General features: G+C 61.3%; 46 protein-coding genes and 2 pseudogenes. 20 read left to right on the forward strand and 28 right to left on the reverse strand.

Going from position 1 to position 57,671, the window contains the following annotated elements:
* Positions 1-226 precede the first annotated feature (226 nt).
* Positions 227-697, reverse strand: a complete 471-nt coding sequence (locus AC1ROI_RS20495; RefSeq protein WP_010461234.1) for a hypothetical protein — start codon at positions 695-697, stop codon at positions 227-229.
* Between the two features lie 462 nt (positions 698-1,159).
* Here AC1ROI_RS20495 and AC1ROI_RS20500 point away from each other — a divergent pair, with 462 nt between their 5' ends.
* Together AC1ROI_RS20500 and AC1ROI_RS20505 are read left to right on the forward strand one after the other, a co-directional pair.
* Positions 1,160-2,095 carry a chemotaxis protein CheV gene (locus tag AC1ROI_RS20500; RefSeq protein WP_010461233.1) on the forward strand — a complete coding sequence of 312 codons (936 nt, stop codon included), beginning with the start codon at positions 1,160-1,162 and terminating at the stop codon, positions 2,093-2,095.
* A gap of 198 nt (positions 2,096-2,293) precedes the next feature.
* On the forward strand, positions 2,294-3,100 hold the full coding sequence (locus AC1ROI_RS20505) for an MOSC domain-containing protein (protein ID WP_102593936.1): 807 nt from the start codon (positions 2,294-2,296) through the stop codon (positions 3,098-3,100).
* 72 nt (positions 3,101-3,172) lie between these two features.
* Here the strand turns inward: AC1ROI_RS20505 and ppnP are convergent, their stop codons facing one another.
* From ppnP to AC1ROI_RS20545, 8 genes are all read right to left on the reverse strand, one after another.
* Entirely contained in the window at positions 3,173-3,457 is a 285-nt protein-coding gene (gene ppnP, locus AC1ROI_RS20510; protein WP_102593935.1) for a pyrimidine/purine nucleoside phosphorylase, read from the reverse strand.
* 61 nt (positions 3,458-3,518) lie between these two features.
* Positions 3,519-4,067, reverse strand: coding sequence for a 3'-5' exonuclease (locus AC1ROI_RS20515; protein WP_010461227.1), 549 nt, complete (start codon positions 4,065-4,067; stop codon positions 3,519-3,521).
* Positions 4,068-4,138: 71 nt separating this feature from the next.
* A complete protein-coding gene (locus AC1ROI_RS20520; protein WP_102593934.1) occupies positions 4,139-6,100 on the reverse strand; it encodes an acetyl/propionyl/methylcrotonyl-CoA carboxylase subunit alpha in 1,962 nt (653 codons plus the stop codon).
* A 133-nt stretch (positions 6,101-6,233) separates the two neighbouring features.
* Positions 6,234-7,031: an enoyl-CoA hydratase/isomerase family protein gene (locus AC1ROI_RS20525; RefSeq protein ID WP_083374690.1), complete on the reverse strand. Its 798-nt coding sequence runs from the start codon at positions 7,029-7,031 to the stop codon at positions 6,234-6,236.
* Entirely contained in the window at positions 7,028-8,185 is a 1,158-nt protein-coding gene (atuD, locus tag AC1ROI_RS20530; protein ID WP_077747899.1) for a citronellyl-CoA dehydrogenase, read from the reverse strand. Before atuD ends, AC1ROI_RS20525 begins: the two co-directional genes overlap by 4 nt.
* A gap of 26 nt (positions 8,186-8,211) precedes the next feature.
* On the reverse strand, positions 8,212-9,828 hold the full coding sequence (gene atuC, locus AC1ROI_RS20535; RefSeq protein ID WP_010461216.1) for a geranyl-CoA carboxylase subunit beta: 1,617 nt from the start codon (positions 9,826-9,828) through the stop codon (positions 8,212-8,214).
* A 3-nt stretch (positions 9,829-9,831) separates the two neighbouring features.
* A complete protein-coding gene (locus AC1ROI_RS20540) occupies positions 9,832-10,701 on the reverse strand; it encodes an SDR family oxidoreductase (RefSeq protein ID WP_102593932.1) in 870 nt (289 codons plus the stop codon).
* Positions 10,702-10,713: 12 nt separating this feature from the next.
* Positions 10,714-12,516 carry an acyclic terpene utilization AtuA family protein gene (locus AC1ROI_RS20545; RefSeq protein WP_102593931.1) on the reverse strand — a complete coding sequence of 601 codons (1,803 nt, stop codon included), beginning with the start codon at positions 12,514-12,516 and terminating at the stop codon, positions 10,714-10,716.
* Positions 12,517-12,694: 178 nt separating this feature from the next.
* Between AC1ROI_RS20545 and AC1ROI_RS20550 the strand changes: the two genes are divergently transcribed.
* The 3 genes from AC1ROI_RS20550 to AC1ROI_RS20560 all read left to right on the forward strand — a co-directional run bounded on the left by AC1ROI_RS20550 (position 12,695) and on the right by AC1ROI_RS20560 (position 15,322).
* A complete protein-coding gene (locus AC1ROI_RS20550) occupies positions 12,695-13,318 on the forward strand; it encodes a TetR/AcrR family transcriptional regulator (RefSeq protein ID WP_010461210.1) in 624 nt (207 codons plus the stop codon).
* Positions 13,319-13,413: 95 nt separating this feature from the next.
* Entirely contained in the window at positions 13,414-14,208 is a 795-nt protein-coding gene (locus AC1ROI_RS20555; RefSeq protein WP_172792463.1) for a substrate-binding periplasmic protein, read from the forward strand.
* 100 nt (positions 14,209-14,308) lie between these two features.
* Entirely contained in the window at positions 14,309-15,322 is a 1,014-nt protein-coding gene (locus AC1ROI_RS20560) for a GNAT family N-acetyltransferase (RefSeq protein ID WP_102593930.1), read from the forward strand.
* A 157-nt stretch (positions 15,323-15,479) separates the two neighbouring features.
* Here the strand turns inward: AC1ROI_RS20560 and AC1ROI_RS20565 are convergent, their stop codons facing one another.
* Positions 15,480-16,028, reverse strand: coding sequence for an RNA polymerase factor sigma-70 (locus AC1ROI_RS20565; protein WP_010461205.1), 549 nt, complete (start codon positions 16,026-16,028; stop codon positions 15,480-15,482).
* Between the two features lie 378 nt (positions 16,029-16,406).
* Here AC1ROI_RS20565 and AC1ROI_RS20570 point away from each other — a divergent pair, with 378 nt between their 5' ends.
* Positions 16,407-29,390, forward strand: a complete 12,984-nt coding sequence (locus AC1ROI_RS20570) for a non-ribosomal peptide synthetase (protein WP_102593929.1) — start codon at positions 16,407-16,409, stop codon at positions 29,388-29,390.
* 219 nt (positions 29,391-29,609) lie between these two features.
* The gene (locus tag AC1ROI_RS20575) at positions 29,610-30,422 is read left to right on the forward strand and encodes an alpha/beta fold hydrolase (protein ID WP_102593928.1); all 813 of its coding nucleotides are present in this window, start codon (positions 29,610-29,612) and stop codon (positions 30,420-30,422) included.
* 115 nt (positions 30,423-30,537) lie between these two features.
* Here AC1ROI_RS20575 and dsbG read toward each other — a convergent pair whose 3' ends face one another.
* From dsbG to AC1ROI_RS20595, 4 genes are all read right to left on the reverse strand, one after another.
* Positions 30,538-31,308, reverse strand: a complete 771-nt coding sequence (gene dsbG, locus AC1ROI_RS20580) for a thiol:disulfide interchange protein DsbG (protein WP_010461199.1) — start codon at positions 31,306-31,308, stop codon at positions 30,538-30,540.
* Positions 31,284-32,150, reverse strand: a complete 867-nt coding sequence (locus tag AC1ROI_RS20585; RefSeq protein WP_077747889.1) for a TlpA disulfide reductase family protein — start codon at positions 32,148-32,150, stop codon at positions 31,284-31,286. Before AC1ROI_RS20585 ends, dsbG begins: the two co-directional genes overlap by 25 nt.
* On the reverse strand, positions 32,150-33,886 hold the full coding sequence (gene dsbD / locus AC1ROI_RS20590) for a protein-disulfide reductase DsbD (RefSeq protein ID WP_102594880.1): 1,737 nt from the start codon (positions 33,884-33,886) through the stop codon (positions 32,150-32,152). Before dsbD ends, AC1ROI_RS20585 begins: the two co-directional genes overlap by 1 nt.
* A gap of 82 nt (positions 33,887-33,968) precedes the next feature.
* Positions 33,969-34,667, reverse strand: coding sequence for a hypothetical protein (locus tag AC1ROI_RS20595; protein ID WP_102594881.1), 699 nt, complete (start codon positions 34,665-34,667; stop codon positions 33,969-33,971).
* Between the two features lie 290 nt (positions 34,668-34,957).
* Between AC1ROI_RS20595 and AC1ROI_RS20600 the strand changes: the two genes are divergently transcribed.
* From AC1ROI_RS20600 to AC1ROI_RS20620, 5 genes are all read left to right on the forward strand, one after another.
* Positions 34,958-35,641 carry a response regulator gene (locus AC1ROI_RS20600; protein ID WP_010461191.1) on the forward strand — a complete coding sequence of 228 codons (684 nt, stop codon included), beginning with the start codon at positions 34,958-34,960 and terminating at the stop codon, positions 35,639-35,641.
* Positions 35,638-36,963 (forward strand): ATP-binding protein, encoded by a 1,326-nt coding sequence (locus AC1ROI_RS20605; RefSeq protein WP_102594882.1) that lies wholly within the window; start codon positions 35,638-35,640, stop codon positions 36,961-36,963. The genes AC1ROI_RS20600 and AC1ROI_RS20605 overlap by 4 nt, the downstream gene beginning before the upstream one ends.
* Positions 36,964-37,182: 219 nt before the next feature.
* The gene (locus AC1ROI_RS20610) at positions 37,183-37,668 is read left to right on the forward strand and encodes a GNAT family N-acetyltransferase (protein ID WP_010461187.1); all 486 of its coding nucleotides are present in this window, start codon (positions 37,183-37,185) and stop codon (positions 37,666-37,668) included.
* 77 nt (positions 37,669-37,745) lie between these two features.
* Positions 37,746-39,158 carry an aspartate aminotransferase family protein gene (locus AC1ROI_RS20615; protein ID WP_010461185.1) on the forward strand — a complete coding sequence of 471 codons (1,413 nt, stop codon included), beginning with the start codon at positions 37,746-37,748 and terminating at the stop codon, positions 39,156-39,158.
* Between the two features lie 81 nt (positions 39,159-39,239).
* Positions 39,240-39,467, forward strand: a complete 228-nt coding sequence (locus AC1ROI_RS20620; protein ID WP_010461182.1) for an MbtH family protein — start codon at positions 39,240-39,242, stop codon at positions 39,465-39,467.
* 187 nt (positions 39,468-39,654) lie between these two features.
* Here the strand turns inward: AC1ROI_RS20620 and AC1ROI_RS20625 are convergent, their stop codons facing one another.
* From AC1ROI_RS20625 to AC1ROI_RS20660, 8 genes are read right to left on the reverse strand one after another with little or no spacing between them, the layout of a single operon-like run.
* Entirely contained in the window at positions 39,655-40,554 is a 900-nt protein-coding gene (locus AC1ROI_RS20625) for a metal ABC transporter substrate-binding protein (RefSeq protein ID WP_077747884.1), read from the reverse strand.
* A complete protein-coding gene (locus AC1ROI_RS20630) occupies positions 40,555-41,454 on the reverse strand; it encodes a metal ABC transporter permease (RefSeq protein WP_102594883.1) in 900 nt (299 codons plus the stop codon).
* On the reverse strand, positions 41,454-42,311 hold the full coding sequence (locus AC1ROI_RS20635) for a metal ABC transporter ATP-binding protein (protein WP_102594884.1): 858 nt from the start codon (positions 42,309-42,311) through the stop codon (positions 41,454-41,456). The genes AC1ROI_RS20630 and AC1ROI_RS20635 overlap by 1 nt, the downstream gene beginning before the upstream one ends.
* Positions 42,308-43,234, reverse strand: a complete 927-nt coding sequence (locus AC1ROI_RS20640) for a metal ABC transporter substrate-binding protein (RefSeq protein ID WP_102594885.1) — start codon at positions 43,232-43,234, stop codon at positions 42,308-42,310. Before AC1ROI_RS20640 ends, AC1ROI_RS20635 begins: the two co-directional genes overlap by 4 nt.
* 35 nt (positions 43,235-43,269) lie before the next feature.
* On the reverse strand, positions 43,270-43,842 hold the full coding sequence (locus AC1ROI_RS20645; RefSeq protein ID WP_102594886.1) for a DUF6162 family protein: 573 nt from the start codon (positions 43,840-43,842) through the stop codon (positions 43,270-43,272).
* Positions 43,839-44,162, reverse strand: coding sequence for a hypothetical protein (locus tag AC1ROI_RS20650; RefSeq protein WP_010461170.1), 324 nt, complete (start codon positions 44,160-44,162; stop codon positions 43,839-43,841). The genes AC1ROI_RS20645 and AC1ROI_RS20650 overlap by 4 nt, the downstream gene beginning before the upstream one ends.
* Positions 44,159-44,701, reverse strand: coding sequence for a PA2404 family protein (locus AC1ROI_RS20655; RefSeq protein ID WP_010461169.1), 543 nt, complete (start codon positions 44,699-44,701; stop codon positions 44,159-44,161). Before AC1ROI_RS20655 ends, AC1ROI_RS20650 begins: the two co-directional genes overlap by 4 nt.
* Entirely contained in the window at positions 44,698-45,891 is a 1,194-nt protein-coding gene (locus AC1ROI_RS20660) for a PepSY-associated TM helix domain-containing protein (RefSeq protein ID WP_010461167.1), read from the reverse strand. Before AC1ROI_RS20660 ends, AC1ROI_RS20655 begins: the two co-directional genes overlap by 4 nt.
* Positions 45,892-46,296: 405 nt before the next feature.
* Between AC1ROI_RS20660 and leuC the strand changes: the two genes are divergently transcribed.
* On the forward strand, positions 46,297-47,718 hold the full coding sequence (gene leuC / locus AC1ROI_RS20665) for a 3-isopropylmalate dehydratase large subunit (protein WP_102594888.1): 1,422 nt from the start codon (positions 46,297-46,299) through the stop codon (positions 47,716-47,718).
* Positions 47,715-48,329, forward strand: coding sequence for a 3-isopropylmalate dehydratase small subunit (gene leuD, locus AC1ROI_RS20670; protein WP_102594889.1), 615 nt, complete (start codon positions 47,715-47,717; stop codon positions 48,327-48,329). Before leuC ends, leuD begins: the two co-directional genes overlap by 4 nt.
* Before the next feature lie 96 nt (positions 48,330-48,425).
* Here leuD and AC1ROI_RS20675 read toward each other — a convergent pair whose 3' ends face one another.
* The 3 genes from AC1ROI_RS20675 to AC1ROI_RS20685 all read right to left on the reverse strand — a co-directional run bounded on the left by AC1ROI_RS20675 (position 48,426) and on the right by AC1ROI_RS20685 (position 50,970).
* Positions 48,426-49,376 carry a LysR substrate-binding domain-containing protein gene (locus tag AC1ROI_RS20675; protein WP_077747879.1) on the reverse strand — a complete coding sequence of 317 codons (951 nt, stop codon included), beginning with the start codon at positions 49,374-49,376 and terminating at the stop codon, positions 48,426-48,428.
* Positions 49,377-49,394: 18 nt separating this feature from the next.
* On the reverse strand, positions 49,395-50,270 hold the full coding sequence (locus AC1ROI_RS20680; RefSeq protein WP_102594890.1) for an alpha/beta fold hydrolase: 876 nt from the start codon (positions 50,268-50,270) through the stop codon (positions 49,395-49,397).
* Between the two features lie 241 nt (positions 50,271-50,511).
* Positions 50,512-50,970 (reverse strand): VOC family protein, encoded by a 459-nt coding sequence (locus AC1ROI_RS20685; protein ID WP_010461157.1) that lies wholly within the window; start codon positions 50,968-50,970, stop codon positions 50,512-50,514.
* Between the two features lie 120 nt (positions 50,971-51,090).
* On the opposite strand from AC1ROI_RS20685, the pseudogene AC1ROI_RS20690 reads away from it, so the two are divergent.
* Positions 51,091-51,177, forward strand: a pseudogene (locus AC1ROI_RS20690) (MetQ/NlpA family ABC transporter substrate-binding protein); the annotation flags it as partial.
* Positions 51,178-51,295: 118 nt separating this feature from the next.
* On the opposite strand, the gene soxR reads toward AC1ROI_RS20690, so the two are convergent.
* On the reverse strand, positions 51,296-51,763 hold the full coding sequence (soxR, locus tag AC1ROI_RS20695; protein WP_010461153.1) for a redox-sensitive transcriptional activator SoxR: 468 nt from the start codon (positions 51,761-51,763) through the stop codon (positions 51,296-51,298).
* Positions 51,764-51,858: 95 nt separating this feature from the next.
* Between soxR and AC1ROI_RS20700 the strand changes: the two genes are divergently transcribed.
* Positions 51,859-52,224, forward strand: coding sequence for an antibiotic biosynthesis monooxygenase (locus AC1ROI_RS20700; protein WP_102595808.1), 366 nt, complete (start codon positions 51,859-51,861; stop codon positions 52,222-52,224).
* On the opposite strand, the pseudogene AC1ROI_RS20705 reads toward AC1ROI_RS20700, so the two are convergent.
* Positions 52,221-52,409 (reverse strand): annotated as a pseudogene (locus tag AC1ROI_RS20705) (sigma-54-dependent Fis family transcriptional regulator); the annotation flags it as partial. The gene AC1ROI_RS20700 and the pseudogene AC1ROI_RS20705 sit on opposite strands and share 4 nt — an antisense overlap.
* A 117-nt stretch (positions 52,410-52,526) precedes the next feature.
* Here AC1ROI_RS20705 and AC1ROI_RS20710 point away from each other — a divergent pair.
* From AC1ROI_RS20710 to AC1ROI_RS20725, 4 genes are all read left to right on the forward strand, one after another.
* Positions 52,527-52,796 carry a hypothetical protein gene (locus AC1ROI_RS20710; RefSeq protein ID WP_010461147.1) on the forward strand — a complete coding sequence of 90 codons (270 nt, stop codon included), beginning with the start codon at positions 52,527-52,529 and terminating at the stop codon, positions 52,794-52,796.
* A 102-nt stretch (positions 52,797-52,898) separates the two neighbouring features.
* Positions 52,899-53,513, forward strand: a complete 615-nt coding sequence (locus AC1ROI_RS20715) for a LysE family translocator (protein ID WP_010461145.1) — start codon at positions 52,899-52,901, stop codon at positions 53,511-53,513.
* 204 nt (positions 53,514-53,717) lie between these two features.
* A complete protein-coding gene (locus AC1ROI_RS20720; protein ID WP_010461142.1) occupies positions 53,718-54,875 on the forward strand; it encodes a cysteine desulfurase family protein in 1,158 nt (385 codons plus the stop codon).
* Positions 54,876-54,940: 65 nt separating this feature from the next.
* Positions 54,941-56,749, forward strand: coding sequence for an aminopeptidase P family protein (locus AC1ROI_RS20725; RefSeq protein ID WP_010461140.1), 1,809 nt, complete (start codon positions 54,941-54,943; stop codon positions 56,747-56,749).
* On the opposite strand, the gene AC1ROI_RS20730 is transcribed toward AC1ROI_RS20725, so the two are convergent.
* Entirely contained in the window at positions 56,742-57,650 is a 909-nt protein-coding gene (locus AC1ROI_RS20730; RefSeq protein WP_077747874.1) for a LysR family transcriptional regulator, read from the reverse strand. The genes AC1ROI_RS20725 and AC1ROI_RS20730 overlap by 8 nt on opposite strands.
* Between the last annotated feature and the right edge of the window lie 21 nt (positions 57,651-57,671).

Genomic DNA, 57,671 nt, shown 5'->3' on the forward strand with positions numbered 1-57,671 from the left:
TCAACTAATGGTCGGCATAATACCATTTAAGCTACCGTTGGTCGCGTTCGGTATATATGTCTATTCAGTCAGGAATTAGGGGTTTAGGACGATAGTTCCATAATGGAAAAAGTTTAACGGAGGGAATAGTTATTTGCATCGAGCTGTCGTTGACATGAGCACACTCCAATTAATGAGCGGCATCATGACAATGATAATACGCAATAAGGCTTGGTTATCTGGCGGATTAAGCCTGCCGCTCCGAATAGGAAACAAGCGTGAAGGGTTTGGAATTAACCGGAGGCTGGAAATGACTTTGTCCGACCTGAAACGCAAAGGCTTCAATCAGGGAAGTCTGTTCACTTTCATCCAGGCTGAGTTGGCCGGTGGTCTGATCGATGAGTTCGAGTTGCCAGGCCATCAACGTAAAGCAGTCCTTCAACGCACACAGGGCCTGGTCGTGCAGTTGCATGTGGCCTTGGGCGTGGTTCAACAAGCCATGGATGTGCAGCGAAAACTCAGAAACCGCCTCCAGGGCCAGGGCATCCGCCTTACTCGCTAATTTGAGCAGGCTGCTGAGCATGCAATCGATTGCGTCTTTGTCATTGCTGATCAACTGCAGATGGCTAAGGCACTCTTCCGATTTGGCCAGGAGTGTTTCAGCCTCGACGAGGAACTCCGGAAAGCGCTGAGCCCACTGTTTAGTGTCGTTCGGCATGGTTATCTCCACAACGTCATGTCAAATGAGGGGATGTCGTGTGTGTCGACGAAGACGTCCAGCGTCCCGACGCTGCCGTGCCGGCATGAGATCGCGCTCCGGCTGGCCTGGGCGCAGGCTGGGGAACTCGAGAGGGTGGATGGCCACTTACCTGCGATCGCACACAAAAGCCTGACTCCGTTCATGCAATGAGAATGGCGTCACATTAATGGCTATTGGATATTGCGAATATCAGGTTGGGCCTGATTGTTACTAGGGGAATCCCTTACACAGGGGAACCTAACGTGCAAACCGAGGTCGCGCCGCAGGGGATGAAGCAGATGAAATCGCTGCGCCAGTAAAGCATGATGTTAATGTGACATCAATGCCCGGTCATGGCATTTTGTCTCAGGGTCAAGGTCTGGCCAAAACTGCCGATAACCCTCTTTAGTGAATTCATCAGAACAAGCCCAGGAGTCATTAATGGCCGGCATTCTCGACACGGTAGACCAACGCACACAACTGGTGGGTGAGAATCGCCTGGAAATTCTCATGTTCCGGCTGGCCGGTCGGCAATTGTTCGCGATCAACGTTTTTAAAGTGCAGGAAGTGTTGCAACTGCCGAAGCTGACCCTAATGCCCCAGCGCCATCCGTTTGTCTGCGGCGTGGTCAACTTGCGTGGGCAGACGTTGCCGGTGATTGACCTGTCCCAGGCCATCGGCATGCGTCCGCTGGTGCCTGGCCCTACCAGTACGATCATCGTCACCGAGTACAACCGTTCAGTGCAGGCGTTCCTGGTTGGCGGCGTAGACCGCATCGTCAACATGAACTGGGAAGCCATTCTGCCGCCGCCGGCCAGCGCCGGCCGCCAGCATTACCTGACCGCCATCAGCAAGGTCGACGATCAGTTGGTGGAAATCATCGACGTCGAAAAAGTTCTGGCCGAAATCGTGCCGTACAACGCCAAGGTCTCGCGCGAGAAACTCGACGACCCGGTGCTGGAGCGCGCCCGTGGTCGTGAAGTGCTGTTGGTGGATGACTCCAACGTTGCCCTGTCGCAACTGCGCGACACCCTGGGCCAGTTGGGCGTGAAGATGCACATCGCCAGCGACGGCTTGAAGGCGCTGAACATGCTCAAGGCCTGGGCCGATACGGGCGTGTCGATGACCGACAAACTGCTGATGGTCTTTACCGACGCCGAAATGCCGGAAATGGACGGCTATCGCCTGACCACCGAAATCCGCAACGACCCGCGCTTGCGTGGCCTGTACGTGGTGCTGCATACGTCGCTGTCAGGCAGTTTCAACGACTCTATGGTCAAGAAGGTCGGCTGCGACAATTTCCTCTCCAAGTTCCAGCCGGACAAACTCGTCGACGTGGTGCGCCAGCGCCTGATGCTCGACGAAGTGCCGGCCTGACACGATTTAGGCTGCACACGATCTACCTGTAGCGAGCCTGCTCGCGAAGAGGCCATCAATGTCAACATTGATATTGGCTGATACATCGCCTTCGCGAACAGGCCCGACCCAAAAGGTAAACAGAGATCGGTTTTCTGCCTTTGATTCGGCGACCAAGCTCGTATAGGGTGGCATTTTTTGCCCACCAGGGAGCTGGCCATGTTGCGTCTGAGCGCGCTTTACCGTTATCCGTTGAAATCCGGCAAGGCCGAGGCCCTGGAGCAGATTTGTCTCGACAAACTGGGGCTGGACGGTGACCGACGCTGGATGCTCGTGGACGAGGCCAATGGGCGCTTCCTGACCCAGCGCACGGTGGGGAAGATGAGCCAGCTGTCGGCGTTATGGAATGCTGACGGCGGCTTGACCCTCAGTGCACCCGGGCGTCCGGCAATCGATATTGCCTTGCCGGGTAGCGGGGCTGAACTGCGGGGCGTGACGATCTTCAAAGACAGCCTGCGCGTGCCCGATGCCGGCGATGAAGCCGGCGCCTGGGTCAGTGAGTTCATTGGAAAGCCGACGCGCCTGGTGCAAATTCCTCTGGATCGCGCGCGCACCACACAAGCGGGCTATGGCCGGAATGACGATCAAGTGGCGTTCGCCGATGGCTTCCCGCTGTTGCTGATCGGGCAGGCGTCCCTGGAAGACCTCTCGAAAAATGTCGGGCGCCCGCTGGAAATGCTGCGCTTTCGACCAAACCTGGTGATCGAGGGCAGCGAGGCGTTTGCCGAGGACAACTGGAAGCGTATTCGCATCGGGGATGTTGAGTTCCGCGTGGTCAAGCCCTGTTCGCGCTGCATCCTGACCACCATCGACCCGCAAACCGGTGAGCGCAGCAGTGATCGCGAGCCTCTGGCCACGTTGCAGAAATACCGTTCCCAGGCGGACGGTGCAATGTTCGGGCAGAACCTGGTCAACGACAGCAATGGTCAACTTGAAGTCGGCATGCCAGTGACGATCCTGGAATAAACACACGAAATGAAAAATGCCCGGGTCCCAAGGGGCCCGGGCATTTCTTTGTCGTTGTGAAAACCCGGGGGTTTAGCCGCGGTATTCGCACAGGTAAGCGGTGTCGACGGCCACTTTCAGCTGGAACTTGCTGTTGGCGGGCACGTTGAACTGGCTGCCGGCGGCGAAGGTTTCCCAATCGATGCTGTCAGGCAGTTTGACGGTGAGGGCACCGGTCACCACGTGCATGATTTCACGCTGGCTGGTGCCGAATTCGTATTCGCCCGGAGCCATGACGCCGATGGTCGCAGGACCTTCAGCGGTGCCAAAGGCGATCGACTTGACGGTGCCGTCGAAGTACTCGTTGACTTTAAACATGGGCGATTCCTCGAAAAGGGCTAAAAAGGGCCGGCCAGTATGCACAAGGCCATGAACGCCGTCACCTCTCTGGCGGGAGAACCTGTGGCAACAGGCGCGCCGTATTGCGCGCATCTTCCAGCGCCCGATGCTGTTGGCCATTGAACTGCATGCCCGCCAGTTGCAGCGCGCCGTTGAGCCCCAGCGGGCGTTCCAGGCGCCGGGCCTTGGCAAAGCGCTGTTTGAGATTCATGTGCGGCACTTTCTCAAGCACGCTGCACAGATGCAGTCGCTGCCATTCCTGAAGCAGTTGCTTGCGATCGTAATCGCCCCAACTGGCCCAGCCCTCCAGCTCCGATTGATGGCGCACGAGCCATTGCTCGAATGACGGCCAGACCTCACTCAGCGTCTGCGCTGCGTCGACGTTGGCCTGAGTGATGTGCGTCAGCTCCCGGCAAAACGGCGTCAGCAAAGGCCGACGCAGTGGCCGAACGAAGCACTGGAAACAATCCACCTCGCGCCCTTTTCGGTCCACCAGGGTGGCTCCGATTTCGATGATTTCCATTTCCGTAACTGGCCAGCCACCGTCATCGGTGGTGGCTTCCAGATCGATCACCAGCCAGTGAGGCATCGCAGGGTTCCTGGTATCCGCGTCCTGATAGGGCTTGAGCGTAGCCAAAGCCGGCGGATCCGCCTAGCGGCTTATTCGACCTCCAACAAAATTTGACGATTCTTGACCTGATCGCCGACTCGCACCTTCAAGCGTTTAAGCACGCCGTCGATCCCTGATTTGAGCGGGTGCTCCATTTTCATCGCTTCGAGCACCACCAGCAGTTGACCTTTGCTGACCGGGCTGCCCTCGCTGACCAGTACGTCGACGATCGCCCCGTCCATGGGTGCCTTGAGGGTGCCGGAGCTGACACTGGCCTGGCTGCTGACCAAGGCTTGGGTCCGATCGACCAGACGCAGGCTGCCGGGGCGGGTGAACAGCCAGAGTTGACCGCCCGCGAGGCGGTAGGCATGGCGTTGGCGGATGCCGTCGATCATCAGGGTTGCCCAGTGCCCGTCGCACTGAATGACCTTCAATTCGAGGGTTCGGCTGCCGACTTGCAAGCGGTACGGTGAGTCAGGCGCTGCGTTCAGTTCCACTGGCCAGTCCTGATCCTCCAGGCCGATTCGAAGATGCAGGGGCACGCTGGCGTTGTTTCGCCAACCGGCCAGCGGGGCGCGGTGAGCCTGCGCCGAGGCGTGATAGAACAACGCCGCCGCAATGGCCAGTTCTTCGGCGCTCGGCACCTTCGGATGCAGACAAGGATGGTCGGCGAAACAGCTCGGGATAAACCCGGTGCTGAACTCGCCGCTGATGAACTGCGGGTGTTGCAGCAGGCTGGCGAGCAAGCGCTGATTGCTTTGCACGCCCAGCAACACGCTGTCCTGCACCGCCCGCAGCAGTTTGCGCCGCGCTTCTTCACGGGTGGCTCCGTGGGCAATGATCTTGCCCAGCAGCGGATCGTAGAACGGGCTGATGTTCTGGCCTTCGATCAAACCGTGATCGATCCGCACACCGTCTTGCAACGCCAGCTCCCACGCCTCGACTCGCCCGGTTTGTGGCAAAAAGCCCTGGGCCGGATCTTCGGCGTACAAACGCACTTCCATGGCATGCCCGTTGAGCTGCACTTCTTCCTGGCTCAACGGCAGCGGCAGGCCCTCGGCGACGTGCAGCTGCCAGGCCACCAGATCAAGGTCGGTGATCAATTCGGTCACCGGGTGTTCCACTTGCAGCCGGGTGTTCATCTCCAGAAAGTAGAACTGCCCGCGCGCGTCCAGCAAAAACTCAACGGTGCCGGCGCCCACGTAATTCACCGCGCGCCCAGCCTTCAACGCCGCTTCGCCCATGGCCTGGCGCAACTCGGTGGTCATCACCGGGCAGGGTGCTTCTTCGATGACTTTCTGGTGGCGACGCTGGATCGAACAGTCGCGTTCGCCGAGGTAGATCAGGTTGCCGTGCTGGTCGCCGAACACCTGGATTTCGACATGGCGCGGATCGATCAGCGCTTGTTCGAGAATCAGTTCGTCGCTGCCGAACCCGTGCAGGGCTTCGGAGCGCGCGGTTCGCAGCTGTTCCAGCAAATCGTCGGCGCTGTGCACCAGGCGCATACCGCGTCCGCCGCCGCCGGCGCTGGCCTTGATCATCAGCGGATAGCCGATGCGTGCGGCTTCGCGGCTCAGGGTCGCATCGTCCTGTTCGGCGCTCTGATAGCCTTTGATGCAGGGCACGCCGGCCGCGAGCATGGCGAGTTTTGACAGGCGCTTGCTGCCCATCAATTCGATTGCTTCGGGGCTCGGGCCAATGAAGGTGATGCCGGCGTTTTGGCAGGCGAGGGCGAATTCGGCATTTTCCGAGAGGAAGCCGTAGCCGGGGTGGATCGCGTCGGCACCGCTGCGCCGGGCGGCGTCGATGATCGCCGGGATGTTCAGGTAGGACTGCTGCACCGGGGCCGGGCCGATGTTGACCGCTTCGTCGGCCATTTGGACGTGCAGGGCGTCGGCGTCGGCATCGCTGAATACGGCGACGGTGCGGTAGCCCAGGGCGTGGGCGGTGCGCTGGATGCGGCAGGCGATTTCACCGCGGTTGGCGATGAGGATTTTGCTGAGTCCGGGCATGGGTTGTTCCCTTGTTATTGCGGTGAATGTGATGGCCTCTTCGCAGGCAAGCCTCGCTCCTACAGGTACAGCGATTGCCGCGGGATTGGGCTCGGCACAAAACCTGTAGGCGCGAGGCTTGCCCGCGAAGCTTTTAGAGGGCCCACCCCGGTTTACGTTTTTGCACGAAGGCCATCGTCCCCTCGACCCCTTCAGCCCCGGTCACCGCTTCGCTGAACCACCCGGCCGCTTCATCCAGCAACGCGTCCGAAGGCTGCCCCGCACTCGCCAACAACAGTTTTTTGGTCGTGGCATTCGCCCCCGGCGCGCAGCACAACACATGGGCCAGAATTTCATCGAGGCGTTCGGCCAAGGCTTGCGCGTCATGCTCGACGAAATGTACCAAGCCCATGCGCCGTGCCTGGGTGCCATCGAAGCGTGCGGCCGTCAGTGCCAGTCGACGCGCCTGGGTCAAACCGATGCGCTGCACCACAAACGGCGCGATCTGCGCGGGCAACAGACCGAGACTGGTTTCCGGCAGACCGAACTGCGCCAAGTGATCGGCCAGCGCGACATCGCTGACGCAGGCGAGTCCCAGTCCGCCGCCGAGCACCGCGCCTTGCAGCACCGTGATGACCACTTGCGGCGCGTGTTGCACCTCTTGCAGCAGCGCGCCGAACGCTCGGTTCAAATCGCGATAGGCGTCCGGGCCTTGAGCCCGGGCATTGGCCATGTCCTTGATGTCGCCGCCGGCACAAAAATGCCCGCCGGCACCGCCGATCACCAGCGCACGAACGGATTGATCGTCACGCACCGCGGCGAGCACCGCACGCAGTTCGGCAACCATCTGCAAGCTCATGGCGTTGCGGCTTTCCGGGCGGTTGAGGGTGATGTGCAGCACGCCGTTATGGGATTCGAGCAGCAAGGTCTGGCAAACCGGCAGGGCGCTCATTTCTTTTTCCCCGGCAGGATGCCCATCAGTTTGCAGATGATGCCCAGCATGATTTCGTCGGCCCCACCGCCGATCGACACCAGCCGCACGTCACGGTAAGCGCGGGCCACCGGGTTGTCCCACATGAAGCCCATGCCCCCCCAATATTGCAGGCAGCTGTCGCTGACTTCGCGACCCAGGCGACCGGCCTTGAGTTTGGCCATCGACGCCAGGCGCGTGACGTCCTGGCCTTTGATGTACTGCTCGGTGGCCTGATAGACCAGCGCTCGCAAGCATTCGATTTCGGTTTGCAGTTCGGCCAGGCGAAAGTGAATGACCTGATTGTCGATCAGCGCGCTGCCGAAGGTCTTGCGCTCTTTGCAGTACTCGATGGTGCTGTCGACGCAGTATTCCAGGCCCTTGATCATGTTCGCCGCGCCGAACAGGCGTTCTTCCTGGAATTGCAGCATCTGCATCATGAAGCCCGCGCCTTCATGGCCGATGCGGTTGCGTTGCGGCACGCGCACGTTGTCGAAAAACACCTGAGCGGTTTCCGAACTGCGCATGCCGAGCTTGTCCAAGTGCGAACTGAGGCTGATGCCCGGGGTGTTCATCGGCACCATGATCAGCGATTTGTTGACGTGCGGTTTGTCGTCGGAGGTGTTGGCGAGCAGGCAGATGAAGTCGGCGCTCGGCGAGTTGGTGATCCACATTTTGCTGCCGTTGATCACGTAGTCGTCGCCGTCCTTGCGGGCGCTGGTTTTCAATCCGGCGACGTCGGAACCGGCACCGACTTCGGAGACGCCAATGCAACCGACCTGTTCACCGGTAATCGCGGGACGGAGGAATTCTTCGCGCAATTCATCGGAGCCGAAGCGGGCGAGGGCGGGCGTGCACATGTCGGTCTGCACGCCAATGGACATCGGAATCCCGCCACAATGAATCGTGCCGAACTCTTCGGCCGCCACGATCGAATAGCTGTAGTCGAGTCCCATCCCACCGAATTTTTCCGGTTTGGAAATCCCCAGCAAGCCGAGGTCGCCGGCCTTGCGGAAAATCTCCTGGATGGGAAAGCGCCCGGCCTTTTCCCATTCTTCGACGTGGGGATTGATCTCGTGATCGACGAATTGGCGGACCGTGCGACGCAGTGCTTCGTGTTCCTGGGTGAAGATCATTTTTATTGTTCTCCTGTGATCCGCGATCAGAATCTCGCGACGCCAAAACTGTTGGTTTGCAGTGGCCGCACTTCGGCCTCATGACAGATGTCCAGCAAGTAACCGAGCAAGGTCCGGGTATCCCGCGGGTCGATCAGCCCGTCGTCCCACAGGTTGGCGCTGCCATACAGCGCGGTGGACTGGCTGTCGAGTTTCTGCGCGGTCACCTGTTCCAGCATGTCGAGCATTTTGGGGTCCGGCACCAGGCCGTCCTTGAGTTGTTTGGCCTCGGTGACGATGCGCAGCACCTTGCCGGCCTGGGCACCACCCATGACGGCGGTGCGGCTGTTGGGCCAGGCGAAGATGAAACGCGGGTCGAGGCCGCGGCCGCACATCGCGTAGTTGCCGGCGCCGTAGGAGCCGCCGACGACGATGGTCAGTTTAGGCACCCGGGCGTTGGCCACCGCTTGAATCATCTTCGCGCCGTGCTTGATCACGCCTTGCTGTTCCGACTCGGTGCCGACCATGAACCCGGTGGTGTTGTGGAAAAACAGCAGCGGCGTCCGGCTCTGGTCACACAGCTGAATGAATTGCGCCGCCTTGCTCGCCCCCTTGGGCGTGATCGGGCCGTTGTTGCCGATGAATCCGCAGGCGCGGCCCTGAATGTGCAAATGGCCGCAGAGGGTCTGCTGATCGAACTCACCCTTGAACTCGAGGAAGCTCGAACCGTCGGCAATCCGCGCGATGATTTCGCGCACGTCATAGGGCTTTTTCGGATCGTCGGGAATCAGCCCGAGCAACTCGTCGATCGGGTAGAGCGGGTCTTCCCAGTACCGGGCGGGCGCTACCGGCAGCCGTGAATTCCACGACAGCAGACTGACAATCTCGCGCACCTGGCGCACGCCATCGGCATCGTTCTCGGCCAGGTATTCGGCGGTGCCGGCGGTTTGTGCGTGCATCTCGGCGCCGCCCAGTTCTTCATCGGTGGCGACTTCTCCGGTGGCGGCCTTGAGCAGCGGCGGGCCGGCCAGAAACAGCTTCGCCTTGCCGCGCACCACCACCACATAATCCGAGAGCCCCGGCTGATAAGCCCCGCCCGCTGTGGCCGAGCCGTGGACCACGGTAATCTGCGGCAGCCCCATGGCCGACATCCGCGCCTGATTGGCAAAGCTGCGCGCGCCTTCGACGAAAATCTCCGCCGCGTAATTGAGATTGGCGCCGCCGCTCTCGGCGAGGGTGATCACCGGCAGTTTGTTTTCCATGGCGATCTGTTGCAGGCGCAGGGACTTTTTCAGACCGCTGGGGGAAATGGTCCCGCCCTTGATCGCACTGTTATTCGCCACCACCAGCACCCGCACGCCGGACACGTAGCCGATCCCGGCGATCAAGCCGCCGCCGGCCGAGCTGCCGTCCTTGTCGTCGTGCAGTTTGTAGCCGGCCAGGCTCGCCAGTTCGAGGAACGGCGCACCAGGGTCGAGCAGCAGATTGAGGCGTTCACGGGGCAGCAACTGGCCGCGTTTGTCGAATTTTGGCTTGGCTTCGGCCGCCTTGTTCAGCAGGTTTTGTTCGAGCTGGCGGACCTGCTCGATGCCGACCAGCATGGCCGTGCGGTTCTGGGCGAACTGTTCGCTGAACGGGTCTACCTGGGACTGAATCACCGGCATGGTTTATTCCTTGTCCTTGAGCACATCAGGAAGGTAGGCGCGGTGAAAACCGTTGTACGACTCACTGTTCGTCGCCTTGTGAATCGGCCACGCCCGACCGCCGAGACTCGCGGCGCCGTCGATGCGCAGCGTACTGCCGCTGATGAACGCGGCGGCCGGGCTGAGCAGGAAAACAATCGCCGCGCTGACTTCGGACTCCGTGCCGATGCGCTTGAGCGGCACGTGCTCGCGCAAGGTTGGAATCACCGCTTTGAACGCACCTTCGTAGGTGTCCATACCGCTCGATGCCACCCAACCCGGCGCCACCGCGTTGACCCGCACCCCGGCATAACCCCATTCGAAGGCGGCAGTCTTGGTGAGGTTGTCCATGCCCGAGCGCGCTGCGCCCGAGTGGCCCATGCCGGGCATGCCGCCCCACATGTCGGCGAGCATGTTGACGATGGCGCCGCCGTGTTTGCTCATGGATTGGTTGAACACTTCCCGGGCCATCAGGAAACCGCCCACCAGGTTGGTGCGCATCACGGTTTCGAAACCCTTCTGATTGATCGAGGCCAGGGGCGACGGGTATTGGCCTCCGGCATTGTTGACCAATCCGTGGATCGGGCCGTGCTGGCGGATCAACTCGCTGACCAGATGCCTGACCGCTTCTTCTTCACGAATGTCGCAGGTGGCCCAGTCCGCCTTGCCGCCGTCTTCGGCAATCTCGACGGCGACGTTTTTCAACTTGTCGGCCTTGCGCCCGACCAGCAGCACATGGGCGCCAAGTGCTGCCAGCTCATGGGCGGTGCACCGGCCGATGCCGCTGCCGCCACCGGTGACGATGATGGTTTGGCCTGCAAACAAACCGGCTTTGAAAATCGAATCGTAGGCCATGGCGACCGTCCTCTAGTTGACCTGGTCGGCGATGCCCTGGGGCACCGGAATCTGGATGTCCAGCAACTGCTGGGCGAAGGCTTTGCCTTGCGGATCGATTCGCAGGCTGGCCACGCCACCGCCGCCGAGGGCGTTCTCCAGGAGAAAATTGAAACTGTGGGTGCCGGGCAAATACCAACGCTCGACACGTCCGTGGATCGGGTCAAGGACATGGCTCATCCAGTCGACCATCACCTCGGGCGTCAGGGCTTCGGCGATCCATGGCAGATACTCGGCTTCCCGGGCCATGACGCCGATGTTGCTGTGATTACCCTTGTCGCCGGAGCGCGCGACGGCGAGTTTGATCAGGGCCACGCTGGCATCGGCGCGGCCTGTGGGTTGCGGCGGGTCGAACGGAACGGGCAAGTCATCCGGGTCGAGCACATCGACGGCGGGCAGGGCGCACGGGTGGCGTTGGCCCTGCAGATCAATTTCCAGCGTGCAGGCGGTTTTGTCGATGAGGAACGAGAACAGCCGGATCAGCGGATACACCGTCGGCCGTCCACCGACAATCCCGGTCAGTCCCGGCGCCATGCCGGTGGCGGCCTGGGCGATTTCTCGGGAGAACACGATCAATGCCTGTTTGTTCGGATGGCGCACCGCGAGTTTGATCACCACTTCGCGGCTGTCCTGGCGTTGGCCGTGGGCACCGTAAGTGGCCTCGCTGCCCAGGAGTTCGATGTTCACTTCGCTGTAGGGCGCCCAGCCGCGCTGGCTGAAGATCTCCGAGGTCTTGTTGATGATCGCCTGGCCGACCCGTTCGGCCTTGGCCACGGCATCGATCCCGGCGATCAGGCAACTGGCGGTGCAGCGGAAACCGTCCGGGTAAGTCGCGCTGACCTTGTATTGATCGGTAGGCGGCAAGCCTTTGGCGCCATGCACCTGAACTGCGTTTTTACCTTGTTGCACAAGTTTGACCTGGGTGAAATCGCAGACCACGTCAGGCAGCAGGTAGGCCTGGGGGTTGCCGATTTCATAGAGCATTTGTTCGCCGACGGTCAACGGCGTGACCAGGCCGCCTGAGCCCTCGGGTTTGCTGACGATGAACTGGCTGTCGGCGCTGACTTCGACGATGGGGAAGCCAATGTGTTCGTAATCGGGCACATCGCGCCAATCGGTGAAATTGCCGCCGGTGCACTGGGCGCCACATTCGATGATGTGCCCGGCCAATGCGGCCTGGGCCAGTTTGTCGTAGTCGTGCCAGGACCAGCCGAATTCATGGACCAGCGCGGCACTGACGACCGCGCTGTCGACGACGCGTCCGGTAATGACGATGTCGGCACCCAATCGAAGGGCTTCGACAATGCCCGGTGCGCCGAGGTAGGCGTTGGTCGAGACGCACATCGGCGGCAAGGGCGCGCCGCTGAACATTTCATGCAGGCCACGGCTGCTCAGCTGTTTGAACTGCGGTTGCAGGTCGTCGCCCAGCAACACGGCGATTTTCAGTGCCACCCCGGCCTTGTCACATGCCGCTTGCAAGGCAGCGGCGCAGGCCTGTGGATTGACCCCGCCGGCATTGCTGATGACGCGGATGTTTTGTTCGGCGAGATGCCCAAGCAATGGACTGAGGACTTCGATGAAGTCGCCCGCATAGCCCGCCTGCGGATCTTTCATCCGTGCGCCGGCCATGATCGACATCGTGATTTCTGCCAAATAGTCGAAGACCAGATAGTCCAGACGCCCACCGTGCACCAGTTGCGCAGCAGCGGTTGAGGTATCGCCCCAGAACGCGCTGGCGCATCCGATGCGAATCGTTTCTGGCGCAGTCCTTTCCATAACCACCTCCGATAGAAGTGCATCGAGACTACCAAGCAAGCGCTTGGTTTGTAAACGACTGAAATATCTTCTGCCCGAGCGCTTGCTTGGTTGTCGTCGCCAGCTTAAATTGCCCGCGCAACCCCGCTGTTTTAGCGGCGGGCGGCGCATTTGATTGATCGACTGTAGGAGAGAATGGGTGGACGAGCAAAAAGCCCTGGGGGTGATGCGCGAATTGGTCGACAGCGGCCAATTGACCGACCCCGACAGCGCCCGCGGCAAACTGCTGCAAGTGGCGGCTCACCTGTTCCGTAACAAAGGGTATGAACGCACCACGGTGCGCGATCTGGCTGGCGCCGTGGGCATTCAGTCGGGCAGCATTTTTCATCACTTCAAAAGCAAGGACGAGATCCTGCGCGCGGTGATGGAAGAGACCATCCGCTACAACACGGCGTTGATGCACGCCGCCCTGGCCGAGGCCGGCAATGTACGCGAGCGGGTGCTGGCGCTGATTCGCTGCGAATTGCAGTCGATCATGGGCGGCAGCGGCGAGGCCATGGCGGTGTTGGTGTACGAATGGCGTTCGCTGTCCGAAGACGGTCAGGCGCAGGTGCTGGCGCTGCGCGATATTTACGAAGCGCTTTGGCTGCAGGTGCTGGGTGAAGCCAAGGACGCCGGTTTTATCCGCGGCGATGTGTTCATCACGCGTCGTTTTCTGACGGGGGCGTTGTCCTGGACAACCACCTGGTTTCGTGCCGGCGGCAGCATGAGCCTCGATCAATTGGCCGATGAAGCATTGATTCTTGTGCTCGAAGAGAAGTAATAAGGTGTCATGAGCCAGCAGGAAACTGGCTAAGTGGCCGAAACCGCCTAGCTTGAATGCATTGATGGGTATTTTTTGGGGAGTGGGTTGTTTTGATGTCTTCGCCAATTAGGACGGCCACGCGGCTTTTGCTGGCGTCGCTCGCGGCGGTTTGGGTATTGCCGTCCCAGGCTGCACAACTGGTGCGTGTCGGTGCCGCACATTTCCCGCCTTATACCGTGCGCCCGGAATCCGGTGCCGACACTGGCCTGCTGCCGCAATTGGTAGAAGCCTTGAATCAATCGCAGAGCGACTATCAGTTCGTCCTGGTGCCGACTTCGATTCCGCGGCGATTCGGAGATTTCAAGCAAGGTCGGGTCGACATGGCCATTTTCGAGAACCCGGACTGGGGCTGGAAGGACATTCCCCACGTCAGCGTCGACATGGGGCTTGAAGACGCCGAGATTTTCGTCGCGCAACGTGAGCCCGAGCGCCAGCAAAGTTATTTTGCCGACCTCACCGGCAAGCGTCTGGCGCTGTTCAGCGGCTATCACTACGAGTTCGCCAACTTCAATGCCGACCCGAAATTCCTCGCGCAGAACTACGACGCCACGCTGACCTATTCCCATGACAGCAACCTGCTGATGGTGCTGCGCGGGAGGGCAGACATTGCCTTGGTGACGCGTTCCTACCTGAGCGATTACCTGCTGCGCAACGAGCTCGTGGCCGATCAGCTGCTGGTGTCGCAGCGCGTCGATCAGGTGTATCACCACTACGCGATCCTGCGTCCGTCCGCGCCCATCAGCGGCGAGGCGTTCGGCAAGTTGCTGCAAGGGTTGCGGGACAATGGGCAGATGCTGAAGATTTTCGATCCATACAAGATTGCAGTGGTGGCGGTGCCCAAGCCCTGAATGACACCGCAGGTCGCGCCAATTCGCGACTTCACTTAAATTTCCTGCCCCGGCTCACGTCACAGGGTTGAACTGTCGACGATTATCGTGAGCCCGACCCATGCCCAATCTGAATGACCTGACTGCCCTGGCCTTGCCCAACGCAAGCCGTCTTGTAGCTGATGAAACCCAGAGTCGCCTGCACCTCAGCCTGGAAGGGCAGCCGCTGATCGAGCTGCGCCTGACCCGCGAGCCCGATGTGCAGGTGCAGGTCGAAAAGCGTTTCGACACGCCTGAAAGTCAGGCGCTCTGGGCCACCTGCTATTGGCTGTTTGCCCGTGACCCGGCGTGCCAGCACCTGACGTTTCAACTGCAGCAATCGCCTGCCGACGCCTTGGCGAGCGGTTTGCTGATTCCCGCCGACACCGCCGGCCAATACCGTTGCGAACGCACGCTGTTCTGGCAGTTGCCCCAGCCGTGGCTCAGCCAGGCGCAGGCCGACACTTATCCGCAGCAAATGGTCATCAGTGGCGGCAAGCGTCATCCGCTGCGCCCGCTAAAACCACGCGGTGAAGTCTATCGGCGCTTCGATGCGCGGCTCGGTGGCTGGATTTCCCTGCGCACGCTGGATATCGATCTGGACCTGGGGCGTTTCAATCGCTGGCAGAACAGCCCGCGGGTCGCGAGTTTCTGGCAGGAGGAGGGCAGCCTCGAGCAGCACCGCGAGTACCTGAGCAAACTCGAAGCCGATCCTCACACCCTGACCCTGATCGGTTGTTTCGATGATCAGCCGTTTGCCTATTTCGAAGCCTACTGGGCCAAGGAAGATCGCATCGCGCCGTTCTATGACACCGGCGATTACGACCGTGGTATCCACATGCTGGTGGGTGAAGAAAATCACCGTGGCCCGCACAAGGTGGCGAGCTGGTTATCGGCGTTGACGCACTACCTGTTTCTCGACGATCCGCGCACCCAGCGAGTCGTCGCCGAGCCTCGCGCCGACAACGGGAAGATGATCAAGTACATGCAGGATCAGGGTTACCACTGTGAGAAGGAGTTCGACTTTCCGCACAAGCGCGCGGCGTTGATGATGCTGGGGCGGGAGCGGTTTTTTGATCGGTGCAAGTTGGCGTGATGCTGATGGCTCAAGGTCTGCACTGACCTTGAGTGCCCCATCGCGAGCAGGCTCGCTCCCACATTGAATCTCCAGTGAACACACAATCGGTGAACACCAAAGATCCAATGTAGGAGTGAGCCTGCTCGCGATCGGGGTCACCGCAAACTTTGAGCTTTTAGCGACGGGCAAAGGTATCCACACGATTGCCCGACACCTTGCGGCAGTGCACCAGCGCATCGCGAATCATGAAGTTCACCAGTGTCGGCGAGACGCCGAGTTCCTTGGCGATGTCCTTTTGCGGCACGCCGTGCAGGCGGTACATCTCGAAGGCGTAACGGGTACGGCTGGGCAGCTCCGTCAGCGCATCGGCGATGTTTTCCAGGGTCGAGAAATTGATGTGCGAGGTTTCCGGCGAAGCGCCCTGAATCACCACGTTCAGACCTTCCTCTTCCGGCCCGGAGTATTTCTGCTCCAGCGCCTGCTTGCGATAGTGGTCGATCGCCAGGTTGCGCACGATCTGGAACAGATAACTGAGCTGAGCCTTGAAGGATGACGTGATTTGCGGCGCCGATTGCAGCCGGAAAAACGCATCCTGGACCACGTCTTCAGCACGCGACCGGCAACCGGTAATCCGCGCTGCAATCTTGACCAGAATCAGTCGGTTGTCGACAAAGGCCTGAAGTAGCGGTGAATCGCACCTGCTTGTGGATACTTGTTCCGTCATGGAAATCACCTTGCTGCCAATAGGTTGGTGGGGCGGCGGGGGGTGGCCGTCCTACACATCGAGCGACAAATTATGCTGAATGATAATGATTGTCAATTGAGAAAGAGAACTAATGCTCCTCAGTGGTGCAGAGTGAGAACTGCGACACGCTGTCGCACTCGCGTGCAGCAGTTGGTTCCGTTGACGATCGACCCTGCCGACTAATTATTTCAAGACGTCATCCGTTCTCATTGGTGAAAGGTGCCGGGTAAATCCCGGCCAAAACCGCACTCCCAATGCCTTGCGCAGTCGGCGAAGACCGCGTCCTGCATGCCCTTTAGTGGGCGTGACGTAAGAAAACCGATTCCATTTGCAAGCCGAATTCAGGCAGGAAACCTTATGACCGACGCGTTCGAACTCCCAAGCAATCTGGTCCAAGCCCTCCAGCGCCGAGCGGCCCTGACGCCGGATCGGGTGGCCTTGCGTTTTCTCGCCGAAACCCCGGAGCAGGCCGTGGTCCTCAGTTATCGCGAGCTGGATCAGCGGGCGCGGACCATTGCCGGTGCGTTGCAGGCCGAGGCTGAATTCGGCGATCGCGCCGTGCTGCTGTTTCCGAGCGGCCCGGATTACGTCGCGGCGTTTTTTGGTTGCCTGTACGCCGGAGTGATCGCGGTGCCGGCTTATCCGCCGGAGTCGGCTAAACGTCATCACCAGGAACGTTTGCTGTCGATCATCAACGATGCTGAGCCGCGTCTGCTGCTGACCAGCGCCGGCCTGCGTGACGCCTTGCAGCAGATTGAAGGTGCGCCGCCGCTGCTGTGCGTCGACACCCTCGACGGTGCCTTGGCCGCCAGCTGGGTCGCGCCGAACCTGGCCGGTGACCACATCGCCTTTTTGCAATACACCTCCGGTTCCACCGCGTTGCCCAAAGGCGTGCAAGTCAGCCACGGCAACCTGGTGGCCAATGAACTGCTGATCCGTCATGGCTTCGGTATCGATCTGAACCCGGATGACGTGATCGTCAGCTGGCTGCCGCTGTACCACGACATGGGCCTGATCGGCGGTCTGTTGCAGCCGATTTTCAGCGGCGTGCCGTGTGTGTTGATGTCACCGGCGTACTTCCTCGGCCGGCCGTTGCGCTGGCTGGAAGCGATCAGCGAATACGGCGGCACCATCAGCGGCGGCCCGGATTTCGCCTATCGCCTGTGCAGCGAGCGCGTCAGTGAGTCGGCGCTGGAACGCCTCGACCTGAGCGGCTGGCGCGTCGCGTATTCCGGCTCCGAACCGATTCGTCTCGACACCCTGGATCGTTTCGGCGAAAAGTTCGCGGTGTGCGGTTTCACCACTGACAGTTTCATGGCGTCCTACGGGTTGGCCGAAGCCACCTTGTTTGTCGCCGGAACCCCGCGCGGTCAGGGCATCGGCAACCTGCGCGTGGACGATCAAGCCCTGGCCCAAAACCGCGCAGAGCCTGGCGAGGGCAGCGCGATCATGAGTTGCGGCATCAGTCAGCCGGATCACGCGGTGTTGATTGTCGACCCGGTCGCGCTCAACGAACTCGCCGACAACGCCGTCGGCGAAGTGTGGGCTGCCGGGCCTAGCATCGCCCATGGCTACTGGCGCAACCCCGAGGCCAGCGCCAAGACCTTCGTCCAGCACAACGACCGGACCTGGCTGCGCACGGGCGACCTGGGTTTCATGCGTGACGGTGAACTGTTCATCACCGGGCGCCTGAAAGACATGCTGATCGTTCGCGGTCACAACCTGTATCCGCAAGACATCGAACAGACCGTCGAACGCGAAGTGGAAGTGGTGCGCAAAGGCCGTGTCGCGGCTTTCGCGGTCACTGTCGATGGCCGGGAAGGCATCGGCATCGCCGCGGAAATCAGCCGCAGCGTGCAGAAAATCCTCCCACCCGACGCGTTGATCAAAGCCATCCGCCAAGCGGTGGCCGAGGCGTATCAGGAAGCGCCGAGCGTGGTGATGCTGCTGAATCCGGGCGCATTGCCCAAAACCTCCAGCGGCAAACTGCAACGTTCGGCCTGCCGCAATCGTCTGAAGGACGGCAGTCTCGACAGCTACGCGCTGTTCCCTTCGGCGGACGTTCAGGGCGAATCCGGCACAGCGTCGGGTTCCGAACTGCAAGCCTTGATCGGCCAGATCTGGAGCGAGCAACTGCAGGTCAAACAGGTCAACGCCGACGATCACTTCTTCCTGCTCGGCGGCAATTCCATCGCCGCCACTCAAGTGGTTGCGCGACTGCGTGAAACACTCGGACTGGAGCTGAACCTGCGCCTGCTGTTCGAAGCGCCAACCCTCGGCGCCTTCACTGCCGCTGTCGCTCCGCTGCAACAGGACGGCGGCCTGGCCCAAGGCGTGATTACTCCGCTGTCGCGTCACGAACCGATGCCACAGTCTCTGGCGCAGAACCGCCTCTGGATTACCTGGCAACTCGATCCGCACAGCAGCGCCTACAACATTCCCGGGGCTTTGCGCCTGCGTGGCGAGCTGGACGAAAACGCCTTGCGCGCCAGTTTCCAGCAGCTGATCGAACGTCATGAATCCTTGCGCACACGCTTCTTCGAACGGGACGGCGTGGCGCTCCAGCAGGTCGATGTGGCGGGCGAATTCAACCTGCAATTGATCGACATCAGCGAACTGCCCGCCGAGGAGCGCGAAGCCCGCGCGCTGCACATCCGTGAGGACGAAGCCCGCACCCAGTTCGATCTGGAGAAAGGCCCGCTGCTGTGGGTGACGCTGGTGCGCCTCGACGACGATGACCATCAACTGCTGGTGACGATGCATCACATCATTGCCGATGGCTGGTCGCTGAACGTGCTGATCGACGAGTTCTCGCGCCTTTACGCCGCGGCTTCCCAGAGACAAAAGGCCACGCTTCCCGCATTGCCAACCCAATACGCCGATTACGGCAGCTGGCAGCGTCAATGGCTGGCGCAAGGGGAGGGCGAGCGTCAACTCGCCTACTGGAAAACGCAGTTGGGCGAAGAGCATCCAACGCTGAACCTGGCCACCGATCATCCGCGCTCGGCGCAGCACGTTCACAGTGCTGCCCGCCACTCGATAAAGCTCGCCGCGACCCTGAGCGATGCCATTCGCCAGACCGCCCAGGCGCATGAGTCGACGCCGTTCATGCTGTTGCTCGCCGCCTTCCAGAGCCTGTTGCACCGCTACAGCGGCCAGCGCGACATCCGCATCGGCGTGCCGAATGCCAACCGCCCGCGCCTGGAAACCCAAGGGCTGATCGGCTTCTTCATCAACACCCAGGTGCTGCGTGCCGACGTGGATTCGCGCCTGCCATTCGTTGAGCTGCTGGCGCAAACCCGCCAGGCCGCGCTGGGGGCGCAAGCGCATCAGGATCTGCCGTTCGAACAACTGCTCGAAGCGTTCCCGCAAGCGCGCGAACAAGGCTTGTTCCAGGTGATGTTCAACCACCAGCAACGGGACTTGAACGCGCTGCGCCGCCTGCCGGGATTGCTCGCCGAAGAACTGCCGTGGCACAGCCGCGAAGCCAAGTTCGACCTGCAACTGCACAGCGAAGAAGACCAGAAGGGTCGCTTGAGCCTGTCCTTCGACTACGCCAGCGAGCTGTTCGACGCGACGACCATCGAGCGCCTGGCCGAGCATTTCAGCCACCTGCTGCGAGCCATTTGCGAGCTACCGTCCACCGCCATCGGCGACCTGCCACTGCTGAGCGCAAGCGAACACGACCAACAATCGTCCTGGAGCGCCGCGCCGTGCACACCGGCCAGCCAATGGTTGCCGGAACGGCTCAACGAGCAAGCGCGCCAGACCCCGGAACGCACCGCGCTGATCTGGGACGGCGGCAGCCTCGATTTCGCCGATTTGCACATCCAGGCCAACCGCCTGGCCCATTACCTGCGCGACAAAGGCGTCGGCCCGGACGTCTGCGTGGCCATCGCCGCCGAGCGTTCGCCGCAGTTGCTGATCGGCCTGCTGGCGATCATCAAGGCTGGTGGTGCCTATGTGCCGCTGGACCCGGATTACCCGGCCGAGCGCCTGGCCTACATGCTCAGCGACAGCGGCGTGGAGTTGCTGCTGACCCAGACCCAATTGCTCGAACGCCTGCCGGCCACCGATGGCGTCAGCTTCATCGCCATGGATGCGCTGCATCTGGAGAACTGGCCAAGCCAGGCGCCGGGCCTGCACCTTCACGGCGACAACCTCGCCTACGTGATTTACACCTCCGGTTCCACCGGTCAACCCAAGGGCGTCGGCAACACCCACGCGGCGCTCGCCGAGCGCTTGCAATGGATGCAGAACACCTATGGGTTGAACGACACCGACGTGCTGATGCAAAAAGCCCCGATCAGTTTCGACGTGTCGGTGTGGGAGTGCTTCTGGCCGCTGATCACCGGCGCCCGCTTGCTGATTGCCGGCCCCGGCGAGCACCGCGATCCGCATCGCATCGCGCAGCTGGTTCAGCAATACGGCGTGACCACGCTGCACTTCGTGCCGCCACTGCTTTCGTTGTTCATCGACGAGCCGCTGACCGCCGAATGCACCAGCCTGCGCCGGGTCTTCTCCGGTGGCGAAGCCTTACCCGCCGAGCTGCGCAACCGCGTGCTGGAACAACTGCCGGCCGTGCAATTGCACAACCGCTACGGGCCGACCGAAACCGCAATCAACGTCACCCATTGGCACTGCGTCCGCGCCGATGGCGAGCGCTCGCCGATTGGCCGCCCGTTGGGCAACGTGGTGTGCCGCGTGCTCGACAGCGACCTCAACCCGGTGCCGGCCGGGGTGCCGGGTGAGCTGTGCATCAGCGGCATCGGCCTTGCTCGTGGCTATCTGGGCCGTCCGGGGCTGACCGCTGAACGTTTTGTCGTCGATCCACTGGGCGAGCAGGGCGCGCGTCTGTACCGCACCGGCGACCGTGCGCGCTGGACGGCGGATGGGGTGATCGAATACCTCGGTCGCCTCGATCAGCAGGTCAAACTGCGCGGCTTCCGTGTCGAGCCCGAAGAAATCGAAGCGCGCTTGCTGGCCCAGGAAGGTGTCGCCCAAGCCGTGGTGCTGGTGCGCGAAACGGTCGCCGGTGGCCAATTGATCGGTTACTACACCGCCACCGATTCCATTGAACAGGTTGATGTTCAAACCGCACGCCTGAAAGCTGCACTGGCGGCTGAGCTGCCGGAATACATGGTCCCGGCGCAGCTGATGCGCCTGGACGAAATGCCCCTGAGCCCGAGCGGCAAACTCGACCGTCGTGCCTTGCCCGAACCGCAATGGCAAGTGCGCGAACACGTCGAGCCGGTCACAGCGCTTGAGCAGCAAATCGCCGGCATCTGGCGCGAAGTGCTGTGCCTTGCGCAGATCGGCCTGCGTGACGATTTCTTCGCCCTCGGCGGTCATTCGTTGCTGGCCACGCAAATCATTTCCCGCACCCGTCAGGCCTGCGACGTTGAGTTGCCGCTGCGGGCACTGTTCGAAAACAGTGAGCTGGGCGCGTTTGCCGAACAGGTGCAACTGATCCAGGCCAGCGGCAAGACCAACCAGCAACCGCCCATCGAGAACGTCGACCGCCGCCAACCGGTGCCGCTCTCTTATTCCCAGCAACGCATGTGGTTTCTCTGGCAAATGGAGCCGGACAGCCCGGCCTATAACGTCGGCGGCATGGCACGGTTGCGCGGTGTACTCGATGTCGGGCGTTTCGAAGCGGCGTTGCAAGCGCTGATCATGCGCCACGAAACCCTGCGCACCACGTTCCCGAGCATCGACGGCGTGGCCCGCCAACAGGTCCATGCGCAAACCGGCATGCGCATGGACTGGAAGGACTTCTCGGCGCTGGAGGCCGACAGCCGTGAGCAACGGGTGCAGCAACTGGCTGACGACGAGGCACATAAACCGTTCGATCTGGAAACCGGTCCGCTGCTGCGCGCCTGTCTGGTCAAGACCGCCGAGCACGAACACTATCTGGTGCTGACTTTGCACCACATCGTCACCGAAGGCTGGGCGATGGACATCTTTGCCCGTGAACTGAGCGCGCTGTACGAAGCGTTCGTCGATGACCGCGAATCGCCGTTGGCACCGCTGCCAGTGCAGTACCTGGATTACAGCGTCTGGCAGCGCCAGTGGCTGGAATCCGGCGAGCGCCAGCGCCAGCTCGACTACTGGACCGCGCAACTGGGCCGCGAACATCCGCTGCTGGAATTGCCCGCCGACCGTCCACGTCCGCCGGTGCAAAGCCATCAGGGCGAACTGTTCCGTTTCGACCTGAGCGATGACCTCGCCGCACGGGTGCGCGCCTTCAACGCGCAAAACGGCCTGACCCTGTTCATGACCATGACAGCCGCACTGGCCGTGCTGCTTTATCGCTACAGCGGCCAAAACGACCTGCGCATCGGCGCGCCGGTGGCCAACCGGATTCGCCCGGAAAGCGAAGGACTGATCGGGGCGTTCCTCAACACCCAAGTGCTGCGTTGCCAGCTCGACGGGCAGATGTCCGTCGGTGAATTGTTCGAGCAGGTGCGCCACACGGTGATCGAAGGCCAGTCCCATCAGGACTTGCCATTCGATCACTTGGTTGAGGCCTTGCAGCCACCGCGCAGTGCCGCGTACAACCCGCTGTTCCAGGTGATGTGCAACGTGCAACGCTGGGAATTCCAGCAAAGCCGCACCCTGGCCGGCATGACCGTCGAGTACCTGGCCAACGATGCCCGGGCGACCAAGTTCGACCTCAATCTGGAAGTCACCGACCTCGATCAACGACTGGGTTGCTGCCTGACTTACAGCACTGATTTGTTCGATGAACCGCGCATTGCACGCATGGCCGGGCACTGGCGCAATCTGCTGGAAGCGCTGCTGTGCGATCCGCAACAGCGACTCTGCGAGTTGCCGTTGCTCGAAGCCACGGAACAGCAAAAGCTGTTGGACAGCCTTGGCGTCGAACGGGGCGAGCATCGCCTCGATCAATGCATCCATCACCTGTTCAGCGAGCAAGCCCTCGCCCGCAAAGACGCACCGGCGTTGACGTTTGCAGGTGAAACCCTGAGCTACGCCGAACTCGACAGCCGCGCCAATCGCCTGGCCTGGATGCTTCGCGAACGCGGTGTCGGCCCGCAGGTTCGCGTCGGACTGGCGCTTGAGCGTTCGCTGGAAATGGTCATCGGCCTGCTGGCGATCCTCAAGGCCGGCGGCGCTTATGTGCCGCTGGACCCGGAATACCCGCTCGATCGCCTGCATTACATGATCGAGGACAGCGGCATCGGTTTGCTGCTCAGCGATGCGGCGATGTTCGACGCGCTCGGCGAATTGCCGGCCAGCGTCGGCCGTTGGTGCCTCGAAGAGGACGCCGCCGCGTTGGCCCATTACCCGGCCACCGAACTGCCCTTTATCAGCCTGCCGCAACATCAGGCGTACCTGATTTACACCTCGGGTTCGACCGGCAAACCGAAAGGTGTGGTGGTGTCCCACGGTGAAATCGCCATGCATTGCCAAGCGGTCATTGAGCGCTTCGGCATGCGCCCGGACGATTGCGAACTGCATTTCTATTCGATCAACTTCGACGCTGCGACCGAGCGTTTGCTGGTGCCGTTGTTGAGTGGTGCGCACGTTGTCCTGCGCGCCCAAGGCCAATGGGACGCGGAAGACATCTGCGGGCTCATTCGTCGCCACCACATCAACATCCTCGGCTTCACCCCAAGCTACGGCAGCCAATTGGCGCAGTGGCTGGCGACCCAGGGCGAAATCCTCCCGGTGCGCATGTGCATCACCGGCGGCGAAGCCCTGACCGGTGAACACCTGACGCGAATCCGTGCGGCGTTCAAACCAAGCCTGTTTTTCAACGCCTACGGCCCGACCGAAACCGTGGTCATGCCATTGGCCAGTCTCGCACCCGAACAGCTGGAAGAAGGCTTGGCCAGCGTGCCGATCGGCAGCGTGATCGGCGCGCGGGTCGCCTACATCCTCGATGCCGACCTGGCCTTGGTACCGCAAGGCGCGACCGGTGAGTTGTTCGTCGGTGGCGCCGGTCTGGCGCAGGGTTATCACCAGCGACCGGGCATGACCGCCGAACGGTTTGTGGCGGATCCATTCGCCGCCGATGGCGGACGTCTGTACCGCACCGGCGACCTGGTGCGCCAGCGTGCCGATGGCCTGGTGGAGTATCTGGGGCGCATCGACCATCAAGTGAAGATTCGCGGTTTTCGCATCGAGTTGGGCGAGATCGAAACCCGTCTGCTGGAGCATGAGTCGATCCGCGAAGCCGTGGTCCTGGCCCTCGACGCGCCGAGCGGCAAACAGCTGGTCGGCTATCTGGTGACCGAGGTCACCGAGCAGGACGAAACGCAACAAGCGGCATTGCGTGAAGCGCTGAAGCATCACCTCAAATCGCAACTGCCGGATTACATGGTGCCGACGCACCTGATCCTGCTGGCCAGCATGCCGCTGACCACCAATGGCAAACTCGACCGCCGCGCCTTGCCAGCGCCGGACCCGGAACTCAACCGTCAACACTACGTGGCGCCAAGCAACGAGCTAGAGCTGACCTTGACCGGCATCTGGTGCGAGGTGCTGAACATCGAGCAAGTGGGCCTTAACGACAACTTCTTCGAACTGGGCGGCGATTCGATTCTGTCAATCCAGGTGGTCAGCCGTGCGCGGCAGCAGGGCATTCATTTCAGTCCGCGTGACCTGTTCCAGCACCAGACCGTGCAAACCCTGGCCGCCGTGGCCACCCGCACCGAGCAGGTCACCGCCGAGCAAGGCCTGCTCAGCGGTGAGTCGCCTCTGACGCCGATTCAGCACTGGTTCTTCGACACGGACATTCCCGAGCGTCAGCACTGGAACCAGGCATTGCTGCTGGAGCCGACTGACGCGCTGGAACCCCATCGCCTGGAGCAAGCGCTGCTGGCGGTAATCGAACAGCACGATGCCTTGCGGTTGCGTTTCAGCCAGACCGACACGCAATGGCGCGCCGAGCATCAGGCGATTTCCAACGTGCCGGTGCTGTGGCAAGTGCGAGTTTCGTCCATGGACAAATGCGCCGCGCTGTTCGCCGATGCCCAGCGCAGCCTCGACCTCGAACAGGGGCCGCTGATGCGCGTGTTGCTGGTCGATGGTCCCGAGGGCGTACAACGGCTGTTCATCGCCATTCACCACTTGGTGGTGGACGGCGTTTCGTGGCGGGTGCTGCTCGACGATCTGCAAACCGTTTACCGTCAACTGGACGCCGGGCAGTCGGTCAAACTGCCGGCGAAAACCAGCGCTTTCAAGGATTGGTCCGCCCGTTTGCAGGCCTATGCCGGCAGCGAATCCCTGCGTGAAGAACTGAGCTGGTGGCAGTCGCAACTGACCGGGCCGAACGCCGAATTGCCCTGTAATCGTCCTGAGGGCGGGCGGCAGAACCGGCATGCGCAAACCGTCAGCGTGCGCCTCGATGCCGAACGTACTCGACAGTTGCTGCAACAGGCGCCGAGTGCCTATCGCACGCAGGTCAACGACCTGCTGCTGACCGCGTTGGCTCGGGTGCTGTGCAATTGGAGCGGAGAGGAGTCGGCGCTGATTCAGCTTGAAGGCCACGGCCGCGAAACCCTGTTCGACGAGATCGACCTGACCCGCACCGTCGGCTGGTTCACCAGCGCTTATCCGTTACGCCTTATGCCGGCGAACGGGCAGGGCGCCTCGATCAAGGCGATCAAGGAACAACTGCGTGCCGTGCCGCACAAAGGCCTGGGTTATGGCGTGCTGCGTTATCTGGCCGATGATCTGAGTCGTCAGACCCTGGCCGCGTTGCCGGTGGCGCCGATCACCTTCAACTACCTCGGTCAGTTCGACCAGAGCTTCGGCGCGGACGCCTTGTTCCGTCCGCTGGACGAGCCCGTCGGCGCGGCCCACGATCCGCACGCGCCGCTGCCCAATGAACTGAGCGTCGACAGTCAGGTGTATGGCGGTGAACTGGTGCTGCGCTGGACCTTCAGCGCCGAACGCCACGATCCGCAAGCCATCACCGACCTGGCCAACGCTTATCTTGGCGAACTGCAAAGCCTGATCGAACATTGCCTGCGCGACGATGCGGGAGGCCTGACGCCGTCGGACTTCCCGTTGGCGAAACTGACCCAGCCGCAAATCGACGCGTTGCCAATCCCGGCCGCCGTCATCGAAGACGTCTACCCGCTGACCCCGATGCAGGAAGGCATGCTGCTGCACACCTTGCTGGAACCGGGCACCGGCCTCTACTACATGCAGGATCGCTACCGCATCAACAGCGAACTCGACCCGCAACGTTTCGCCCAGGCCTGGCAAGCGGTGATTGCCCGCCACGAAGCACTGCGCGCATCGTTCTGCTGGAACGTTGGCGAAGACATGCTGCAAGTGATCCACAAACCCGGCAGCACGCCGATCGAGATCCTCGACTGGACGCAAATTGCCGAAGCCGAGCAAGAGCCGAAACTGCAAGCGCTGCTCAAAAGCGAGCGTGAAGCCGGGTTCGATCTGCTCAATCAGGCACCTTTCCACCTGCGCTTGATCAAGGTCGGCGCGGCGCGTTACTGGTTCATTATGAGCAACCACCACATCCTGATTGATGCCTGGTGCCGCTCGCTGCTGATGAACGATTTCTTCGAAATCTACACCGCCCTCGGCGAAGGCCGGGAAGCGCAACTGACCGTCCCCCCGCGTTATCGCGACTACATTGGCTGGCTGCAACGCCAGAGCCTGGCCGAGGCGCGGCAGTGGTGGAAAACCAATCTGCAAGGTTTCGAACGGACCACGCCGATCCCGAGCGACCGGCCGTTCCTGCGTGAGCATGCCGGTGAAAGCGGCGGCATGATCGTCGGTGACCGCTACACAAGGCTTGATGCTCGCGACGGTGCGCAACTACGCGAATTGGCGCAGGCGCATCAACTGACCATCAACACCTTTGCGCAAGCGGCGTGGGCCTTGGTGCTACGACGTTTGAGCGGTGATCGTGACGTGCTGTTCGGCGTCACGGTGGCCGGGCGTCCGGTGGACATGCCGCAGATGCAGCGCACCGTCGGGCTGTTCATCAACAGCATTGCGCTGCGGGTGAAAATGCCCGAGGACGATCAGCGTTGCAGTGTGCGCCAGTGGTTGAGTGGTTTGCTCGACAGCAACATGCAACTGCGTGAGTACGAATACCTGCCGCTGGTGAGCATTCAGGAAAACAGCGAACTGCCCAAGGGCCAACCGCTGTTCGACAGCCTGTTCGTGTTCGAAAACGCCCCGGTGGAAGTCTCGGTGCTGGACCGCGCACAGAGCCTCAATGCCACGTCGGACTCGGGCCGTACCCACACCAACTTCCCGTTAACGGCGGTCTGCTATCCGGGGGATGACCTGGGGCTGCACCTGTCTTACGACCAGCGTTATTTCGACGAATCGACCGTCGAGCGCATGCTCGGCGAGTTCAAGCGATTGTTGCTGGCGCTGGTCGAAGGCTTCCATGGCGACATGGCCGATCTGCCGTTGCTGGGCGACGAGGAACAGGATTTCCTGATCCACGGCTGCAACCAGAGCGAGCACGATTACCCGCTGGAACAAAGCTATGCCGCGTTGTTCGAAGCGCAGGTCGCTCGGCATCCGCAGCGGATTGCCGCCAGTTGCCTGGATCAGCAACACAGTTATGTCGAACTGAACCGGCGCAGCAACCGCCTCGGTCATGCGTTGATCGCGGCCGGGGTCGGGCTGGATCAACCGGTGGCATTGCTGGCTGAACGTAACCTCGATCTGCTCGGCATGATCATCGGCAGCTTCAAGGCGGGCGCGGGTTATCTGCCGCTGGACCCGGGGCTGCCGAGTCAGCGTCTGAGCCGGATCATCGACCTGAGCCGCACGCCATTGCTGGTCTGCACGCAAACCTGTCGTGAACAGGCGGTCGCGCTGCTGGAGGCGTTCAGTTGCGCCAACCGGCCGAAATTACTGGTCTGGGAAGAGGTGCAGGCGAGCGATGTATCGGTGGCGAATCCGGGTGTTTACAGCGGCCCGGACAACCTCGCCTATGTGATCTACACCTCCGGCTCCACCGGTTTGCCCAAAGGCGTGATGGTCGAACAGCGCGGCATGCTCAACAACCAGTTGAGCAAGGTGCCGTACCTGAATCTCAGCGATGTTGATGTGATCGCCCAGACCGCTTCGCAAAGCTTCGACATTTCGGTCTGGCAGCTCCTCGCCGCACCGCTGTTCGGGGCGCGGGTGGACATTGTGCCGAACACCATCGCCCATGACCCGCAAGGGTTGCTGGCGCACGTATCGGCCCAGGGCATTACGGTACTGGAAAGCGTGCCGTCGCTGATTCAGGGCATGCTCGCCCAGGAACGCATGAGCCTCGACGGCCTGCGCTGGATGCTGCCGACCGGTGAAGCGATGCCGCCGGAACTGGCGCATCAATGGCTGCTGCGCTACCCGGAGATCGGGCTAGTGAATGCCTATGGCCCGGCGGAATGCTCGGACGACGTGGCGTTCTTCCGCGTTGACATGGCCTCGACCCGAGGCAGTTACCTGCCCATCGGTACGCCGACCGACAACAACCGTTTGTACCTGCTCGATGGCGCGCTGGACCTGGTGCCGTTGGGTGCGGTGGGCGAGTTGTGCGTCGCCGGCACCGGGGTCGGGCGTGGTTACGTCAGCGACCCGTTGCGCACCGCCCTGGTATTTGTACCGAACCCGTTTGGCGCGCCGGGGGATCGTCTGTATCGCACCGGCGACTTGGCCCGACGTCGCAGTGACGGCGTGCTGGAATACGTTGGGCGTATCGACCATCAAGTGAAGATTCGCGGTTACCGCATCGAACTGGGTGAAATCGAAGCACGCCTGCATGAGCAACCGGAAGTGCGCGAAGCGGCGGTCGGTGTGCAGGAAGGCGTGAACGGCAAGCATCTGGTCGGCTATTTGGTCGCGGCGGATGCTTTGATCAAGCCAACGGAACGACTCGAACGCATCAAGCAACGCCTGCGTACCGAACTCCCGGAGTACATGGTGCCGCTGCACTGGTTGTGGCTGGAGCGGATGCCGCTCAATGCCAACGGCAAACTCGACCGCAAGGCGCTGCCGGCGCTGGAGATCGGCCAGTTGCAGAGCCAGGATTACCAGGCGCCGCGCACCGAGCTGGAGCAGACACTGGCGAATATCTGGGCCGAGGTGCTGAAGGTCGAGAAGGTCGGCGCGCAGGACAACTTCTTCGAGCTGGGCGGGCATTCGTTGCTGGCGACGCAGATTGCTTCGCGGGTGCAGAAAGCCTTGCAACGGGATGTGCCGTTGCGGGCGATGTTCGAGTGCAGCACGGTGGCGGAGTTGGCCGAGTACATCGACGGGTTGGCGGCGAGTGACATCACCGAGGAGAAGGTGGATCGCCTCAATGACTTGATGGCGGAGTTGGAGGGGTTTTGATTCTTTAGCGTCTGTGCGGGGCCTTTCGCGGGCAAGCCTCGCGCCTACAGGATTTGTGTCGTTCGCAATTTTTATGATCGACACCAGACCTGTGGGAGCGAGCCTGCTCGCGAAGGCGTCATCGAAATTTGCGCGAATTTGCGCGTTGACTGCCGCTTCGGACCGGCTCAGGCTGCCTCTGCTTTTTTTGTTGAATTCCCTTCAAAAAGGAGACAGTTAATGCCCTTTGTAACGATTGACGGACAGCCCCTTCACTACATCGATCAAGGCACCGGCCCGGCCGTATTGCTGGCCGGCAGCTACCTGTGGGACCAAGCCATGTGGGCACCGCAGATTGCTGCGTTGTCGCAACACTATCGGGTCATTGCCCTGGACCTGTGGGGCCACGGTGAATCCGGGCCACTTCCCGAAGGCACGAAGTCGCTGGATGACATCGCCCGCCAGGCCTTGGCGCTGCTCGATCATCTGGACGTTGATCGTGTCACGCTGGTCGGTCTGTCGGTCGGTGGCATGTGGGGCGTGCGACTGGCGCTGTCAGCGCCACAGCGGATCAATGGCCTGGTGCTGATGGACACTTACGTCGGCGTCGAGCCGGAACCGACTCGCCAATACTATTTCTCGCTGTTCAAACAGATCGAAGACACCGGCGTGATCGCGCCGCAGTTGCTCGACATCGTGGTGCCGATTTTCTTCCGTCCGGGCATCGATCCACAGTCGGCCCTGTATCAGGATTTTCGCGCGAAACTGGCGGCGTTGCCGTCCGAACGTCTGCGTGAAAGCATTGTGCCGATGGGGCGGATTACGTTTGGGCGGGATGATCTGTTGCCGCGTCTGGGCGAGCTGAACCCTGCCACCACGCTGGTGATGTGTGGCGATCAGGACAAACCGCGGCCGCCGTCGGAAACGAAGGAAATGGCCGGGTTGATTGGCTGCTCGTCTGTGCTGGTGCCGGAGGCGGGGCATATCTCCAATCTGGAGAATCCGACGTTCGTGACGGAGGTGTTGTTGAAATTTCTGGCTGAGAGAAATTAGTCGGTCTTGCTGGCCCCATCGCGAGCAGGCTCGCTCCCACAGGGGAATGCATTCAAATGTGGGAGCGAGCCTGCTCGCGATGGGGCCGGTGTGGTCACCAAGTCTCTGCAGCAAACTACTTGGGCCCGAGAATCTTCATCAACTTGTCCGGCGAAGGCGCGCCTTGCTGCTGTTGCAGCTCGCCCTTGTCGTCCATGTAGAAAATCGCCGGGGTGGCCTGCAATTCCAGGTCTTCCATCAACTGCATGTTCGCCGCCAGTTTCGCCTGAATCGCCGGCGGCACGTCCTTCAGGGCTTTCAGCGAACTGCCCTTGCCGGATTTTTCGTGATCTTCCAGCGCCTTGCTCGGGTCCTTGGCGGCTAGCAGCGCGGCGGATTTGCCCGGGCTGTCTTCGCGAATGATCCCGACCATGATGTGCCGCAGCTGCACTTTGCCGGCATTGACCCACGGCCGAGCCTGTTCCCAGAACATGTTGCAGTAGGGGCAGTTCGGGTCGCTGAACAAGTACACGATGCGTGGCGCATCTTTTTTGCCGTCGGCGATCCAGTTGCTGGCTTCCATCTTGGCCCAGACTTCCTTGGACATCGGCGCGTAGACCAGTTTCTGCAACGGTGCACTGCTCAGGTCGTTGCCCTCGGCGTCGTACAGATTGCCCAGCAGTACATGCTTGCCGTCCGGGGTCAGGTACAGCGCGATACCGCGGTTCTGGTACTGGGCGGCGTAACCGCGCAGCCCATCGGGTGCGTCGAACTGACCGACGATTTTCGCGCCCTTGGCTTCGATCTTCTTGATCGCTTCAGGCAATTCTTCGGCGGCCTGCACCGACGGCAGGTGCAGCAGCGCTGCGCCCAGAGTCAGCGTCAGCAGGTGGCGGAGGCGGGGCATGGCAGTTTCCTTGAAGAGGTGGCCGGTACGGCAGGAGAAGGGGTGTCGAAGTTTTCCAGGGCGCGGGCCAGGCTGGCATCCGAGAGTTCACCCAAATGGCTGCCCAGCAATCGACCGTCGGGGCTATAGAACAGCGTAGTCGGCAAAGCCATGGAACCCACGGCCTGACCCAGTCGACCGCTGCCGTCGAACAGCACGTTGGTCAGGCTCAGGCCTTGGGTTTCGAGGAAGGTGCTGACGCTTTGCATGCTTTCGGCCTGATTGACGAACAGGAAGGTCAGGTCCGGGCGCTGTTGCTGGGCGTTTTCCAGCACCGGCATTTCCCGGCGGCACGGCGGGCACCAGGTGGCCCAGAGATTGATGACCAGCGGCCCACCCTTGTAGTCCGCCAGTTGCACGGTTTCGCCGGCGGCGTTGCGCAGGGCGATTTCCGGCAGGCGCGTGCCTTGTTCGTAAATACTCAGAGAGAAAGTCGCCAGCAGCCAGAATGCCAACCCGCTGGCCACGCCAAACCCCAGCGGGCGGCGCAGACCCGGCCGGCGCCAACCGCGATACAGCGCGGTGAGCAGCAGCACAATCACCCCGGGCCAGGCGAGGAAACCGCCATCGCGCAGGTCGATGATCTGCCACGGATCGTTGCGATAGTGGGCCCAGTAGGCGCCGACGAACCCGACCCGCGCCGCCAGCATGCCCAGCAAAAAAAGGCTGAACAGCGCCGACTCAGGGTTCTCTCCACCGCGCTTGGCCACCCGCCAGCCGACAAACGTCGCCAGCGCCAGGGCACTGATCAGCAGCAGATGGTTAAGCGCGATGGCAAAAGTGCCGAGGGTAAAGGTCAGCATTAACGGGCGTCTCGGGTGGTGGTCCAGCGTTGCAGGAAGGTGTCGGCATCGACCTCGCCGGTGATGCGCTGACTGCGGCGCTCCTGGCCGTCTGCGCCGATCCACAGAAAACTCGGTGGCCCCGGCACTTTATAACGGCCGAGCAGTTCGCGGCTGTCGGCATTGTCGGCGGTGACGTCCAGCCGTAGCAAGCGCACATCGCTCAGCGCTGCCATCACATGGGCTTTGCCGAAGACCTGTTTTTCCATGACCTTGCACGACACACACCAGTCGGCGTAGTAGTCCAGCAGCACCCATTGGCCCTGGGCCTGGGCGGCGTCCAGTTCCTGTTGCAGCGCTTGCGGATTGTTGATCGTGGTGAAGGCCTCATGGCCGGTCGGGCGAGCGGCATTGCCGGAAGAGGCGGAAGCGCTGTAGACCTGCAACGGTTTGAGCAAGTCATCACTGCCCCCGGCGGCCCCGATCATCAGCAGACCGCCCCACATCCCGAGCAACAGTGCACTGGCGCCGAACAGATGGGCGACGCGGCCAAAACCTTCCGACTGTTTCCAGGCGCTATAGGCGGCAATCAGCAGCAAGGCGCCACACAAACCGATCCACAGCGATTGATCCAGCACCGGGCGCAGCATCAGCAGGGCGGTGGCGAGGAACAGGAAACCGAACACGCCTTTGAGCAGGTTCATCCAGGCGCCGGGTTTGGGCAGGAAGCGATTGCCCACGGTCACCAGCAACAACAGCGGCACACCGATGCCGATGCCCATTGCGAACAGAATCAGCCCGCCATGCAACGCATTACCGCTTTGTGCGATGTAGAGCAGGGCGCCGGCCAATGGCGCGGTCATGCACGGGCCGACCAGCAGCCCCGACAAGGCCCCGAGCACACCGGCACCGATCAGACTGCCGCCACGCTGATTGCGCGACACATTTTCCAGCCGGTCACGCACCGCCACCGGCAGTTGCAGCTCGAAGAAACCGAACATCGGCAACGCCAGCAGGAGAAATATCGCCGCGAAGCTGCCCAGCAGCCACGGGTTCTGCAACAGCGCCTGAAGGTTCGCACCAAGCAGCGCGGCCAGCACACCCATCGCCGCATACACCAGCGCCATGCTCACCACGTAGCTGGTCGCCAGGGCGAAACCGCGTTTGGGCGTGGCGCCGCTGCCGACGATCAACCCGGCCAGTATCGGCAGCATCGGCAACGAGCAAGGGGTGAAGGCCAGCAGCAGGCCCAGACCGAAGAACACCAGCAAGCTCCAGCCCAGCGCCCGTTGTTGCAGGCCGCTGGCCAGGGCCTGATCCGGTGCTTCGTTGGTTGCGCCCGCAACGTTGCCACCCAGGTCCACGACCTGGGTTTGCGGCGGATAGCACAATCCGGCATCGGCACACCCTTGGAAGCCCACCTTGATCTGACCGGTGGCGCCCGCCGGAATCTTCAGCTCCAGGCCTTGGCGATACACCGGTTGTTCGCCGAAGAACTCATCACTGTGCGCTTCACCTTCGGGTAATGGCGGCTGTTGCTCCGAGGGCAGCCCCTCGAATTTCAGGCGTTTCTGGTAAAGGTAATAGCCGTCGGTAATTTGCCAAAAGAGCTGTGTTTCACCCGATTCAAGGCGCTCGGAAGTAAAGACAAAGGCCTTTTCCACCGGTAAAAATTCAGGTTTGGTATCGAACGGATTGGTCCCTGCCTGGGCCACACCCGAGATCAAGAGAACAAAAAGAAGAAACAGTCGACGCATGGGTAAGCCTTATCCCTGTGCAAGTGAGGTGCACAATGGGAGGCGGCGATTAACCGATGATTAACCGCGAGTCGACAGATTTTCAGTCTCGTAGCAATCCGGGCCAATTCACCTCATTCACCGGGTGCGGGCCAGAATGCATACGATTCATTTGCAGGTTGTAGATGATGTATTCGTTGCCAGTCAGGAAGATGTAGAAATAATTGTCGTCACTATTACTGTCTTTTTGCACGCCGGTAATAATTCGGTCGAGGTAGGGGGACAGTCCGCTCCAGACGGTCGGGGAGATGGAGGGTTGATTGTAATAGTTGCTTTTGTAGTTGAATTGGAAGTGCTTTCCGTCGCTCATGATGAACTTAAATATGTGGCCCGTTTCGTTTAGAGTCCACCACGTCACTGCGATGATACGATCGAAATAAGGAAGAATGGGAGCCCATCCAGTATTTTCCACAGGCTTTATATAACTGACTCTATCGGTGTCTTGATTATACTTGCAGACGGTCGGTGTAGTGCCTTCGTAAAAAAACAACCATGTTGCGTCAGAGTCATAACCTTCAGACTCATTGATCAGATCAGTGGTGGTTAAGCCAAAGCGTAGGTTTTTGGCATGGGAGTGGAAGTCATTCCAGTTGCCGTATGAAATATCGCTCGGGTATCCCTTTGGAACTTGCCTGTCGCCAAGGCTGTAACGAGAGTATTTATTGATGTCTTTGAAGAAGAAATGAATTCCATCTTTGCCAGAGCGCCAGTCGACGGTGACAAAGTTTTTCAAGATTGGCATGGTGTTGTTCCTTTCAATAGTTAAACGTTTGTTGGTTGTTCAAGAGCAGGTTTGTGGTCGGGTTGTCATGTTTTGGTGTTGTGAATTAGTTGCGGGCTGAGCTTATCGCTTTACGAAAATCAATAAGAGTTTTTTTTGAGGTTGTTTGTGTCGCTTTGCAACTAAGGTGAATGAATAAGTTTGATTTGGTTGGGCGACAGAAAGCCGGGCTATTCGTCATCCCTCGCAATTGACATAATTGCGCCTTAATCCACATCTGCTTGACTCGCGTTTTTACTCATGGAGCGCCCATGCACGTACTGGTTTGTGAAGATGATGAGCTGATCGCCAGCGGCATTGTCGCCGGCCTCACCGCACAGGGCCTGACGGTGGAGCACGTCGCCACGGCATCGGCTGCCCGGGCGATGCTCAAGGTGGCTGAGTTCGACGTCATGGTGCTCGACCTTGGTCTTCCCGATGAGGACGGCCTGAAGTTGTTGCAGCAGTTGCGCCACAGTGGCCTGGAGATTCCGGTGCTGATTCTCACGGCGCGGGATTCGGTCACCGACCGCGTCGACGGCTTGCAGGCCGGCGCCGACGATTACCTGCTCAAACCGTTCGACCTGCGTGAACTCGCCGCCCGTCTGCACACCTTGTTGCGACGCGTGGCGGGGCGCAGCGTCAACCTGATCGAACACGGCCGTCTGACCTACGACCCGAGCAGCCGGGAAACCATGCTCGGCGGCCAGTCCGTCGACCTTTCGCGGCGTGAACAGTCGCTGTTGCAAGCCTTGCTGCATAACCGTGGTCGGGTGCTGTCCACCGAACAATTGAAGGACAGCGTCTACGGTTTCAATGACGAACTGGAAAGCAACGCCCTCAACGTGCATATCCATCACCTGCGGCGCAAACTCGGCAATGGCATTGTCGAGACCGTGCGCGGCCTGGGTTATCGCCTGGGGCCCGCCGATGGTGGAGAGGAAATGAAAAAGTGATGAGCCTGCGTTTGCGTCTGAGCCTGACACTCGGCGCCGCTTTTGCGCTGATCTGGGCCCTGGCGGCGGCCTGGATGCTCAGCGACCTGCGCAACCAAATGATGTTTTCCCTCGACCAGCGGCTGGTGGCATCGGCGCGCATGGTCGCCGGCCTGATGGAACAATTGCCCGCGTTGCCTAGCAAGGGCGAGGGCACCCATTTCAGCGCGGAACAACTGAATATTCCGGGTGGCATGGCCTGTCAGGTCAGCTCGTTGCGCGGCGAAATCCTCGCCCGCAGTCACACCGATCCGCAACAAACCCTGGAAGCCGAGAAAATGGGCTTCCACGATCAGATGATCGACGGCGCGCCGTGGCGCAGCTTCACCCTGGCTCGCGGTGATCTGCGCATTACCACGGCGGATCGGCAGATCGAGCGTGAGGCGCTGAACATGTCGATCCTGCTGGCCGCTTCGGTGCCGGTGGGCGTGGCGTTGCTTGGCTGCCTGTGCCTGTTGTGGCTGGGGATTGGCCAGGGGCTGGCGCCGCTCAACCGGATGCGCGATGCCTTGATGCGCCGCAGCGCCGATTCGCTCGAACCCTTGCAGATCCAGCCGCTCCCCAGCGAGCTTCAACCGTTGCTGGACACCCAGAATCAGCTGTTCCAGCGCATCGGCAAGACCATCGAGCGCGAACGCCGCCTGACCGGCGACGCGGCCCACGAATTACGCAGCCCCCTGACCGCAATCAAAACCCACCTGCAAGTAGCGCGCATGACTGAGGGCGCGGCCCGGGATCAGTCCCTGGCACGGGCAGAAGAGGGCGCCGACCGCATGCACCGCACGCTGGAGCAATTGCTGTTGCTGGCGCGGGTCGAGGGCAGTCTGTCGTTCGACGACGGGGTGCAATGCAGCGCCGAACAGGTGGCGAAACTGGCGATTCAGGATGCGGCCAGCGGTGATCGTCGGCGGATCAAGCTGCACATGCCAGCGAAGTTCTCCGATGCCCCGGTGCAGATGCCCGCGGTGCTGTCGATCGCCGCATTGCGCAACTTGCTGGACAACGCCCTGCGCCATACCCCGGGCGACGGATCGGTGGAACTGAGCCTGGAAACCACTGGCAGTCGCGCACGCTTTCTGGTCCGCGACCACGGCCCGGGCATTGCCGATGATGACCTGCAACACCTGACCCAACGTTTCTGGCGCAACGGCCAGAGCACCGGCTGCGGATTGGGCCTGGCGATTGTCCAGGCGATTGTTCAGCGGTGCGGTTGCACCCTGCATTTCGACAGCCGGCCGGATGGGTTGCGGGTTGAATTGACCATGCCATTGCAACCCCTCTAACCAACACCGCAACCTTTCCCTGTGGGCGTGAGCCTGCTCGCGATGAGGCCATAACATCCAACATCCATGTTGACTGTTACACCGCCATCGCGAGCAGGCTCACTCCCACAAGGGAGGCTGTGTTGCACATCAAATGTAACTTCTCTCCATTAGTCAGCGACTCGCCACAGCGCTATCGTCCCCGGCAGCTTTTTCTCAATGGATTGAGGTAACAGCGCCATGGATGCATCGATTCACATCTGCAAGGCAACCCCCGCCGATGCCGGCATCATCAGTCGGATCGTCGAGCGCTCCATTCGTGTCGGCTGCGCGCTCGACCATCGCAACGACCCGAGAACCGTCGCCACCTGGACCCACAACAAAACCATCGAGCACGTGCAACCGTGGCTGACCGACCAACGGTTGTACCTGAACATCGCCCTGTTGCAGGACAAGCCGGTAGGTGTCGCCATGGCGGCGATCAGTGGCAAGGTCGCGTTCTGCTATGTGCAGCCGGAATGGTTTCGTCGCGGTGCCGGAGAGGCACTGGTTCACGACCTCGAAGGCTGGTTGATCAATCAGGGGCTGGGCCAGGCACGCCTCAACAGCACCCGCACCAGCGAGGCTTTTTATCGCCATTTGGGGTACCGGCCCTGCGCTGAAATCTTCATCGTGGCCGGGCTCCATGCCATTCCCATGCATAAGGCACTGACACCGCCTTCATAGAAAGCTGATCGAGGGTCTAAATCCTCGGCGCCCTGATGCGTTTCCAGAACAGGAAAACCTTATTGAGGGGTCGAGAGATGTCAGTCGCTACCAGCCTTATGGAAGATCAGTCGGCCCGGATCGCTCCGGCGCCGGTCGAGACGCTGTATCAGTTCAATGAATCGCCGTTGCTGGCCCGTCAAAACCAGCAGGAATCGAATGCCCGCAGTTACCCGCGACGCATTCCCCTGGCGCTCAAGCGCGCCAAGGGCATTTATGTCGAAGACGTCGAAGGTCGCCGTTTCATCGACTGCCTGGCGGGTGCCGGGACATTGGCCCTGGGGCATAACCATGCGGTGGTGATCGAAGCGATCCAGCAAGTGCTGAGCGATGAGTTGCCGCTGCACACCCTCGACCTGACAACGCCGGTCAAGGATCAATTCGTCCAGGACCTGTTCGGTTTGCTGCCGGCGGCGTTGGCTGCTGAAGCCAAGATCCAGTTCTGCGGCCCCACCGGCACCGACGCGGTGGAAGCCGCCCTGAAACTGGTGCGCACCGCCACCGGACGCAGCACCGTATTGTCGTTCCAGGGCGGTTATCACGGCATGAGCCAGGGCGCGCTGAGCCTGATGGGCAGCCTGGGGCCGAAAAAGCCGTTGGGCGCCTTGCTCAGCAACGGCGTGCAGTTCATGCCGTATCCCTACGATTACCGCTGCCCGTTCGGCCTCGGCGGTGCGCAAGGGGTGAAGGTCAACCTGAGCTACCTGGAAAACCTGCTCAATGATCCAGAGGCCGGCGTGCAATTGCCGGCGGCGGTGATCGTCGAAGCGGTGCAGGGCGAGGGCGGGGTGATCCCGGCCGATCTCGATTGGCTGCGCGGCCTGCGGCGCATCACCGAACAGGCCGGCGTGGCGCTGATCGTCGATGAAATCCAGAGCGGTTTCGCTCGCACCGGCAAGATGTTCGCCTTCGAGCACGCGGGGATCATTCCGGACGTGGTGGTCATGTCCAAAGCCATCGGCGGCAGTCTGCCACTCGCCGTCGTGGTTTACCGCGACTGGCTCGACACCTGGCTGCCGGGCGCTCATGCCGGGACTTTCCGCGGTAATCAGATGGCCATGGCGGCGGGTTCTGCGGTGATGCGTTACCTGACCGAACACAAGGTCTGCGAGCACGCTGCCGCCATGGGCGAGCGCCTGAGCGAGCACCTGCGCATTCTGCAGCGGGACTTCCCGCAATTGGGCGACATTCGCGGGCGCGGCTTGATGCTCGGCGTCGAGCTGGTCGATCCGACGGGTGCGCCCGATGCATTGGGGCATCCGCCGATCTTCGGTCGCCTGGCGCCGCTGGTGCAGCGTGAATGCCTCAAGCGCGGGCTGATTCTTGAGCTGGGTGGGCGTCACGGCGGCGTGGTGCGTTTCCTGCCGCCGCTGGTGATTACCTCCGCGGAAATCGATCGGGTGGCCGAGATTTTCGGCCGGGCCATGGCCGCAGCCACCGCCAGCCTCTAAATTTTTCGCGCCGCGCAACGTTCCTTCTACATACCGGCTGCGCACGCCGCGCAGCCCACCCTACAGCGATGGAGACACAGCATGACGTCAGTATTCGACCGCGAGGACATCCTCTTTCAGGTCGTGGTCAACCACGAAGAGCAATACTCGATCTGGCCCGACTACAAAGCGGTGCCTGCCGGCTGGCGCACCGTGGGCAAGAGCGGCCTGAAAAAGGAATGCCTGGCCTACATCGAAGAAACCTGGACCGACATGCGCCCGTTGAGCTTGCGTCAGAAGATGGACGAGCAGGCGGCAGTGGCTAACTAAGGCACGACGCAAAAGGAAGCCCGCTGGACTGGTGACAGTCAGCGGGCTTTTTCATGTCTGGAATGTGTCTCGCCTGTCAGGCCGCCTTCGCGAGCAGGCTCGCTCCTACATTGGATCTATGGCGTGACACAAATCCCCTGTGGGCGCGAGCCTGCTCGCGATGAACGATAACGTGGACTCACTGACGTTAAACCCCGCTCAACCCCTTGATCACCCGATCCACATTCCCTTCCAGCTCAGCCACCGGTTCCGCCGCGTCGACACTCAACACCACCAGCCGACTGCCTGCCTCTGCGATCACCGCTTTCACCGCCTCAGACGGCTGGCGATGATGCAACACCACCGCCACATCATTGTCCTTCAGCGTCGCGCCCAATTGCTTGAGTGCTTCAGGTGTCCACTCGGCGTCCGGCCGTGCATCGAGGCCGATCAGCTCCAGGTTCAACCCGCCGATCAAGTAGCCGAAGTGATCGCTCAGGCTCATTACAGTGAGGTTATCGGCACTGGCCAATTGCGCTTCGCTGTCCGCGCTGAGCTTGAGCAAGCGCTGTTTCAGTGCCGCCAGGTTAGCCTCGATCGCAGGTTTGGCCTCGGGCGCCAGGCGCACCAGGTCCGCCGCCATCACATCCGCCATCCGCCCCATGTTGTTGCTGGAAAGCCACGGCTGGCTGTTCAAGCCGTCGACCTTATTGCCCGGCTGCACGGCGATGCCGGGCAGGGCGCCGTCCACCGGGCGGGCGGCGTCGACTTCAACGATACGAATGTTGCTGCGCCGGGCAATCGGGTACAGCGGATCGTCTGCCCACAGTGAGCGCAGACCGATCACCGCATCGGCGTCGGTCGCCAGTCTGGCCAGCGCCGGAGCGCCACGACCGGTGAAGTACGCGGTCTGACGGCTGCCCGGCAGGTTCGCCGGCGCAGCACGTTCAAGGGTGACGTCGGTGCCCTTGAGCAAGACTTCACCCAGCCCGTAAGTGATCGGCAAGGAGGCCAGCACGCGCAGGGGTTTTGTGTCCGCTGCAAAGGGGGTAGTGACCAGCCCGCACAGAGCGACGGCCAGGGTCAGTTGACGCAGAGAAAAAGACATTTATCCGATATTCCCTTTCAGGCTTGGGACAACGCCGCGGGCGATGGCGGCGAGGGCGAAGGCGATACCGGCGACCAGAATGATCGCGGCACCGGACGGAATGGGCAGGTCGAAGATGATCGGCGCGAGGATCCCGCACAGCGTGCTGACCGTGGCGATCAGCACCGAGCACCAGAAGAAACCCTTCAGCGACTGGCTGAGCAAGCGTGCCGCTGCGGCGGGAATCACCAGCAGCGCACCGACCAGAATCGCGCCGATGACTTTCACTGCGGCCACAGTGATCAGGGTCACCAGAATCACAAACAGATAATCCAGGGTCTTCACCGCCACACCACGAACCGCCGCCAGCTGCGGGTTGAAACTGGCCAGCATGATGCGGTTGTACAGCGGCAAGGCCAGCGCCATGACCAGCGAACCGACGATGGCCAGCACCAGCAGATCGTTACCGTTGACCGTCAGCACCGAACCGAACAGCACGTTTTCGAGGATGTGCACGTTGATCTTGCCCGCCAGGATCAGCAGCAGGCTCGCGCCCAGGGCCAACGACACCGAGAGGAACACACCGATCAACGTATCCGGCGCCAGCCCGGTGCGGTTGCGCAGGTAGTTGAGCAGGATGCCGAACAGCAGGCAGTAACCGAACAGGCTGCCGTAAGGCCCGATGTAAGGTTCGCCGAGCAGGATGCCGACGGCCACGCCGGTCAATGCCGCGTGACCCACTGCTTCGGAGAAAAACGCGAAGCGCTTGACCACCACCAGCGTGCCCAGGCCGCCCAGCACCGGGCCGATCAGCAAACCGGCGAGCAGGGCGTTGACCACAAAACCATAGGCCAGCGCTTCAGGCAGATAACCCGAAGACGCCCAACCCTGAACCATCAAGCGAAAGGCTTCATAACTCATCAGGCAACGCTCCGTGGATGGGTCGAGAACAGGGTCAACAGGCGTTCCGGGGTCAGCGCCTGTTTCGGCGTGGCATCGAACAGCACCCGGCGATTGAGTCCGGTCACCCGGTCGGCCAGACGCCCGACGGCTTCCAGATCATGCTCGATCCATAACACGGTGATGCCGCTCTGGCGCCAGTCATCGAGCAATCGCTCGAACACTTGGATACCGGCCTCATCAAGGGCCGACATCGGCTCGTCGAGCACCAGCAACTGCGGCGCCGGGATCAACCCTTGAGCGAGCAACACGCGTTGACGCTCCCCACCGGACAACGCGCCCATGCGCCGCTTGCGCTTGTCCTGCAGGCCGACCCGTTCCAGCGCTTCACCAATCGCGGCTGCGTAATGCTTGCTCAAACCGAGGAACGCCGGACGACGCTGACACATCGCGGCCATGAAATCGTCGACGGTCATGGGCAGGCCGCGGTCGAATTCCAGCGCCTGAGGCACATAACCGATGGTCCCCGGTGTGCCCGGCCATTGCAGGCTCAAGCGACCTTGATGTGGCATCTGTCCGAGCAGGGTCTTGATCAGCGAGCTCTTGCCGCCACCGTTCGGGCCGACCAGCGCATGCACGCTGCCGGGCTGGACCTGGAAGGTCACGTTGTCGAGGATCGTCGTGCGCCCCAGCGTCAAACTGACCTGCGCAAAATCCAGCGTCGGCCCCGAAACCTGTGGGAGTGACGGCGCGACGATTCGACCTGCTCGCGATTGCGGTGGGTCATTTAGCGATGATGTCGAATGACTGGACACCTTCGCGGGCGTGGTCGCTCCCACAGCCACAGGCGACTCGCTGATGGTTTCTTTCGCCGTCATTTCCCCGACTCCTGAATCGCCCGAACCACGGTGTTGAGGTTGCCGGTCATTTCCTTTTCGTACTTGTCGGCGGTGTATTCGCCATAGGAAATGTGCGACAGCGGGTACAGCTTCACCCCGGACTCACGCTGGATGGTGTCGACGTAGCTGGACGGGAAATCCATCTCGGAGAAGATCACCTTCACGTCCAGTTCCCGCAGTTGATCGATGGTCTTTTTCAGCTGGCTTGGGCTCGGCTCGATGCCGTGGGCCGGCTCGACCACGGCGGTCACTTCGAGGCCGAATTCGCGCAGCAGGTAGTCATAAGCCGCGTGCACCGTGGCCACTCGCAGTTCGGCGTTCGGTGCCTGGGTCAGTTTCGCCAGGGCGTCGGCGCGCATTTGCCGCAGGCGCTTGCCGTAGGCGCGGGCGTTCTGGGTGTAGGTCTTGGCATTAGCCGGATCGAGCTTGCCCAGTTCCCGGGCAATGTTGTTGACCTGGGCAATGGAGGCGCTGATCGACAGGAAGGTGTGCGGGTTCACCACTTTGCCGGCCCCGCGTGCGGCGGTGCCGGTGGCGGCCAGCAGCGGCACGTTTTCGTTGGCTTCGATCACCGGGACGTTCGGCGTTTCGCTGGCGGCGATCATGCGGTCGGCGAAGTCGTCATGACCGACGCCATTGAGCACGACCACATCGAGCCCGCTGATGCGCTTGATGTCTTCGGCGCGGGGCTCATAGGCATGCGGGTTGAAACCGGCCGGAATCAGCGGCACCACTTCGGCCTTGTCACCGACAATGTTGGCCACGTAGCTGTAATAAGGGTGCAGGGTAATGCCGATGCGCAGGCGCTTGGCATCCTCGGCGCTGGCCAGTGGCGTCAGCAATAAGGCAAGCAGGCCGACCAGCAGCGGGCGCAGGAATGAGCGTTGAGATGAAATAGGCATGGGAAAGCGGTCTTCTCTCGGGTGAAGGCGAGGGTTCAGTGCCGGTGCTGGCGGGTCACGCCGGCATCGAATTGCGCGACGATCTGCTGCCAGCCGGCGCTTTCGAGCGCGGCGTCAGTGAGATCGGTCGGGGCCGCGAGGGCTTTGTCGCGATTGAGCCAGACGTCAGGGGCATCGTCGTCAGCAGTCAGGCGCATCAGAAACGAACCGGCCACGGCGGGCGTCTGGCTTTGACCGAAATAGGCCTTGGCGTCGAGCAGCTGCCAGGCATGGCCGCCACGGCTGACGGAACTGGCGTCCTGGGCAAATGGTGCAAAGCCTTCATCGGCAAGCGTTGCGGGCGTCGGCAGCGCTTGCTGTTCCTGACGCAGCAGATGAATCTCGTCCAGCGTCACCCGCAGGTCGGCATAGATGCCTTGCTCGGATGCGCTCAGATCGCGACGGGCATCCAGCTGATGGCTGCCTACGCTGCTGACTTCCTGAGGCTCATGGCGCCAGGCGACCACCGAACCGGCTACCGCCAGGATCATCAGGCACAGCAGCAACACATACAGGGTTTCATGGCCGGCACCGGCCGGGCGGACGACGTGCGTGGTAGGCGTACTCATGGGGCTTCGATGTCCGCTTGGTCGATCTCGACGACGTGGCCGGGGCCTGCGTCGAACAGCACGTAGAATTCGGCACCGGGCTTCTTGAAAGTGAGGGTCGAATCGGCACCGAGCTTGCCCGGTACCAGGATGGTTTCGTCGTAGCCGATCACATCCAGCGTCACCCCCGGTGCGCCGCTGCCGTCGGAGAAACCGCCCGTGCATTTGATTTGTTCGGCGTCGATGGCTTTGCATTCGCACATCGGGTTGTGGGCCAGGGCGCTGGCGCTGAACCCGGCGCATAGCACCAGTAAAACCGCGTTTAGAGAACGTAGCATCATGGTTTGCCTCCTTGTTTGTTCAGCCACGCGAGGGTGGCGGGGGATGCCTGGCTCAGGGGGATCGACGCTTGATGCATCGCGCCGTCCCAGCCTTCCATGGTGATCCACAGTTCGGCGTCGGCTTTGGTCTTTTCGGGGATCGGCAGCATCGCGCCCATGCGGTACGGCGTGCCGAAGAAAATCACCCCGGCGGCGCGCAGGCTGCGGGGTTTGCCGATGCGCAGATACGTCGCCTTGACCTGGTCGCGGCAGCTGTCGCACAGCGCCGCGTTGAAGCTCTTCATGTGGCCGGCCGGGCCATCGAGGGTCGGGGCTTCGTTGCGCAACTCGGCGAGGCGCAGGCTCCAGGGCCCGACCTGTACTTCACCGATTTCCCGCTCACCCAGGCCGGTGTCGCCGCGAAACAGCGCCGCGTCGGCAAAGTATTTGGGCATGAACCCCAGCGGCACCAGCAGCAGCAGAACGTTGATGTGGAAGCGCCATTTGTGCCAGAAGCGGCTCAGTTTCGAGGCTGGTTTTTCAGCGGTGAACAGGCTCATTGGCTGACCTCCGTGGTTTCGCGGCGATCGACAGCGGCGGTGCGAGGACGTTTGTCTTTGCGCTTGAGGGCATTGGCCGTGGCCAGGGCGGTGCGCTTGGTCCAGATCAGCAGGCCGCTAAGGACCATCATGCTCAGGATCAAACCGAAGAAGAACCAGATCAGCTTGATCCAGAGGCCGCCGAAATCACCGGTGTGCAGCGGCCGCATGGATTCGGTCACCAACTCCAGGCCGGAACGGTCAGACAGCAGGCGGGTGGCGGCGATATCGCCGGTGTACGGGTTGATCTCGGCAGTCTGGAACATCAACGGATACCAACTGCGACCGCCCACCGTGAGGTAGCTATAGGCGTTGGCGGGCAGGCTGACGAAGCTGTCTTCCAGACCCGGGATGCGTTCCTTGGCCTGGGCAATCGCGGCTTCCAGGCTGATCATCGGCGCTGGCGAGCCATCGGTGCTCACCGGCACGCTCTCACGCGGAACCACCAAGGCCACCGGCGCGGTGGAGATCGACACCTGGTTATCGAACATGAACGCCTGGATGAGGAACCAGGTGCTGGTGATGGAAATCACCGCGATGAACCAGATCGACCAGATGCCGCTCAGGCGGTGAAAGTCGCCCCAGAAAATCCGCGCGCCATGACGGATGCGTAACGTCGGTCTAAAGAAACCTTTCCAGAAGCGCTTGTAGACCACCAGCCCGGTCACCAAAGACGCCAGCAAAGGCAGGCTCAGGAACGACACCAGGTACCAGCCCCAGCTGTAACCGTTGGTGAACGGCACCAGCCACCAGCCATGCAATGCACGGGTGAAGGCCTGGAAATTGAATGGCGGGGCGGCGCCCTGAATCACGCCGCTGTACGGGTTGACGTAAACCTTCACCGAGCGCCCGTCGGGGTAGCTGACATCGACATCGAGCGCGAAGTGCGACTCGTCGGGCCGGCTGATGGCCTCGACCAGGGTGTTCGGTTCTGCCTTCTTGATGGCGGCGACGATCTGGTCATAACTGAGCAGCGGTGCGTCGTCGGTGGGTTGGCTGGCGCGCATCTGCGGGTTGGCCAGCCAGACAATTTCCTGACTGACCACCGCCAGTGTGCCGGTGACACAGACGATCAGTACGAAAAACCAGATCGGCAAGGCCAGCCAGCTATGGACCAGAAACCAGAGTTTGGAGCGGGATTTCTTCGACATGATTAAAGGTCTTGTATCTATGGGAAGGCCTCTGCTGCGGGCTTCCCAGCGATGAGGTCCATGAAAAGTCGTCCGTGGCTTTTGCCTACGCGGACTGACTGCATCTATATAGGACGGATGAGGAACGGAAATCCCGAACGACAATGTGAAAGAAAATGTTTCGCGTTCCGGTCGGCGCGCAGACAACCCCTGTAGGAGCGAGCCTGCTCGCGATAGCGGTCGTTCAGCCCGCTTCAACGCGACTGGCTCACCGCTATCGCGAGCAGGCTCACTCCTACAGGGGGGGGGACCGATCCAACACGAACCATGGTTCACGGGATCACTGTCCGGCCATTGATGGCGATGTCCTACTCCCTAAGATGGAGCTCAGACGCCTTTCACCCGCGAGCCTGAGCGAGCCTTTCCATGCCTCCAGCAAGAACTCTCTACGACAAACACATCGATTCCCACACGGTGTGTCGCCTTGATGACCAGGGTCACGTCCTGTTGTACATCGATCGCCAGGTCATCAACGAATACACCAGCCCCCAAGCGTTCAGCGGGTTGCGCGAGGCCGGACGCGGGGTCTGGCGGGCCGGCACCGCGCTGGCGGTGGTCGATCACGTCAACCCCACAGCCCCAGTGCGCATCGCCGCGATGCCGGACCCCGGCGGCGCGCGACAGGTGTCGTACCTGGCGGAAAACTGCCGTGATTTCGGCATCGAACTGCTCGACATCCTCAACAAACGCCAAGGCATCGAACACGTCATTGCGCCGGAGCAGGGTTTCATTCTGCCGGGCATGGTCATCGCGGCGGGCGACAGCCACACCACAACCTATGGCGCCCTCGGTGCGTTTGGTTTCGGCATCGGCACCTCGGAAATCGAGCACCTGCTGGCGTCTCAGACGCTGGTCTACAAACGCCTGAAAAGCATGCGCGTGACGGTGGAGGGGGCGCTGGCGCCGGGGCTGACGTCCAAGGATGTGATCATGGCGCTGATCGGCCAGATCGGCGCCTCGGGTGCCACCGGCTACGCCATCGAGTTTCGCGGTTCGACCATCGATGCCTTGAGCGTCGAAGCACGCATGACCATCTGCAACATGGCCGTCGAGGCCGGGGCGCGGGGGGCGTTCATGGCCCCGGACGAGAAAGTCTTCGCCTACCTCAAGGGCAAACCCCGCGCACCCAAAGGCGTGTTGTGGGAGCAAGCGGTGGAGAAGTGGCGCGCCTTGCACAGCGATGCGGGCGCGCACTTCGACCGTGAAGTCCAGGTGGACGCCAGCGCTCTGGAACCAATGGTGACGTGGGGCACCAGTCCGGACCAGGCTTCCCCTATCGGCGCGCGCGTGCCAGACCCGCAAGACATCAGCGACCTGATCCTGCGTCAGGACATGCGCCGCGCCCTGAATTACATGGGCCTCGAAGCCGGGATGCCGCTGAGCGACATCGTCATCAGCCACGCCTTTATCGGCTCCTGCACCAACGCGCGCATCGAAGACCTGCGCGACGCCGCCAGCGTGGTGCGTGGCAAACATGTCGCCGGGCACGTGCGGGCGATGATCGTGCCGGGGTCCACCGAAGTGCGCAATCAGGCGGAGGCCGAAGGCCTGGCGGCGATCTTTATCGAGGCCGGGTTCGAGTGGCGCCAGTCCGGGTGCTCGATGTGCCTGGCGATGAACGACGACGTGCTGGCGCCGGGCGACCGCTGCGCCTCCAGCACCAACCGAAATTTCGAAGGCCGTCAGGGCGCGGGCTCGCGCACGCACCTGATGAGCCCGGCCATGGTCGCCGCCGCGGCGATCACCGGCCGCCTCACCGACATCCGTCACTTTGGAGACCGCGCATGAGCCTGCAACCCTTCACCCAGGTCACCGGCCAGGCGGCGCCGATGCTCGCCGCCAATATCGACACCGACGTGATCATGCCCAAGCAGTTTCTCAAGGGCATCGACCGCGCCGGGCTGGATCGCGGTTTGTTTTTTGACCTGCGATTTTTGCCCGACGGTTCACCAAACCCTGAGTTCGTGCTGAACCAACCGGCGTGGCAAGGCGCACGTTTCATGGTGGTCGGGCCGAACTTTGGCTGTGGGTCGAGCCGCGAACATGCGGTCTGGGGCTTGCGGCAGATGGGGATTCGGGCGTTGATCGGCAGTAGCTTTGCCGGGATTTTCTATGATAACTGCCAGCGAAATGGAGTGTTGCTGATCACCCTTGAGGAGGCCGTATCGCAGCGGCTTGGGCACGTGGTCAGTCAGCCGGACAGCGCGCTCATCAACGTTGATCTCGAGGCACAGGAAATTCGCCTCCACGACGGTAAAGTCATCTCGTTCGAGATCGACACCCTGCGCAAAACCGCACTGCTGCTGGGCCTCGACGCCATCGGCAGCACCCTGCAGCGCAGCGAACAAATCAAAGCCTTCGAACGTAATCACCTGGCTGCCAACCCCTGGCTGAGCTGAAATCGCCTTCGTGGGCAAGCCTCTCTTCTTTAGGTTCTGCGCAATCCTTGTAGGAGCGAGGCTTGCCCGCGAAAGGGCCCGCCCTGACACAACCAATCAAACCGACAACCCCTTGAAATGCTCCTGCAAAAACTCCACACACGCCCGCAGCTTCCCCGAGTACGCCAGCCGCGTCGGGTACACCGCCCAGACGTTGGCGCTCTGACTGTATTCGGGCAGCAACTGCACCAGTCGCCCCTGATCCAGCAGCGGTTTCACGTCCCACAATGACCGCAGCACCACACCGCGCCCGTCCAGTGCCCACTGCAAGACAATCTCGCCGTTGTTGGATGACAGCGGGCCGCTGACCCGCACGCTTTCTTGAACCCCGTTGCGTTCCAGGTTCCAGATGCCGAACGCGTTGTCGCGCTCCTTGATCACCAGGCAATGATGCTGCTCCAGTTCATTTAAGGTCTGCGGCATGCCCTGCCGTTGCAGGTAACCGGGCGCCGCGCAGACAACCCGTCGATTGCTCACCAACTGCCGACCGATGTGCTGGCCGGGAATGTCGTCGCCAACACGGATCTCAAGATCGAAGCCTTCATTGACGATGTCCACCACCCGGTCGAACAGGTCGAGACGAATCTCCAGCTCCGGATAACGCTCGGCCAGCAACGAAACGGCTGGCGCCACGTGATGACGGCCGAAACCGAAACTGCTGCACAGATGCAGGCGCCCGCGAGGGCTGTCGTGGGCGTCGGAGAGTTCGTCGTGCAGTTGCTGGAAGTCATCGAGAATGCGCAACGCCCAGCGCTGGACCCGTTCACCGTCCTCGGTCAGGGCGATGCGGCGACTGGTGCGATGGAGCAGGCGGGTGCCGAGGGTGGTTTCGAGAATCTGGATGCGCTTGCTGACATAGGCGGGCGACAGGCCCAGCTCATCGGCCGCGGCGGCGAAACCGCTCTTGCGGATCACGGTGAGGAGTACACGCAGGTCTTCGGGTAGGGGCACGTTGTCTTTCTTGGTGGTCATGGCAGAACGAACACTGGCGGCATGAGCCGCCAGCATAGCAGCGGGACGCAGCGATCAGCGCAGGAAGCCCAGCACTTCGGCGAGCAGCAGTTCGGGGACTTCTTCAGCGATGTAATGGCCGGCGGGCAAGGCTTTGCCACGCACGTCGGTCGCCACGTGTTGCCATTCCTTGAGTGGCTCGAAACAGCGCCCGACCGTGCCTTCTGCACCCCATAGCACCAGTAACGGCAGGTGCAGATATTTACCTGCCTGGATATCGGCGCGGTCATGTTCCAGATCGATGCTGGCGCTGGCGCGGTAGTCCTCGCAGATGCCGCGCGCGGTGCCCTGCAGTTGCAGGCAGCGCAGGTATTCGCCGAAGGCATCGGCGGTGAACGGCTTGAGCCCGGCGCTGCGACTGCCCATCACGCTGCGCAGATAGGCGTCGGGGTCGGCTTCGATCAGGGTTTCCGGCAGCGGGGCCGGACGGATCAGGAAGAACCAGTGCCAGTAGGCGCGGGCAAAGGCTTCGTTGGTTTGCGCGTACATCGACAGGGTGGGAGCGATGTCCAGCAGCACCATGCGTTGCACGGCAGCGGGATGATCCAGCGCCAGGCGATGGGCCACGCGAGCGCCACGGTCATGGGCCAGCACCGAGAACTGCTCGAAGCCCAGGGTCTTCATCAGCTCGACGCTGTCCTTGGCCATTTCTCGTTTGGAGTAGTGGGTGTGGTGGTCGCTGGCCGGTGGTTTGCTGCTGTCACCGTAACCGCGCAAATCGGCGGCGATCACGGTGAAGTGCTCGGCCAGTTGCTCGGCAACCTTGTGCCAGATGACGTGGGTCTGCGGGTGACCGTGCAGCAACAGCAGGCCAGGTCCGCTGCCGCCGATGCGGTAGGCAATGTCCACACCGTTGACGTGGCGCTGGTCTTTCAGGAATCCGGCGAACATGAGGCGAGTCCTTGTTGTAGTGGTCTGCATCCTGAAAGTGTTGCGCCGTGAGGGCAAGGCGTAAAACGTGGTGCACTTGTTCATGAAGTGTGTTCGAGGGATCTGTGGTGTCAGGGATGCCGCCTCCGCGGGCAATCCTCGCTCCTAAGGGGGATTGTTTCGTTCGCAAATATCCGGAACCACACCCCCCCTGTAGGAGCGAGGCTTGCCCGCGAAGAGGCACGCTCAGACATTGAATGATTCAACCCTGCTGAAACATCTCCTTGGCCCGCTGCTCGATCTGCTCCTGAGTCAAATCCTCCTTGCGCGTGGCCAGGAACCACAAATGCCCATAGGGATCTTTCAACGTCCCTGAACGGTCGCCATAAAACTGATCCTTGACCTCGGACACCACCGTTCCACCCGCCGCGATTGCCTGTTTATAGGACTTGTCCACATCGGTCACATACAAATGCAGCCCCACGGACGGCGATGTGTCGGGATTGCTTAACGGCCCTTGATCGCACGGCGTACCGAGCATGATCGGGCAATCGCCAATCCTCAGCTCGGCGTGGCCAATCCCGCCATCAGGCATGGATAGACGCATGACTTCCGTGGCGCCAAAAGCCTTCTTGTAGAACTCGATGGCTTCGGCCGCTTTTTGAATGCCCAGATAAGGCGTGATGCTGTGATAACCCTCTGGAATGGGTTTGACGCTCATGACGGTTCTCCCTTGTTGTTGTGAATTGAAGGTGTTCCTTCGCCGATTTCCGGTCGGATAACTATAGGTCAGCGCTTTTTGCGCCACTGAGTGCCCGACGAGCAGCAGCGCCACTGTTTGCAGAAACGGGCCAAGGCGTTGAGCTCCGATGAGTTTCGGCAGTTCATCCTGACACGCTGCAAAGGACAGATTGCGCCGGGTTTCTAAGCTTTCGGTCTGCCTTGAGGACGCCTTCGCGGGCAAGCCACGCTCCTACAGGTTTTGTGTCGTTCGCCAGTAACACGCAATCCTGTAGGAGCGAGGCTTGCCCGCGCAGGCCACGCCGCTATTTCGGATCTGCCCCGGATTCCAACAGCTGCGCCCCCGGCCCCTGTTCCCCCAGCACATCGCCAAAGTTACGCAACGGACACGCCTCCATCGACAGACACCCGCAGCCGATACAGCCATTGAGCTTGTCCCGCAGCAAGGTCAATTGACTGATCCGCTCATCCAGATCCCGACTCCACTGCGCCGACATCACCTTCCAGTCCGCCGCCGTCGGCGCTCGGTTATCCGGCAAGGCTTTCAGTGCCTCGCCAATCTCCGCCAACGGAATTCCCAGCCGCTGCGCGACTTTGATCAACGCCACCCGCCGCAGCACTTCCCGCGGATAACGCCGCTGGTTGCCCTGATTGCGATTGCTTTTGATCAACCCCTTGGACTCGTAAAAGTGCAGGGCCGTGACCGCCACGCCGCTGCGCGCGGCCAATTGGCCGACAGTGAGTTCCTTGTGCAGATGTTCCGGGGTGATCATTTGAAAAATGCCTCTTGACCTCTAGTTAAGTCGAGGTTTTACCCTGCACGCCTTCGGATCGCAAGGTCCGGCTTACACGTCAGTGGGGACTCTTCATGCAAGCGCCAGAGAAAAATCGCAGCTTCACCCAGTTGATCGAATTCGAGATCGAACCCCATCAGCAACCCGCGTTGGTGTCGGCCTTGTCAAAGCAGACCGAGCGCCTGGCCCAAGGCTACAGCGGGTTTTTGAGTGCGAGCATCCAAGTCAGCGACGACGGTCGGCGGGTGCTCAACTACCTGCAATGGCAAACTCGCGAGGCGGGGGAAGCTGCGTTTCAGAGCTTTGAAAGCGGCGAGCAGGATTTCTGGCAGCTGATTCGCGCGCATCAGGCGAAAACCGTGACGTTTGGCTCGTTCCAGGTATTGCACAGTCTGGAACGTAGCCATGACAACGCGCTGCACTGCAATCTGGTGAGTTAAATCGACAATTGCATCAGGCGCTCGCCTTGCACGTTTTCCGTGGGCCGGCGCTTGTTCACCGCCCGTTCGCCGATCTTGATCAGTCGTGTGCGCGTGACGTTGCGGCTCAAGCCCAGCAGGGCAGCGGTTTGCACCTGGTTGTAATGGCTGAGGCGATACGCTGCGCGCAACAACGTGTGTTCGATGGTTAAACGGTATTAGCCAAATTCGATAGCCACTATCGAGAGCGTTGATTTCTGCCCTTTGAAGGGGGCGGGTAGCCTGTGTTCATTGCCTCGAACCCAGATGCCAGGACGCCACCCATGAAACCTCTAATCGCCACTTTCCTGCTGCTCGCGGTCTCCGTTCTTGCCGGATGTGCCAGCCATGTCTCGCCCGAATTGCGACCCTATACCGCTGAAGAAACTCGGGAACTGGCGCTGGAGGACTTGAATCGTCGCGGTTTGTCGTTCGACGAGTACCATGCGAAAAAAGCCGAATTGCTCGGCCTGCCGCAAAAACCGGTCGGTTTCGACAAACATGGCGAGATGAACGCTGAACGTGCTGTACAGCTTCACGGTCGTCCAAGCTGATCTCAAACTGTACCGTTCGAAGTTTCACGTAACTGTCCATGGGTTTCCCCGGGGGCGTGCGATAGGGTCAACACCTGACTGACCCTGATTGGACTGCCGCTCATGACGCTCTCGCTCGATCTGCTGCTGGGCTTCGCCCTGTTTGCCCTCGTCACCTCGATTACCCCTGGCCCGAACAACACCATGTTGCTGGCATCGGGTGTGAATTTCGGCTTTCACCGCACCATTCCGCACATGCTGGGCATCACGTGTGGTTTCTTTGTCCTCGTCCTGGCGGTCGGTTTCGGGCTGGGTGCCGTGTTTCAAACCTATCCTTTGTTCTACACGGTTCTGCGTTATGTGGGCGCGGCGTACTTGCTGTACCTGGCGTGGAAAATCGCCCATTCCGGTCCGGTCTCCGAGAGTGAAAAGGGCGACAGCAAACCCATCAGCTATCTCGGAGCGGCGGCGTTTCAGTGGGTCAATCCCAAGGCGTGGATCATGGCCATCGGTGCCATCAGCACCTACACGCCGATGCAGGGCTACTTCACCAATGTGATCGTGATTGCTGCGGTCTTTGCCTTGATCAATCTGCCGAGCGTCGGCGTCTGGGCCGGATGCGGCACGTTGTTGCGCAATGTGTTGAAGGATCGACGCTGGTTGCGACTGTTCAACTGGGGCATGGCCCTGCTGTTGGTGGCTTCGCTGTATCCGTTGTTGCTCGAGAGCTTTAGCTGACACATCGCTTCAACCGGTTGGCCGATGCCTGTTAAGCTCGACTTCAGGAGCGTTCCTACGCACTTTTAAATGAAGTTGTCCTTCTTTAACGGCCTCCGATCAGGTATTTCTAACGCACTGAACGGTCAGCGCAGCTCACGAGGCTGCGCTTTGATGTTTCAGTGACGAGCCTCCTGATCCCGGAACATGCTCTGCGAGTTTTCTATGAATAAACGTCCTCTGTATTTTGACTACGCCGCCACCACGCCGGTGGATGAGCGGGTCATCAAGGTCATGGTCGAGTGTCTGGGTTTCAACGGAAACTTTGGCAACCCGGCGTCCAGCTCCCATGCCTTCGGCCAGCAGGCCCGGCAAACGGTCGAGCAGGCGCGGCGCCAGGTCGCCGAACTGGTCGGCGCTCAGGCGGACCAGATTGTCTGGACCTCCGGCGCCACCGAATCGAACAACCTTGCCCTCAAGGGCGTGGCCCAGGCCCGCGGGGTGTCCGGCGGACACATCATTACCAGCCAGATCGAACACAAGGCAATCCTCGACACGGCGAAGCAGTTGCAGGACACAGGCGTTGCCGTGACGTATCTGGTGCCTGACGCTGAGGGCCTGATTACCCCGCAAGCGGTCAGCGAGGCGATGCGCGAAGACACCTTTCTGGTGTCGCTGATGCTGGTCAACAATGAACTGGGCACCGTCAATGACATTGCAGCCATCGGCCAGGTGGTGCGTGATCGTGATGCGCTGTTCCATGTCGACGCCGCCCAGGGCGCGGGCAAAGTGGCAATCGATCTTGCCCGCTTGCCGGTGGACCTGATGTCGTTTTCGGCGCACAAGATCTACGGCCCTAAAGGCATCGGCGCCCTGTACGTCGGCCCGCGCGCGCACCAGCGTTTGCTGGCGCAGATTCACGGTGGCGGTCACGAGGGCGGTTTGCGTTCCGGCACCTTGGCGACTCATCAGATTGCTGCGATGGGTGTGGCCTTCGCCTTGGCGGCGGCCGCATTCGACGAGGAAAAAGCCACGATCGTGCGGCTCCGCGAACGCTTGCTCGAGCAACTGCTGAGCATCCCCGGCGTGCGGCTCAATGGCAGCCCGACCCAACGCATTCCTCATACCCTGAGCCTGACCTTCAACGAAGGCGAGTTCAATTCTGCGGCGCTGAGCAGCTCGATCGCGTTTTCTGCGACCTCGGCCTGTAACTCCGCCAGCAATGCCCCGTCCCATGTGCTGCTGGCCCTGGGGCATGACGCCCGCTCGGCGGGTCGCACGATTCGCTTGAGCCTCGGCCGGTTCACCACCGAACAGGATGTCGACCAAGCGGCACAACTGATTAAAGCGGCCTGCGCCAGTGCTCCGGCATTCTGGCAATAAGGCCTGAAAGTGTCGGCACTGATCGGCACTCAACAATAATGATGAAGTGATTAGCAGGAGACATGATGAGTACGCAGCCTTCGATCAATGGATCGGTGCCCCAACGTTTGGCGCAAACCCGCGAGCTGATGAGCCGGGAGGGCATTCATGCCCTGCTGGTGCCGTCGGCCGATCCGCACTTGTCGGAATACCTGCCGGGCTATTGGCAAGGGCGGCAGTGGTTGTCGGGCTTTCATGGCTCGGTCGGCACACTGATCGTGACCCCGGACTTTGCCGGCGTCTGGGCCGACAGCCGTTACTGGGAACAAGCGAGCAAGGAACTCAACGGCAGCGGCATTGAACTGGTCAAGCTGCAGCCGGGCCAGCCTGGCCCGCTGGACTGGTTGGCCGAGCAAACCCCTGAAGGCGGTGTCGTCGCGGTAGATGGCGCGGTGATGGCCGTGGCGTCGGCGCGGACGCTGGGCGGCAAACTTGAAGAACGCGGCGCACGCCTGCGCACTGACATCGACCTGTTGAGCGAAGTCTGGAGCGACCGCCCGACGCTGCCGAATGAGCCGATCTACCAGCACTTGCCACCGCAGGCGACGGTCAGTCGGGGTGAAAAGCTCGCGAAATTGCGTGAGGTGTTGAAAGATCGTGGTGCTGACTGGCACTTCATCGCCACCCTGGATGACATCGCCTGGCTGTTCAACCTGCGTGGCGGCGACGTGTCGTTCAACCCGGTATTCGTGTCCTTCGCGCTGATCAGTCAAGAGCAGGCCACTCTGTTCGTGGCCCTGAGCAAGGTCGATGCCGAGCTGCGTGCGGTCCTCGAACAAGACGGCGTGACCCTGCGCGATTACAGCGAAGTGGCCGACGCCTTGCGCGCCGTGCCGAGCGGCGCGAGCTTGCAAGTCGATCCGGCGCGCGTGACGGCCGGTTTGCTGGATAACCTGAACAGCGGCGTGAAACTGGTCGAAGGTCTCAACCCGACCACGTTGGCCAAATCACAGAAAAGCCTGGCCGATGCCGGGCACATTCGTCAGGCCATGGAGCAAGACGGCGCGGCGCTGTGCGAGTTCTTCACCTGGCTGGACTCGGCGTTGGGTCGTGAGCGCATCACCGAACTGACCATCGACGAACACCTGACGGCCGCGCGTACCCGACGTCCGGGTTATGTGTCGCTGAGTTTCAACACCATTGCCGCGTTCAACGCCAATGGCGCGATGCCGCACTACCACGCCACCGAAGAAGAGCACGCGGTGATCGAAGGCGACGGTCTGTTGCTGATCGACTCCGGCGGCCAATACCTGGGCGGTACCACCGACATCACGCGGATGGTGCCGGTCGGTACGCCGACGGATGAGCAGAAACGCGATTGCACGCGGGTGCTCAAGGGCGTCATCGCGCTGTCCCGTGCGCAATTCCCTCGTGGCATTCTCTCGCCTTTGCTCGACTCGATTGCCCGCGCGCCGATCTGGGCTGAAAGTGTTGATTATGGACACGGCACCGGTCACGGCGTCGGCTACTTCCTCAATGTGCACGAAGGCCCGCAGGTCATTGCCTATCAGGCCGCCGCAGCACCGCAAACTGCGATGCAGCCGGGCATGATTACCTCCATCGAACCGGGCACTTACCGACCGGGCCGTTGGGGTGTACGGATCGAAAACCTGGTGTTGAACACCGAAGCGGGCAAGAGCGAATTCGGTGAGTTCCTGAAATTCGAAACCCTGACCCTGTGCCCGATTGACACTCGCTGTCTGGAACCGTCGCTGCTGACTGACGACGAAAAGCAGTGGTTCAACGCCTACCACGCCGAGGTGCGCCAGCGCTTGAGCCCGTTGCTCGAAGGCGCAGCCCTTGAGTGGTTGAACACCCGGACTGCAGCTATTTGACCGGTTGGAGTTCAGGCGCTGTTTCGAGCGCCTGACTCATGTAGTCGACAAAGGCTTTGACCCTGGCGGATTGGCGACGATTCGCCGGGGACACGGCATGAATCGGCAGCGACTGCGCGGTGTAGTCCTGCAAAATCGCAGTCACTCGCCCGGCGTTCAGATCCTCACTGAACAACCACACCGGCGACAAAGCAATTCCCAATCCTCCCAGCACCATCTCGCGGATCGCCTCTGAGTTGTTGCTTTTTGCATTGCCCTTGATCCGCACCTCATGATGCTGGGCTCCGCTTTCGTAAACCCATAGGTTCTGACTGTTCAGCAGGTTGAATTGCAGGCAATTGTGTCCGCGCAGTTCTTCTGGTGTTTGCGGCTGGCCGTGTTGCTTGAGGTAGCCTGGCGCAGCAACGGTCACTCGGTGGGTGGTGCCTATGCGGCGGGCGATCAGACCGCTGTCGGTCAATTCGCCGATTCTGAACGTGACGTCGAGGCCTTCGCTGACCAGGTCCTGATTCTGGTCACTGAGTTGCAGGTCTATCTGCACCTGGGGGTGTTGTTTCAGAAACTCAGGAAGCCGCGGTGCAATCTGCAATCGCCCGAAACTGACCGAGGAACCGATCTTCAGGTTGCCGGCAACGGTTTCGCGTCCTGAATGAAAACTGTGTTCCGCCGCGTCCACGGCCGCGAGGATTTGTCGGCACTCGCTGTAGTACCGCTGACCTTCGTCAGTCAGCGAGAGTTGACGCGTGCTGCGGGAAATCAGCTTCCCGCCCAGTTCAGTTTCCAGCGCCCTTAGCACTTTACTGATGGTTGGCTGGCTGGTCTGCATCTCCCTGGCAACTGCAGAAAAGCTGCCGCGCTCGACGACCCGGACGAAGATGGCCATTGCATTGAGTTTGTCCATGGGGTTTCTCATTGATGCCAA

The sequence above is a fragment of the Pseudomonas sp. GW823-FHT02C02 genome (assembly GCF_058797635.1).

Excerpts from the sequence above, each read along its gene's own strand:
- AC1ROI_RS20500 (WP_010461233.1), top strand. The coding sequence starts at position 1,160 with ATGGCCGGCATTCTCGACACGGTAGACCAACGCACACAACTGGTGGGT.
- AC1ROI_RS20560 (WP_102593930.1), top strand. The coding sequence starts at position 14,309 with ATGCCCAATCTGAATGACCTGACTGCCCTGGCCTTGCCCAACGCAAGC.
- AC1ROI_RS20645 (WP_102594886.1), bottom strand. The coding sequence starts at position 43,842 with ATGAGTACGCCTACCACGCACGTCGTCCGCCCGGCCGGTGCCGGCCAT.
- AC1ROI_RS20585 (WP_077747889.1), bottom strand. The coding sequence starts at position 32,150 with ATGCTGACCTTTACCCTCGGCACTTTTGCCATCGCGCTTAACCATCTG.
- AC1ROI_RS20650 (WP_010461170.1), bottom strand. The coding sequence starts at position 44,162 with ATGATGCTACGTTCTCTAAACGCGGTTTTACTGGTGCTATGCGCCGGG.
- AC1ROI_RS20700 (WP_102595808.1), top strand. The coding sequence starts at position 51,859 with ATGCAAGCGCCAGAGAAAAATCGCAGCTTCACCCAGTTGATCGAATTC.
- AC1ROI_RS20660 (WP_010461167.1), bottom strand. The coding sequence starts at position 45,891 with ATGTCGAAGAAATCCCGCTCCAAACTCTGGTTTCTGGTCCATAGCTGG.
- dsbG (WP_010461199.1), bottom strand. The coding sequence starts at position 31,308 with ATGCCCCGCCTCCGCCACCTGCTGACGCTGACTCTGGGCGCAGCGCTG.
- AC1ROI_RS20540 (WP_102593932.1), bottom strand. The coding sequence starts at position 10,701 with ATGGCCTACGATTCGATTTTCAAAGCCGGTTTGTTTGCAGGCCAAACC.
- AC1ROI_RS20635 (WP_102594884.1), bottom strand. The coding sequence starts at position 42,311 with ATGACGGCGAAAGAAACCATCAGCGAGTCGCCTGTGGCTGTGGGAGCG.
- AC1ROI_RS20675 (WP_077747879.1), bottom strand. The coding sequence starts at position 49,376 with ATGCTGGCGGCTCATGCCGCCAGTGTTCGTTCTGCCATGACCACCAAG.
- AC1ROI_RS20720 (WP_010461142.1), top strand. The coding sequence starts at position 53,718 with ATGAATAAACGTCCTCTGTATTTTGACTACGCCGCCACCACGCCGGTG.
- AC1ROI_RS20730 (WP_077747874.1), bottom strand. The coding sequence starts at position 57,650 with ATGGACAAACTCAATGCAATGGCCATCTTCGTCCGGGTCGTCGAGCGC.
- AC1ROI_RS20515 (WP_010461227.1), bottom strand. The coding sequence starts at position 4,067 with ATGCCTCACTGGCTGGTGATCGATCTGGAAGCCACCACCGATGACGGT.
- atuD (WP_077747899.1), bottom strand. The coding sequence starts at position 8,185 with ATGATCTTCACCCAGGAACACGAAGCACTGCGTCGCACGGTCCGCCAA.
- AC1ROI_RS20680 (WP_102594890.1), bottom strand. The coding sequence starts at position 50,270 with ATGTTCGCCGGATTCCTGAAAGACCAGCGCCACGTCAACGGTGTGGAC.
- AC1ROI_RS20625 (WP_077747884.1), bottom strand. The coding sequence starts at position 40,554 with ATGTCTTTTTCTCTGCGTCAACTGACCCTGGCCGTCGCTCTGTGCGGG.
- AC1ROI_RS20565 (WP_010461205.1), bottom strand. The coding sequence starts at position 16,028 with ATGACGGAACAAGTATCCACAAGCAGGTGCGATTCACCGCTACTTCAG.
- soxR (WP_010461153.1), bottom strand. The coding sequence starts at position 51,763 with ATGATCACCCCGGAACATCTGCACAAGGAACTCACTGTCGGCCAATTG.
- AC1ROI_RS20555 (WP_172792463.1), top strand. The coding sequence starts at position 13,414 with ATGTCTTCGCCAATTAGGACGGCCACGCGGCTTTTGCTGGCGTCGCTC.
- AC1ROI_RS20575 (WP_102593928.1), top strand. The coding sequence starts at position 29,610 with ATGCCCTTTGTAACGATTGACGGACAGCCCCTTCACTACATCGATCAA.
- AC1ROI_RS20710 (WP_010461147.1), top strand. The coding sequence starts at position 52,527 with ATGAAACCTCTAATCGCCACTTTCCTGCTGCTCGCGGTCTCCGTTCTT.
- AC1ROI_RS20570 (WP_102593929.1), top strand. The coding sequence starts at position 16,407 with ATGACCGACGCGTTCGAACTCCCAAGCAATCTGGTCCAAGCCCTCCAG.
- AC1ROI_RS20600 (WP_010461191.1), top strand. The coding sequence starts at position 34,958 with ATGCACGTACTGGTTTGTGAAGATGATGAGCTGATCGCCAGCGGCATT.
- AC1ROI_RS20615 (WP_010461185.1), top strand. The coding sequence starts at position 37,746 with ATGTCAGTCGCTACCAGCCTTATGGAAGATCAGTCGGCCCGGATCGCT.
- atuC (WP_010461216.1), bottom strand. The coding sequence starts at position 9,828 with ATGCCGGTGATTCAGTCCCAGGTAGACCCGTTCAGCGAACAGTTCGCC.
- leuC (WP_102594888.1), top strand. The coding sequence starts at position 46,297 with ATGCCTCCAGCAAGAACTCTCTACGACAAACACATCGATTCCCACACG.
- AC1ROI_RS20715 (WP_010461145.1), top strand. The coding sequence starts at position 52,899 with ATGACGCTCTCGCTCGATCTGCTGCTGGGCTTCGCCCTGTTTGCCCTC.
- AC1ROI_RS20495 (WP_010461234.1), bottom strand. The coding sequence starts at position 697 with ATGCCGAACGACACTAAACAGTGGGCTCAGCGCTTTCCGGAGTTCCTC.
- dsbD (WP_102594880.1), bottom strand. The coding sequence starts at position 33,886 with ATGCGTCGACTGTTTCTTCTTTTTGTTCTCTTGATCTCGGGTGTGGCC.
- ppnP (WP_102593935.1), bottom strand. The coding sequence starts at position 3,457 with ATGTTTAAAGTCAACGAGTACTTCGACGGCACCGTCAAGTCGATCGCC.
- AC1ROI_RS20620 (WP_010461182.1), top strand. The coding sequence starts at position 39,240 with ATGACGTCAGTATTCGACCGCGAGGACATCCTCTTTCAGGTCGTGGTC.
- AC1ROI_RS20595 (WP_102594881.1), bottom strand. The coding sequence starts at position 34,667 with ATGCCAATCTTGAAAAACTTTGTCACCGTCGACTGGCGCTCTGGCAAA.
- AC1ROI_RS20725 (WP_010461140.1), top strand. The coding sequence starts at position 54,941 with ATGAGTACGCAGCCTTCGATCAATGGATCGGTGCCCCAACGTTTGGCG.
- AC1ROI_RS20520 (WP_102593934.1), bottom strand. The coding sequence starts at position 6,100 with ATGCCCGGACTCAGCAAAATCCTCATCGCCAACCGCGGTGAAATCGCC.
- AC1ROI_RS20505 (WP_102593936.1), top strand. The coding sequence starts at position 2,294 with ATGTTGCGTCTGAGCGCGCTTTACCGTTATCCGTTGAAATCCGGCAAG.
- leuD (WP_102594889.1), top strand. The coding sequence starts at position 47,715 with ATGAGCCTGCAACCCTTCACCCAGGTCACCGGCCAGGCGGCGCCGATG.
- AC1ROI_RS20655 (WP_010461169.1), bottom strand. The coding sequence starts at position 44,701 with ATGAGCCTGTTCACCGCTGAAAAACCAGCCTCGAAACTGAGCCGCTTC.
- AC1ROI_RS20525 (WP_083374690.1), bottom strand. The coding sequence starts at position 7,031 with ATGAGCGCCCTGCCGGTTTGCCAGACCTTGCTGCTCGAATCCCATAAC.
- AC1ROI_RS20630 (WP_102594883.1), bottom strand. The coding sequence starts at position 41,454 with ATGAGTTATGAAGCCTTTCGCTTGATGGTTCAGGGTTGGGCGTCTTCG.
- AC1ROI_RS20545 (WP_102593931.1), bottom strand. The coding sequence starts at position 12,516 with ATGGAAAGGACTGCGCCAGAAACGATTCGCATCGGATGCGCCAGCGCG.
- AC1ROI_RS20685 (WP_010461157.1), bottom strand. The coding sequence starts at position 50,970 with ATGAGCGTCAAACCCATTCCAGAGGGTTATCACAGCATCACGCCTTAT.
- AC1ROI_RS20610 (WP_010461187.1), top strand. The coding sequence starts at position 37,183 with ATGGATGCATCGATTCACATCTGCAAGGCAACCCCCGCCGATGCCGGC.
- AC1ROI_RS20640 (WP_102594885.1), bottom strand. The coding sequence starts at position 43,234 with ATGCCTATTTCATCTCAACGCTCATTCCTGCGCCCGCTGCTGGTCGGC.